The organism is Paraburkholderia sp. GV068, from assembly GCF_003058125.1.
In the GTDB taxonomy this organism is placed as follows: domain Bacteria; phylum Pseudomonadota; class Gammaproteobacteria; order Burkholderiales; family Burkholderiaceae; genus Paraburkholderia; species Paraburkholderia graminis.
In genome coordinates, this window is the sequence record NZ_QBUB01000004.1 from 57672 (window position 1) to 115342 (window position 57671).

General features: G+C 61.4%; 50 protein-coding genes (2 of these 50 cut by a window edge). 21 read left to right on the plus strand and 29 right to left on the minus strand.

Translation table 11 applies throughout. The features are described 5' to 3' along the window. Positions 1-660, minus strand: the start of a protein-coding gene (locus C8K18_RS10280; protein ID WP_006046807.1) for an amylo-alpha-1,6-glucosidase. It extends 1623 nt beyond the left edge of the window; 660 of the gene's 2283 nt are visible here — the first part of the coding sequence; the start codon lies at positions 658-660; the stop codon falls past the left edge of the window. A gap of 387 nt (positions 661-1047) precedes the next feature. Between C8K18_RS10280 and C8K18_RS10285 the strand changes: the two genes are divergently transcribed. Further along, positions 1048-1449: a hypothetical protein gene (locus C8K18_RS10285; RefSeq protein ID WP_107707402.1), complete on the plus strand. Its 402-nt coding sequence runs from the start codon at positions 1048-1050 to the stop codon at positions 1447-1449. A gap of 114 nt (positions 1450-1563) precedes the next feature. On the opposite strand, the gene C8K18_RS10290 is transcribed toward C8K18_RS10285, so the two are convergent. Then, on the minus strand, positions 1564-2616 hold the full coding sequence (locus tag C8K18_RS10290; RefSeq protein ID WP_107707403.1) for a rod shape-determining protein: 1053 nt from the start codon (positions 2614-2616) through the stop codon (positions 1564-1566). Between the two features lie 203 nt (positions 2617-2819). Next, positions 2820-3479, minus strand: a complete 660-nt coding sequence (locus tag C8K18_RS10295) for an alpha/beta hydrolase (RefSeq protein ID WP_029965739.1) — start codon at positions 3477-3479, stop codon at positions 2820-2822. A 313-nt stretch (positions 3480-3792) separates the two neighbouring features. Here C8K18_RS10295 and C8K18_RS10300 point away from each other — a divergent pair, with 313 nt between their 5' ends. Together C8K18_RS10300 and C8K18_RS10305 are read left to right on the plus strand one after the other, a co-directional pair. Then, the gene (locus tag C8K18_RS10300; RefSeq protein ID WP_006046803.1) at positions 3793-5385 is read left to right on the plus strand and encodes a DHA2 family efflux MFS transporter permease subunit; all 1593 of its coding nucleotides are present in this window, start codon (positions 3793-3795) and stop codon (positions 5383-5385) included. A gap of 101 nt (positions 5386-5486) precedes the next feature. Beyond that, entirely contained in the window at positions 5487-6401 is a 915-nt protein-coding gene (locus C8K18_RS10305) for a glutaminase (protein WP_006046802.1), read from the plus strand. Between the two features lie 142 nt (positions 6402-6543). On the opposite strand, the gene C8K18_RS10310 is transcribed toward C8K18_RS10305, so the two are convergent. Further along, positions 6544-7425 carry an NmrA family NAD(P)-binding protein gene (locus tag C8K18_RS10310; RefSeq protein ID WP_107707404.1) on the minus strand — a complete coding sequence of 294 codons (882 nt, stop codon included), beginning with the start codon at positions 7423-7425 and terminating at the stop codon, positions 6544-6546. A 296-nt stretch (positions 7426-7721) separates the two neighbouring features. On the opposite strand from C8K18_RS10310, the gene glmS reads away from it, so the two are divergent. The 7 genes from glmS to C8K18_RS10345 all read left to right on the plus strand — a co-directional run bounded on the left by glmS (position 7722) and on the right by C8K18_RS10345 (position 16127). Continuing rightward, the gene (gene glmS / locus C8K18_RS10315) at positions 7722-9560 is read left to right on the plus strand and encodes a glutamine--fructose-6-phosphate transaminase (isomerizing) (protein ID WP_006046800.1); all 1839 of its coding nucleotides are present in this window, start codon (positions 7722-7724) and stop codon (positions 9558-9560) included. Positions 9561-9693: 133 nt separating this feature from the next. Continuing rightward, entirely contained in the window at positions 9694-11226 is a 1533-nt protein-coding gene (locus C8K18_RS10320; RefSeq protein ID WP_107707405.1) for a N,N-dimethylformamidase beta subunit family domain-containing protein, read from the plus strand. Between the two features lie 478 nt (positions 11227-11704). Beyond that, a complete protein-coding gene (locus C8K18_RS10325; RefSeq protein ID WP_006046798.1) occupies positions 11705-12442 on the plus strand; it encodes a helix-turn-helix domain-containing protein in 738 nt (245 codons plus the stop codon). Positions 12443-12454: 12 nt separating this feature from the next. Continuing rightward, on the plus strand, positions 12455-12667 hold the full coding sequence (locus C8K18_RS10330) for a hypothetical protein (RefSeq protein ID WP_029965746.1): 213 nt from the start codon (positions 12455-12457) through the stop codon (positions 12665-12667). A 158-nt stretch (positions 12668-12825) separates the two neighbouring features. After that, positions 12826-13779 (plus strand): GlxA family transcriptional regulator, encoded by a 954-nt coding sequence (locus C8K18_RS10335; protein WP_006046796.1) that lies wholly within the window; start codon positions 12826-12828, stop codon positions 13777-13779. A gap of 48 nt (positions 13780-13827) precedes the next feature. Then, positions 13828-15132: a flippase gene (locus C8K18_RS10340; RefSeq protein WP_006046795.1), complete on the plus strand. Its 1305-nt coding sequence runs from the start codon at positions 13828-13830 to the stop codon at positions 15130-15132. A 35-nt stretch (positions 15133-15167) separates the two neighbouring features. Then, entirely contained in the window at positions 15168-16127 is a 960-nt protein-coding gene (locus tag C8K18_RS10345) for a glycosyltransferase family 2 protein (protein ID WP_029965750.1), read from the plus strand. 90 nt (positions 16128-16217) lie between these two features. Here C8K18_RS10345 and C8K18_RS10350 read toward each other — a convergent pair whose 3' ends face one another. The 4 genes from C8K18_RS10350 to C8K18_RS33660 form a co-directional block, all read right to left on the minus strand. Next, on the minus strand, positions 16218-17285 hold the full coding sequence (locus C8K18_RS10350) for a hypothetical protein (protein ID WP_107707594.1): 1068 nt from the start codon (positions 17283-17285) through the stop codon (positions 16218-16220). Positions 17286-17358: 73 nt separating this feature from the next. Then, a complete protein-coding gene (locus C8K18_RS10355) occupies positions 17359-18612 on the minus strand; it encodes an LssY C-terminal domain-containing protein (RefSeq protein WP_107707406.1) in 1254 nt (417 codons plus the stop codon). After that, a complete protein-coding gene (locus C8K18_RS10360; RefSeq protein ID WP_107707595.1) occupies positions 18609-19898 on the minus strand; it encodes an LssY C-terminal domain-containing protein in 1290 nt (429 codons plus the stop codon). Before C8K18_RS10360 ends, C8K18_RS10355 begins: the two co-directional genes overlap by 4 nt. Positions 19899-19995: 97 nt before the next feature. Then, the gene (locus C8K18_RS33660) at positions 19996-20343 is read right to left on the minus strand and encodes a hypothetical protein (protein ID WP_107707407.1); all 348 of its coding nucleotides are present in this window, start codon (positions 20341-20343) and stop codon (positions 19996-19998) included. Positions 20344-20897: 554 nt separating this feature from the next. On the opposite strand from C8K18_RS33660, the gene C8K18_RS10370 reads away from it, so the two are divergent. Next, positions 20898-21251, plus strand: coding sequence for a BON domain-containing protein (locus tag C8K18_RS10370; RefSeq protein ID WP_107707408.1), 354 nt, complete (start codon positions 20898-20900; stop codon positions 21249-21251). A gap of 38 nt (positions 21252-21289) precedes the next feature. Here C8K18_RS10370 and C8K18_RS10375 read toward each other — a convergent pair whose 3' ends face one another. From C8K18_RS10375 to C8K18_RS10385, 3 genes are all read right to left on the minus strand, one after another. Beyond that, positions 21290-22123 carry a class II glutamine amidotransferase gene (locus tag C8K18_RS10375; RefSeq protein ID WP_006046788.1) on the minus strand — a complete coding sequence of 278 codons (834 nt, stop codon included), beginning with the start codon at positions 22121-22123 and terminating at the stop codon, positions 21290-21292. A gap of 139 nt (positions 22124-22262) precedes the next feature. After that, positions 22263-22619, minus strand: coding sequence for a DUF2964 family protein (locus C8K18_RS33665; protein WP_232292200.1), 357 nt, complete (start codon positions 22617-22619; stop codon positions 22263-22265). Between the two features lie 29 nt (positions 22620-22648). Continuing rightward, positions 22649-23668, minus strand: coding sequence for a hypothetical protein (locus tag C8K18_RS10385; protein ID WP_107707409.1), 1020 nt, complete (start codon positions 23666-23668; stop codon positions 22649-22651). A 360-nt stretch (positions 23669-24028) separates the two neighbouring features. On the opposite strand from C8K18_RS10385, the gene C8K18_RS10390 reads away from it, so the two are divergent. Together C8K18_RS10390 and C8K18_RS10395 are read left to right on the plus strand one after the other, a co-directional pair. Beyond that, the gene (locus tag C8K18_RS10390) at positions 24029-25456 is read left to right on the plus strand and encodes a DUF3300 domain-containing protein (RefSeq protein ID WP_107707410.1); all 1428 of its coding nucleotides are present in this window, start codon (positions 24029-24031) and stop codon (positions 25454-25456) included. 12 nt (positions 25457-25468) lie between these two features. Continuing rightward, positions 25469-26392, plus strand: coding sequence for a DUF2950 domain-containing protein (locus C8K18_RS10395; RefSeq protein ID WP_107707411.1), 924 nt, complete (start codon positions 25469-25471; stop codon positions 26390-26392). 173 nt (positions 26393-26565) lie between these two features. Here the strand turns inward: C8K18_RS10395 and C8K18_RS10400 are convergent, their stop codons facing one another. The 10 genes from C8K18_RS10400 to ppk2 all read right to left on the minus strand — a co-directional run bounded on the left by C8K18_RS10400 (position 26566) and on the right by ppk2 (position 40248). Beyond that, entirely contained in the window at positions 26566-27183 is a 618-nt protein-coding gene (locus C8K18_RS10400; protein WP_006046783.1) for a membrane integrity-associated transporter subunit PqiC, read from the minus strand. Further along, positions 27180-28799, minus strand: a complete 1620-nt coding sequence (locus C8K18_RS10405; protein WP_029965767.1) for an intermembrane transport protein PqiB — start codon at positions 28797-28799, stop codon at positions 27180-27182. The genes C8K18_RS10400 and C8K18_RS10405 overlap by 4 nt, the downstream gene beginning before the upstream one ends. Continuing rightward, positions 28774-30063, minus strand: coding sequence for a paraquat-inducible protein A (locus tag C8K18_RS10410; RefSeq protein WP_006046781.1), 1290 nt, complete (start codon positions 30061-30063; stop codon positions 28774-28776). Before C8K18_RS10410 ends, C8K18_RS10405 begins: the two co-directional genes overlap by 26 nt. Then, positions 30060-31535 carry an efflux transporter outer membrane subunit gene (locus C8K18_RS10415; RefSeq protein WP_053859235.1) on the minus strand — a complete coding sequence of 492 codons (1476 nt, stop codon included), beginning with the start codon at positions 31533-31535 and terminating at the stop codon, positions 30060-30062. Before C8K18_RS10415 ends, C8K18_RS10410 begins: the two co-directional genes overlap by 4 nt. A gap of 1 nt (position 31536) precedes the next feature. After that, positions 31537-34782 carry an efflux RND transporter permease subunit gene (locus C8K18_RS10420; RefSeq protein ID WP_107707412.1) on the minus strand — a complete coding sequence of 1082 codons (3246 nt, stop codon included), beginning with the start codon at positions 34780-34782 and terminating at the stop codon, positions 31537-31539. 12 nt (positions 34783-34794) lie between these two features. Beyond that, a complete protein-coding gene (locus C8K18_RS10425) occupies positions 34795-35922 on the minus strand; it encodes an efflux RND transporter periplasmic adaptor subunit (protein ID WP_371026833.1) in 1128 nt (375 codons plus the stop codon). Between the two features lie 315 nt (positions 35923-36237). Beyond that, positions 36238-36624, minus strand: a complete 387-nt coding sequence (locus tag C8K18_RS10430; RefSeq protein ID WP_029965773.1) for a response regulator transcription factor — start codon at positions 36622-36624, stop codon at positions 36238-36240. 186 nt (positions 36625-36810) lie between these two features. Beyond that, a complete protein-coding gene (locus C8K18_RS10435) occupies positions 36811-37440 on the minus strand; it encodes a response regulator transcription factor (protein ID WP_006046776.1) in 630 nt (209 codons plus the stop codon). Next, complete coding sequence (locus C8K18_RS10440) at positions 37437-38672, minus strand: ATP-binding protein (protein ID WP_258196105.1); 1236 nt, start codon at positions 38670-38672, stop codon at positions 37437-37439. Before C8K18_RS10440 ends, C8K18_RS10435 begins: the two co-directional genes overlap by 4 nt. 763 nt (positions 38673-39435) lie before the next feature. Then, positions 39436-40248 (minus strand): polyphosphate kinase 2, encoded by an 813-nt coding sequence (gene ppk2 / locus C8K18_RS10445; protein WP_207909684.1) that lies wholly within the window; start codon positions 40246-40248, stop codon positions 39436-39438. A gap of 261 nt (positions 40249-40509) precedes the next feature. Between ppk2 and C8K18_RS10450 the strand changes: the two genes are divergently transcribed. Continuing rightward, complete coding sequence (locus tag C8K18_RS10450) at positions 40510-41136, plus strand: hypothetical protein (RefSeq protein ID WP_132384554.1); 627 nt, start codon at positions 40510-40512, stop codon at positions 41134-41136. A 231-nt stretch (positions 41137-41367) separates the two neighbouring features. After that, entirely contained in the window at positions 41368-41625 is a 258-nt protein-coding gene (locus tag C8K18_RS10455; protein ID WP_006046771.1) for an RNA-binding protein, read from the plus strand. Between the two features lie 28 nt (positions 41626-41653). Here C8K18_RS10455 and C8K18_RS10460 read toward each other — a convergent pair whose 3' ends face one another. Together C8K18_RS10460 and C8K18_RS10465 are read right to left on the minus strand one after the other, a co-directional pair. Further along, a complete protein-coding gene (locus C8K18_RS10460) occupies positions 41654-42241 on the minus strand; it encodes a YSC84-related protein (RefSeq protein ID WP_006046770.1) in 588 nt (195 codons plus the stop codon). Positions 42242-42402: 161 nt separating this feature from the next. Continuing rightward, positions 42403-42843, minus strand: a complete 441-nt coding sequence (locus C8K18_RS10465; RefSeq protein WP_044020158.1) for a glycine zipper family protein — start codon at positions 42841-42843, stop codon at positions 42403-42405. A gap of 522 nt (positions 42844-43365) precedes the next feature. Between C8K18_RS10465 and C8K18_RS10470 the strand changes: the two genes are divergently transcribed. The 5 genes from C8K18_RS10470 (at position 43366) to C8K18_RS10490 (ending at position 50932) form a co-directional block, all read left to right on the plus strand. Then, positions 43366-45117 carry a SulP family inorganic anion transporter gene (locus C8K18_RS10470; RefSeq protein WP_107707417.1) on the plus strand — a complete coding sequence of 584 codons (1752 nt, stop codon included), beginning with the start codon at positions 43366-43368 and terminating at the stop codon, positions 45115-45117. A gap of 163 nt (positions 45118-45280) precedes the next feature. Then, complete coding sequence (locus tag C8K18_RS10475; protein WP_006046767.1) at positions 45281-45868, plus strand: hypothetical protein; 588 nt, start codon at positions 45281-45283, stop codon at positions 45866-45868. A gap of 195 nt (positions 45869-46063) precedes the next feature. After that, positions 46064-47755, plus strand: coding sequence for an aspartate-alanine antiporter (gene aspT, locus C8K18_RS10480; RefSeq protein ID WP_107707418.1), 1692 nt, complete (start codon positions 46064-46066; stop codon positions 47753-47755). 56 nt (positions 47756-47811) lie between these two features. Beyond that, a complete protein-coding gene (locus C8K18_RS10485) occupies positions 47812-49467 on the plus strand; it encodes a bifunctional aspartate transaminase/aspartate 4-decarboxylase (protein WP_029965785.1) in 1656 nt (551 codons plus the stop codon). Positions 49468-49552: 85 nt separating this feature from the next. Next, a complete protein-coding gene (locus C8K18_RS10490) occupies positions 49553-50932 on the plus strand; it encodes a glutamate decarboxylase (protein ID WP_006046764.1) in 1380 nt (459 codons plus the stop codon). Positions 50933-50977: 45 nt separating this feature from the next. On the opposite strand, the gene C8K18_RS10495 is transcribed toward C8K18_RS10490, so the two are convergent. The 5 genes from C8K18_RS10495 to C8K18_RS10515 form a co-directional block, all read right to left on the minus strand. Beyond that, on the minus strand, positions 50978-52123 hold the full coding sequence (locus C8K18_RS10495; RefSeq protein ID WP_107707419.1) for an AI-2E family transporter: 1146 nt from the start codon (positions 52121-52123) through the stop codon (positions 50978-50980). 192 nt (positions 52124-52315) lie between these two features. Next, positions 52316-52588, minus strand: coding sequence for a hypothetical protein (locus C8K18_RS10500; RefSeq protein WP_006046762.1), 273 nt, complete (start codon positions 52586-52588; stop codon positions 52316-52318). Positions 52589-52752: 164 nt separating this feature from the next. After that, a complete protein-coding gene (locus tag C8K18_RS10505) occupies positions 52753-54093 on the minus strand; it encodes an SLC13 family permease (protein WP_006046761.1) in 1341 nt (446 codons plus the stop codon). Positions 54094-54110: 17 nt separating this feature from the next. Beyond that, positions 54111-55148 (minus strand): amino acid ABC transporter substrate-binding protein, encoded by a 1038-nt coding sequence (locus C8K18_RS10510; protein ID WP_107707420.1) that lies wholly within the window; start codon positions 55146-55148, stop codon positions 54111-54113. Between the two features lie 376 nt (positions 55149-55524). Beyond that, complete coding sequence (locus C8K18_RS10515; protein ID WP_029965792.1) at positions 55525-56409, minus strand: LysR family transcriptional regulator; 885 nt, start codon at positions 56407-56409, stop codon at positions 55525-55527. Positions 56410-56531: 122 nt separating this feature from the next. On the opposite strand from C8K18_RS10515, the gene argC reads away from it, so the two are divergent. Next, entirely contained in the window at positions 56532-57458 is a 927-nt protein-coding gene (gene argC, locus C8K18_RS10520) for an N-acetyl-gamma-glutamyl-phosphate reductase (protein ID WP_107707421.1), read from the plus strand. An 88-nt stretch (positions 57459-57546) separates the two neighbouring features. Here argC and C8K18_RS10525 read toward each other — a convergent pair whose 3' ends face one another. After that, positions 57547-57671 carry the 3' end of an MFS transporter gene (locus C8K18_RS10525; protein ID WP_107707422.1) on the minus strand. It continues 1270 nt past the right edge of the window, so 125 of the gene's 1395 nt are visible here — the last part of the coding sequence; the start codon falls outside the window, past its right edge; it ends in the stop codon at positions 57547-57549.

The window sequence follows — 57671 nt, forward strand, 5'->3', positions numbered from 1 at the left end:
CGTGTAGTCGGCGCGATCCGCAAACAGCTTGTCGGGCCGCGGCGCGAAGGCGATCTGCACATTGCGCGCCACGTCGTCGAGGCCGAGATAGCCGAGCAGCACTTCGTCGTTCTCGACGCGCGCCGGCTCGATACGCCCCTGCTTCGCGCGGCTCAGGCCGCGCACCTCGAACATGTCGCGGAAGTCGCTGGCAAAGGAAATGGACAGCGGCACGACGGCGTCGCTCGTGCCGTAGTTGGTGAGTTCGATGGCTTCGTTCAACACCGTGCCCGACAGCACGCGCACGCGCTCGACGTGGATCACGCCTTCCGGCGTGCTGGCGCCGCCGAGCGGCGGCAACGGGCGGTTCGTCAGATGCGCGGTGAACGACGTGTTGTCGCTGCTGACACTGCCCGAGAGCAGCGACGGCGCGCGGCCGCCGAACGTCAGGCGCAGTTGCGAGAGGACGCGGGTGTCGTTGACGAAGAGGCCGTCGTCGACGCCCGTAATATCGCCGAGAGGATCGTTGACGATGAACGTGTCGCCCGACTTCAGCACATGCTGCGTGGCGCTTGCAACGTTGAGATTTTCCGTCGGGATGAATACGCCGTCCGGCTCGGATTCGCGGTGATCGATTCCGCCCGAGTGGGACAGGCCGCCGAGGGCTTCAGGCTGCTGCATCAGGGTCGCTCCTATGGTTCGCTGCTGCGTATGCTTCGCTTGCGGTTGCCGCCGGTCGGTGCCCGTTCGTGCTCATTGGTGCCCGTTAGTGCCCGGCCGCTTCCGATTGTAGAAGCTCTCGTCTCGTCAGACGAACTTATCGCAGGCGAGTTTCGGTTTTTTTTCAGTGGCATGCGACGTGCAGGCAGGCGCGACGTAAGCGACGAGATGGGCCGCTAACCGAAACAATGTTTTGCTGGCGCGGCACTGAGTGCTTGAGGGGTGCGTCTGCGATACTCGCTTCGTGTTTCGCTTGCCCGGCGAACACATCGCTGTCTTTGGCCCGCTGTAGAGGCGGGCCTCTTTTAATCAGCCAGAGCAGTCAGCCGAAAGAACAGGAAGAACCGAATGAACGCCTCTCTTGAAACGCTTTTTCCGGACCACGTCCATCGCGACGACAGCGCGGTTAGCGCGCTGAACCATCAGGACATCGTCGTCGCGTTGTCGGCGGCTTTGAAGACGCAGGATGTCGCGGTGCTGCACATGCTTTATCCGCGCACCGACGCGCGCACGCATCGCAGCCTCGATGCGCTCGTCGATGTGTTGCATGGACACGGTCTGCACGAAGTCGCCGATCTGATCGCGCACGAAGCGCACTATCTGCTGTTCAAGGACCCGGCGAAGGCGTGGAAAGCCTTCCACGAAATTCGCAACGACTCGCTCGCGATCGGCGTGCATCTCTACTATCACGGTCTCGTCGGCGAGGGAGCGGAACTCGCGCTCGACAAGGATGCCCATCGCAAGGGCTGACGAAGCCGCTCGGAACGCTCAGCGGTGATTCGCCGCGCGAGCGAGCGAGTGAGTGAGCGTGCGTGCCTATTTATGCAGGCACTGTCGCTTGCTGCCGCCTGATCGACCTTCGACTCATTCGCAAGCGAATTCGTCGACCATGCCGGTCGCGGCCGCGGCGCCCGCGCCGCGCACGGCGCAGGTCAGCGGTTCGTCGGCGACGCGCACGTCGAGACCGAGTTCGTTCGTGAGGCGCCGCTCGAGATTGCCGAGCAGCGCGCCGCCGCCGGTCAGCACGATGCCGTTGTGCGCGATATCCGTGATGAGTTCGGCCGGCGCCATTTCAAGCCCGCGCTTCACCGCGCCGATCACCTGGCGCAGCGGGCCTTCGATTGCATCGGCGATATCGTGGTTGCTCAACTGCACTGTGCGCGGCAAGCCGTCGTCGACGCTGCGCCCGGTCGCGTTCATGTGCTCGGCGGGCACGTCGCGCACGGCCGTGCCGATGTTCTTCTTCACGTGTTCGGCGGTCTGCTCGCCGAGCAGTACGCCATACAGATTGCGCACGTAACTGACGATGGCCATATCGAAGCTGTCGCCGCCCACGCGGATCGAGCCGCTGTACGCGGTGCCGCCGAGCGAGAGCACGCCGACTTCCGTCGTGCCGCCGCCGATATCGACGACCATCGAACCGGTCGCCTCCGTCACCGGCAAGCCCGCGCCGACCGCCGACGCCAGCGATTCGCCGATCAGGCTCACCTTCCACGCGCCGGCCGCGACGGCCGCTTCCTTGATTGCGCGGCGCTCGACCTGGGTCGCGCCGGCCGGCACGCACAGCGTGAACGCGGCGCGGCGGCTGAAGAATTGCCGCGGACGCGCCATGTCGACGAATTGCCGGATCATGTGCTCGGCCGCGGAAAAGTTGGCGATCACGCCGTGGCGCATGGGCCTCACGGCTTCCAGATTGCGCGGTGCGCGGCCAAGAAGCTGGCGCGCCTCGGCGCCCACCGCCGTCACGCGTTTCGGACCGCCCGCATGATCCTTCTCGAAACAGACGACCGACGGCTGATTCAGCACGATGCCGCCGTCGTCGGTATAGATCAGCGTGTTGGCGGTGCCGAGATCAACGGTCACTGCCTGGCGGAACAGTCGATCGAAAAGCAGGTGATGCGGCGTCGGTGTGGCCATAAGAAGGCTCTGTTATGTCGCTCGGTAGCGTCGCGCTCGCGTCGCCGATTCGCGTCGTTATTCCATTCGCGGCAGTGTGAAAATGCGCCCCGTCGCCCAGCCCGCGAGCATTGCGCAGTCCCGCGACGGGCGTGATTTTCGTGCTATGAGCAGTTAACGGCAAGCCGATCAATAACTTTAGCCCCGCTTTTCGTGCGGACGTATCAATCGCGCGACAATGCGCCGAGCGTGCGCTCCAGCGCGGCCTCGCCGAGCGCGACGCCGTCCGCGCTGATCGTATGGCCGACGCCCGGCAATGCGTACGCATCCACCGTGTAGCCCGCCGCGCTGAAGGCGTCGGCTGCATGTTCGAGCGCCTGCACCGGGATCACCTCGTCTTCCTCGCCGTGAATCAGCGTGAGCGGCGTGCCGTTGCGCGCGAGCACGGGCGACGCGAGCCGCCCCGAGTACGCGACGACGCACGCGGCGCCTTCCGCGCTCGTCGCCACATGATGCAGCGCCATGATCGAACCTTGCGAAAAGCCGACTAGCGCAAGGCGTCCGAAAGCAAGCTGCCAATGCGCGAGCTCGGCTTCGAGCATGCGTCGCATGGCCGCGTACGCGGTCGTCGCGCGCGCCTCGCGGTTGGCCTCGTTGATGTCGCGCAGACTGAACCACTGACGGCCGCCGAAGCCGCCGTCGAAGGGATCGGTGCCGTCGAGCGACGTGAAGGCGATGTCCGGCAGACGCTCGCTCCAGATGTCGGCGAGCGGCATGAGGTCGCGCGCGTTGCTGCCCACGCCGTGCATCAGGACCACGAGCCCTTTGGCGGGCGCCTGCAGCGGCGCACGCCGCCAGCCATGTTCGAATTGTTCCCAGGCCATATTGCTTTCCTTTCCTTTTTGCTTCAATTGATTCGCGGTTGGTTCGCGGTTGGTTCGCCGTTGGTTCGCGGTTTGATCACGTTTAACGGCGATTGATCGCGCCGCGCTCGACGTCGCGCTATGCGGTTTGGTTCTGTCCAGCCGCGAGCATACGCTGTCGGCTTCGTTCACGGCGCGTTGCAATGCCCGCAGCGGCGACGTCGAAAGATGAATACAGGTATGCTTTTGCGAGCATCCAGCGGACCCGCCGCGTAATACGGCCACACGCAAAGCCGAGCGCGAGGTCCGCGGCATATCGATCCGGGAGAATGTCTTGAGCCAATCCACGTCTGCGGAGTCGCCCGCGCCCGCGCCCACTTCCGCGCCGCCCGCGCCTCCGCCGCCGCTGAAAGGCGGCCAACTGGTGCTGGCGACCATCGCGGTCGCGCTTGCCACCTTCATGAACGTGCTCGACACGTCGATTGCGAACGTCGCGATTCCGACCATTTCGGGCAACCTGGGCGTTTCCGTGGACGAAGGCACGTGGGTCATCACCGTGTTTGCCGCGGCGAATGCCGTGTCGATTCCGCTCACCGGCTGGCTCACGCAGCGCATCGGCCAGGTGAAGCTGTTCGTCGGCGCGATCCTGATGTTCGTGATCGCGTCCTGGCTGTGCGGCATTGCGCCGACGCTGCCGATCCTGCTGCTCGCGCGGGTCTTTCAGGGCGCGGTGGCGGGCCCGCTGATTCCGCTGTCGCAAGCCATTCTGCTCGGCTCGTATCCGAAGGAAAAAGCGTCGACCGCACTCTCGTTATGGGCGATGACCGCCACCGTCGGTCCGATCGCGGGTCCTGCGCTCGGCGGCTGGATCACGGACAGCTATAGCTGGTCATGGATCTTCTATATCAACATTCCCGTTGGACTATTCGCAGCCGGCGTCACGTGGATGATCTATCGCACTCGCGAATCGCCCACGCGCAAACCGCCTATCGACGTGGTCGGCCTCGGGCTGCTGATTACCTGGGTCGCGTCGCTGCAGATCATGCTCGACAAAGGCAAGGATCTCGACTGGTTCGCGTCGCCGGTCATCGTGATTCTCGGGCTGACCGCGCTCGTCAGTTTCGCGTTCTTTCTCGTGTGGGAATTGACGGAAGAAAATCCGATCATCGACTTACGGCTCTTTCGCGAGCGCAACTTTCTTGGCGGCACGATTGCCATTTCCGTCGCCTATGGCGTGTTCTTCGGCAACCTCGTGCTATTGCCGCAATGGATGCAGGAGTACCTCAACTACCGTTCCGTCGACGCCGGCCTCGTCACCGCGCCGCTCGGCATATTCGCCGTGATTCTCGCGCCGGTGATGGGCCGCGTGCTGCCGCGCTCGGACGCCCGCATCATTTCGACGATGGCGTTTGTCGGCTTCGCAATCGTCTTCTATATGCGCTCGAAATACGTGATCGAAATCGACACCTGGCATCTGGTGATACCCACGCTATTGCAGGGTATTCCGATGGCATTGTTCTTCGTGCCGCTGACGTCGATCATTCTGTCCGGACAGCCGCCCAACAAGATTCCTGCGGCGGCCGGCCTGTCGAATTTCGTCCGCGTGTTTTGCGGCGCGGTGGGCACCTCCGTCGCGGGCAATGCCTGGAACAATCGCACGGTACTGCATCATGAACGGCTCACCGAACGCGCTTCCGTCGACAACCCGTTGTTCAATCAACAGATCGATTCGACGCAATCGCTGCTGCATCTGAATACGCAATCGGCGCACGCGCTATTCGATTTCACCGTCAATACGCAGGCCGCGATGATGGGCCTGAACGACATCTTCTTTGTATCGGCGGTCATCTTTATTCTGATCATTCCGCTGATATGGATTACGCGGCCCGCCAAAGGCGGCGGCGGGGATGCAGCCGGCGCGCATTGACCGTATCACGCGTATCACGCGTATCGCACGTATCGCGGAGCGCAATCGAACCGTTCGCGGGTGCTTGCCAGTAGAATCGCGGCTCCACCGGATTGAGCCTCATGAACTACGCATCCATTCTCGAGCAGATTCATCGCGACTTGCGGCCTTATCTTGGCACGGGCAAAGTTGCGGATTACATCCCGCAACTGGCTAAAGTCCCGGCCGAGAGCTTCGGCATGGCAATCGTCACGGCGTCGGGCGAAGTATTCCGCACCGGCGAAGCGGACACGCGCTTTTCCATTCAGAGCATTTCGAAGCTATTCGCCTGCACAATGGCGTTCCGTCTGCTCGGCGACGCGCTATGGCAACGCGTGGGCCGCGAGCCGTCGGGCAATGCTTTCAATTCATTGGTCCAACTCGAGGCGGAGCACGGCAAGCCGCGCAATCCGTTTATCAATGCGGGAGCGCTGATCGTCACCGATGTACTGTGCCGGCGTTTCGTGCAGGCCGAAACCGCACTCGTCGAATTCATGCGGCGCGTAACGGGCGAGACGAGCATCGACTACGATTCGCGCGTCGCTCAATCGGAATTGCAGCACGCTCACCGCAATCGCGCGATGGCGCATTTCATGGCGAGCTTCGGCAACATGGAGATGCCGCCGGAAGTCGTGGTGGACGCGTATTGCCGCCAATGCGCAATCTCGATGAGTTGCGTCGAATTGGCAAAAGCAGCGCTCTTTCTCACCAATCACGGCGTTGTGCCTTCCACCGGCGAGCGGATTCTCGACACGAGTTCCGCGAAACGCCTTTCGGCGCTCATGCTGACTTGCGGCACTTACGACGCCGCGGGCGACTTTGTGTACCGCGTCGGCTTGCCAGCTAAAAGCGGCGTGGGCGGTGGGATCGTCGCGGTGCTGCCCGGAGAAATGGCGGTATGCGTATGGTCGCCGGGACTCGACGCAAACGGCAATTCATTAGCCGGTGTACTCGCGCTCGAATGGTTGACGACGCATACAGGCAAGTCGATCTTTTAAGCGCGAATGAGCGGCGGCGCACAGACATCAACGATGAATAACGAGTAAGCGAATAGCGCGGCGCCGGTTTGTTTTTAAACGCAAGCGTTGCGTCGCGCTATTCGTTATTTGCTTTTCGTCTGTAGTTCGCAGCTTAGGGTAATTATCGAGCGCCGCGCCTCACGAGTTCGGCCAGTACTGTCCGATAGGCGGTCTCGCCGATCACATGCTCGTTCGCGCCGCCCTCGAAGTCGATCCATCCGGAGTTAAAGCCGTCGAGCATTTCAATGCGCGGCGTCGGCCACGCCGTGCCTTGCGACTGGAACCGCGCTTCCCATTCGGCGCGCGGCACCGCCTGAGCCTTCACGTCGCGCTCCAGTACACTGCCCAGCAACGCCGCGATCTCATGCTGCGTGTAACGCTGCGGCCCTTCTATTTCGATGACGCGCCGCCCCTGCCACGTCTGCGTGAGCGTATCGGCAATCACGCGGCCGATGTCCGCCGTCGCGACCATCGGATAAGCGCGCTCGAGTGGCTGCAGAAAGCCCGGCATGACGCCCGTATCGCGCGCCGGTGCAACGTCCCATAGCGAGTTCTCCATGAACCACGCGGGCCGCATGATCGCAGTGGGTATGTGCAAAGCGGGCAGTTCCGCCAGTGCCTGCTCCAGAATGTGCACTTGAGTAATGAGCCCGAGGCCGGATTCACGGTGCCCGCCAACCGACGACAATGCCGCCACCCGCTCCGGCCGCGCATCGACTAGCGCTTTTTTCAGCACTGCAACTGCCCGATGTGCGTTCGGATAGCCGGGCTGCGGCGCGAAATTCGGCGCGAGCATTACGAACACGCCTGCGGTTCCGCGAAATGCTGCGGCGAGCGCGTCGGCGTCTTCGAATGATGCAATGGCTATTTCGGCACCGCGCTCACGCCACTGCGCGGCCTTCATCTCGTCGCGCAATACCGCACGCACCTCATGGCCCGCAGCCAGTAAAGCGCGCGCCGCCGCGCCGCCCACCTGCCCTGTCACACCGGTAATGGCATACATATCGATCGCTCCTTGAATGGTTAATGCGGTAGTGCGACGCATTCTCGCTGTTTAACCGTCATTTCACGAGAGCATGAATGTCATTTGTCTAATGACGGACCGGCATGCATATGTTTCAGGAATGTTGCGCGCGAAACCAACGTGCTCGTTACTTGCTCGTTAAGCGGACAACCGTTCAACGTTTCGCGCCGCGCTCGACTCGCGCCGCCTCGCGATGTCTATGCTTGGTTGCAATGCAACAGATCGAACAGCGCCAGTACTTTCGTATGAATCGCTGCGGAATCAGGAGACCTTCCATGTGCGGAATCGTAGGAGCAGTGGATCGCCGCGATGTCACTTCCACGTTGACCGAGGGCTTGCGGCGACTCGAGTATCGCGGCTACGACTCGTGCGGAATCGCGGTTCTTCAGCAAGGCGCACTGCGTCGAGTGCGCAGCGTCGCGCGCGTCGCGAGTCTCGCGGCAGAAGTTGCCGAAGCTAACCTGTCGGGAATGATCGGTATCGCACATACACGTTGGGCGACTCATGGAGCGCCTGTCACGAGGAATGCCCATCCGATCTTCTCCAGCGGCGAAATCGCCATCGTGCATAACGGCATCATTGAAAACCACGAGGCGTTACGAGAAGAACTGGGAGTACTCGGCTACGTGTTTGAGTCGGACACCGATACGGAAGTTGTCGCGCATCTGATTCACCATGCGTGGAAAAAGCAAGGCGGAGAACATGAAAGCGACCTGCTTTCTGCCGTGCGCCATGCGCTCGAACGGCTTCACGGCGCTTACGCAATTGCCGTATTCGCGAGTAGCGATCCGGGCCGGGTGATCGGTGCACGGGCCGGTTCACCGCTCGTCGTCGGCCTGGGAGAGCAAGGCAACTATCTCGCGTCCGACGTCATGGCGCTTGCCGGGACGGTGGAGAACTTCATTTATCTGGAAGAAGGCGATATAGCGGAATTGACACTGGACGGTGTACGGGTCGTCGATCGCGCCGGCCATGCAGTGCAGCGCGAAATCAAATTGCAGCGATCGAGCACGAGCGCAGTGGAACTCGGCCCGTATCGGCATTACATGCACAAAGAGATCTTCGAGCAGCCAAGTGTCATTGCAGACGCAATTGAAAACGTTCACACCATTACCGCCGACCTATTCGGCGCGGGGGCGCGGCACGCGTTTCGCGAAATCGACTCGCTGCTGATAGTGGCGTGCGGCACGAGTTATTACGCCGGCATGACAGCGAAGTACTGGTTCGAATCGCTCGCCAAAGTACCGGCGCAAGTGGAAGTCGCGAGCGAATACCGGTATCGCAGCAGTGTGGCAAGTCCCAATACGCTGGTCGTGGTCGTATCGCAATCGGGCGAAACCGCCGATACGCTCGCCGCGCTCAAGCACGCTCAATCTCAGGGCCATCGGCACACGTTGGCTATTTGCAATGTCGCAAGCAGCACGATGATGCGGCAGGCGCAGTTCCAGCATCTGACTAGCGCGGGACCGGAAATCGGCGTTGCGTCGACAAAAGCCTTCACAACGCAGCTAGTTGCGCTGTTCCTGCTCGCCTTGACGCTTAGCAAACAGCGCGGGCGCCTTCCGGCCGCGCAAGAGGCGGCGTTTCTCGATCAACTGCATCGCTTGCCGGCGAAACTGAACAGCGTACTTGCGCTGGAAACACAAATCGTCGCGTGGGCAGAAGCGTTCGCGCGCACAGAACATGCACTCTTTCTCGGCCGCGGCCTGCATTATCCGATCGCGCTGGAAGGCGCATTAAAGCTGAAAGAGATCTCGTACGTGCACGCGGAAGCCTATCCCGCAGGCGAATTGAAACATGGGCCACTTGCACTGGTGACGAGCCAGATGCCGGTCGTCACCGTGGCGCCTAACGACGCGCTGCTCGACAAGCTCAAATCGAATATGCAGGAAGTCAGGGCACGCAGCGGCCAATTGTATGTATTCGCCGATGCGGATTCACGAATTGCGAGTGGCGATGGACTTCGCGTGATCCGCATGCCCGAGCACTACGGCAGCCTGTCGCCGATCCTGCATGTCGTGCCGCTGCAACTGCTTGCGTATCACACCGCATGCGCACGCGGCACCGACGTCGACAAGCCGCGAAATCTCGCGAAGTCCGTTACTGTCGAATGAGGCGTAGCGCACAGACGCACTGCGCGCATGGGTGTACAAGCAAACGGTTGCGCGGACATAAACCGCGCGCCGCAATGTAATCGGAACTCATTGGCGGGCCACTGCCTCGCTTATTCGCGCAAGGAAAGCGAACATGCAGATCTATCCGATTCATCCGAGCTTTACTGCGGGAGCCAGCTTTGAACTCGCGGTGCAGCCCGGCAGGCGCTTTAGCATCGCCATTTATCAGCAGCAGGACGACGACTCGCTCACGAGCCTGTGCGGCGTGGTGGTTACAGGTAAGAACAATGTGACCGCCAATCTGCTGGACGGCAAATACGTATTCCAATCTACAGGCAATAGCGCGGCAAAGCGCTTCGACGAGGATTGGAATTGGCCGACAATCGACATTCGCCCGAACGTCGCGAACTTGCACAGCGGCGCCTATGTGGCGATCGCCTATGAAGTCGACGCCGCAGGAAAGCCGACGCAGGAACTCGGGCGCGCGTGCGCCGCGCATCGGCCGATCTTCGCAGCACGGCCCGACAGCGACAGCATGGCGCTTGTGATCGCGCGCCCACGCACGCCCACCGCCACGCTCGCGTACATCATTCCGACGGCGACCTACCACGCCTATAACTCGACGGGTGGCGGAAGCTTCTACGACGACCGCATTCACCGTTATCGCGCCGCAAACAAAGTGAGCTTGCTCCGCCCCGGCGGCGGACTCGGCGCACGGCTCGGCGAACCGGACGATCCCTACGACAAACGCTCGACCCGTCAACAATTCGCTCACTGGGACGCGAAGTTTATCCGGTGGCTGCGCAACGAAGGCATTGCCTGCGACTTTTATACGGATCTCGACTTACACAGCGCCACTGCGCTAGACCTTACGCGCTACCGCTGCATGCTGAGCGTCGGTCATCACGAGTACTGGAGCGAGGAAATGCGCGCACATGTCGCGTATTTCGTCACGCAAGGCGGAAACGTCGCTGTTTTCAGCGGCAATACGTGTTATCGGCCTGTGAGGTTTATCGGCGCTGAACCGGGTCAACTCAGCGAGATGCGCAAGCTTGCGGACAACTGGGATGTACTCAAGGAACAGATCGATCTCGATCCGCGCGTAAGCGGCAATGAAAGCCATTTGATTGGACTGACCTATAAGCACGGCGGCGGCCACTGGGGCACGTGGTCGCGGTGGCGTCGCCGCTGGGTGAAGTGCGAGCGTCAGGCAATTGGCTTTACAGTCAAACGGCCGGACCATTGGGTATTTGCAGGAACTCAACTGCAACAAGGTGAAAGCTTTGGCGCAGAAGATCGGCTCGTCGGCTATGAAGCGGACGGCATCCCGCCGGACTGGCCCGACGATGCAATCGAAAGGCTTGCGGTTACCGAACGGCTCACAGGATGGGAAATGGGCGGTGCTGGCGCGATCGGCTTATTTCGTCCACTGCTGCGAGACGGCCGCCGCAGTGCGGGAGAAGTCTTTAATGTGGGTACGACAGACTGGGCTCGTGTGCTGACGGACAGCACGGCGCAGAGCCATGACGTCGTGCAGCAGATCACCCGCAACGTGATTCGCCAATACACCGGCGCACAAGAGCTAAACGTATCACAGCAGAAGCGTCCGCTGCACGAAGCGGCCGATGCAGGCGGCGAAGCCGCATTGCAAACCGACGCGGGTTGAGCGCAATGATGGTCATGAACGCAGTGACCGTTGCGCACACGATGTTGTCCGCTCATGACGCGCTTGAGTCGATCCTTCAAGCGTGTGAACAAACGTTTTCTAAGGCATTTTGTACCGCTTCTCAGAACTTTCGAAACGGGCTTCATTACGCGTTTTTCTTGCCACATTTCTTATCGGTTTAACGCCTTTGACACAGTACTCGAACCGGCGGTTGAGCCGTCCGGCGCCCGCGCTCGTTCGTCGCGCGGCACGCCATCGAGCACCTCTACGTTGTCAGCCAAGGTTGGCCGGTGGAGGCTGAATTTAGGTGAGCACGCAACCAGCCTTACAGCGTATCCTTCCATTCAAATCCCAAACGAAGAAAGATTGCGTAAGCATCGTCTTCTCCAACGCTTCTTCGCTCGCGCCCAACACAAGCACTGTCATACCTGAGCGGCATTACCAATAACTCGTTAGACCTCGAACACCAGGAGACAGCATGAATAAACTCGGCCCCGCTAGTTGCCTCCTGCCGACTGATAAAGCGGCACAAGTACTTCGTCTAATTAATACGAATGCACATATCGACATCGTTTCAAGCCGCGATCTTCAATCCGGCGAAAACGAAATGCATCTCGATCAATCGGCTACTGCAAACGCGATGTCTATTCCTCGCGCGCCCGAGCACGCCGATAAGATGCAAATGCTGATTGCGCCGGATACGGATGCAACTCTCGCCTCTATCGTAAGGTCCAATTTGAATTGTCAAGATTTAATTGCGCCGGTATGGATCCTGGACCACACAGTTCAGGGCGCCGTGATTGCACGCGCCGCCGAAATACGCATCAGCTTCTTTCCGCAGGCAGATGATGCAAGCGGCGCAACGTCCGTTAAGCCGAAGCGCGAAGACGAGAAGATTCACGCGCTCGCGCAGTGGCTCACTGAAAACTGCGAGCACGACATTTCAATTGCCGAGGTCGCTCAGCGCGCTGCGATCAGCGAACGAACCTTCTTGCGCCGGTTCCGGCAACAGATCGGCACGCCGCCTTCCGAATACTTGTTGAGGGCTCGGCTCGACCGGTCGCGCAGGCTGCTAGCCGACTCCGATCTTCCGGTCGACAAGATCGCTCGGCGCAGCGGCATGGGCAACGGGTCGCAACTCGCGAAGCTCTTTCGCAAGCGCTTCGGAGTCTCGCCAACGGAGTTTCGGCGCCGCGCCCGCACGGGTTCCGCCTAAGCGAGTGCGACCATGGAAGAAGGCCGGCCGCGGGGTCACTGGCGAGACCAGCCCTTGGCTTCGCGTGCCGAAAGGTTTGCGTTCACCGTGATATTGACTGGCTTTGCAACGGTTTATGTCGTGGCGGTGATTGTCGTTTTTCTGGTGGTGGCGATTGTATTGATTCCGGTGCGGATTTTCTGCTCCATTGCCGACGCTATCCGGGCTGCAAAGCGGCGCGGATAACCGCGGTTTCAGAAGATCCGCGCATTGGCGAGGCGCGACAAGCAATTGGCGGCTGCGCCGCCGATTAGCGGACTTTTACCGAATCCGCGCTCACTACAATTCAGGCTGTTGCCAGACTTTTAGTGCATTTGATAAATATATTGGGAGCCCTAATCGTGATGGATCTCGTTGAACTCTCCAGGCCGCACGTCGATGAGAAGCCCGACTGTCTGGAACCGCCGAGGCACATTGGCCTTCTCGTGTCGCAGAACTTCTTCACGGCAAGTACTGGCGCGATTGGCGATGCTTTTCGCCTTGCGAACATGGCGCAACTGCATCGTGGCGAAGACCCGCCGTACCGGCTTACGGTATTGTCAGAAGAAGGCGGCGTCGTCACGAGTTCGTGCGGCATTTCGATCTTCACGGAACAACTGAGCCGTTACAGCGTGGGCGATTTTCACGCGTTCTTCGTGGCGTGCCGCGACACGGCGGCGCCAACGGAACCGAATGACCGGTTGCATTCGTGGATCACGCGTCACGGCGCAATGGCATCGCTTCGCATCACGCAAGGGTCGAAGCTCGCAGTGGTTTACAAAAACGCTTCACGGCTGGCAGTACCCGTCTTTCTATTCGACGATGACTTCGTGGCGTCCCGCATCAACGGCGCAACGCCCGCCGAGCTGGCGCTTTCGCAGATCGAGCGCGACCTCGGTCCGCAGATCGCCAGAAAGGTCGCGCTTGAACTGCAGACGAATGCGATCAAGCACACAAGGCCACGCGAAGGCGACGCCAAATCGCTCACCACCGCAAGCAAGGTTCGCGAGTCGGCCCGCTGGATCCAGGAGAACTACAGCAAGCCAATTTCCGTTGCGCAGGCAGCCGAATCCGCGGCAATGAGCAAGCGCAATTTCCGGCGCCGTTTCAAGCAGGAATTCGGCATGACGCCGCTGGAGTACCTGCTGCGCACGCGCTTCGACGTGGTCCGGACAATGCTGAGTTCCACCAATATCCCGGTTGGGAAAATTGCGCGGCGGTGCGGAATGGGCGACGGTAATCGTCTGGGCCGTCTCTTCAAGGAGAGGTACGGAATGTCGCCCACCGAATTCCGTGCACAGCGGCATTTGAGCCTGTAGAGCGGCTTGACGCATGAGGAAAGCCACTATTGCACCAGGCGTATTTTTATGACGACTCCGATTCGCAACACGCTGTTCTATCTGATTCTGATTCAGGGCGGCAATTACATCGTACCGTTGCTGATGTTGCCGTACCTGGGTCATGTACTCGGTGCAAGAGAGTTCGGGGTGTTGGCCTATTGTCAGGCCGTCGCGCAATACATGGTGCTGCTGACCGACTATGGCTTCAACTTCACCGCAACGCGACTCGTATCGGTCAAGCGCGGCGACGCTCACGGGCTCGCCGAGGTCTATACGAGTACATCGGCCGCGCGGCTCGTACTCGTTGCAGCGGCGCTTCTTCTGATCGTAGCGGGCATTGCATTCGTGCCGGATCTGCGAGATCACGCCGATGTACTGGGCGCGCTATTTCTCGGCATCGTCGCCAACGCGGTTACGCCGGTATGGCTGTTTCAGGGTCTGGAACGTATGCGCGCGTTGGTGTTGCCGACGTTTGTTTCGCGGCTTCTCGGTCTCGCCTTCGTTTATCTTGCAGTGAAAGGACCGGGCGATGCCGCGCTTGCCGCATTGGGCGTCAGTCTCGGCAATGTACTGCTCGCCATTTGCGCGCTGTGGATTCTTCATCGCAACAGGCTGGTGAAACTCGTCGGCATATCCACGAGAAAGATTGTCGACGCGCTGAAAGACGGCTTTCCGTTGTTCCTCTCTTTTGTATTGATCAGCTTCTATGTGAACTTCAACTCGATTCTGCTGAACTACTTCCACGGACCGGAAGTGGTCGGTCAGTTCGCGATGGCGGACAAGATTCGCGTGGCCGCGCAGGCCATGTTCATGGTGATCAGTCAGGCTTTCTATCCGCGCATCAGTCAATACCACGCGACCGATCCGCAAGCCGCGCAGCGCCTGATGCGAATGGCGATGCTCGCCGTGTTCTCGACATCGATCAGCCTTTTTGTCGGCATCGAATTGCTCGCGGCGTGGGGTATCGAAACATGGGTTGGGCCGCAGTTTCATGCGTCCATTCCTCTCCTGAGACTCGAAGCCGTCTTGCCGCCCATCATCAGCGTCGCTGTCGTATTCGGCGATCTCGGGTTGCTCGCTCAAGGCCGGGCGCGTTCGCTCACGAATGTGTTTCTCGGCGCGACGGTTCTGCATCTTCTCTATGTGGTTCCGCTCACCCGCTACGGCGGCGCGAAAGGAACGATCGTCGCCGTGATCCTGACCGAGGTGGTCGGCGCGGTGGCCTTCATGTGGCTGTATTTCCGCGGCGTTGCACCTGCCTCGCGAGGCGCGGCGCTCATGCCGGTTGCATCCGGGGCGCGTCAGGAAGCACGCGGCGCGGATGCTGGTTGAGTTGCGGTTCTGCTATCAAACAATCGAGGTGCCTTATGCCCGCTTTTTCCATCATCGTGCCGGCCTACAACGTTGAGCACTATCTCGACGAAGCGCTCGCGAGCGTTGCGGCCCAGTCCTTCACGGACTTCGAGCTGATCCTTGTCGACGACGGCTCCACGGACGGCACCGCCGCGATTGCACAGCGCTATTGCGACAGCGACTCGCGCTTTCGCTACGTCTATCAGCCGAATCGCGGGCAATCCGCGGCACGCAATCTCGGCACTTCGCTGACCACGGGCACGTATGTGTACTACATGGACAGCGACGACCTGATCGACACCGACACGTTGAGCGTCTGCCACCGCGAATTCAGCAATCCCGAGATCGACGCGGTGATGTTCGAAGCCGCGGTATTCCCGAACGATGCGCCGATGTACAAGCAGGAAGTCAACGGCTACCGCCGGCCGCTCGGAAGCGCGACGTTGTGGTCGGAAGAGTTCGTCGTCGAATCGTTGCGGCAAGGGCGCTATTTTGTTTCGCCGTGCTGCTTTATCACGCGACGTTCGGCCATCGGCAATCTGCGTTTCATAGAAGGCATCGTGTATGAGGACAATCACTTCTTCGCTGCGTTGTTGCTACAGCAACGACTTAAGCTGGCAGTGCTGAACCAGGCGCTCTTTAAAAGAAGATTGCGCATGGATTCGACGATGTTCACGACGAAGACGCTGCACCACTACAACAGCATGTACCGGTTGCTTCACGAGGTGTCGGCGCTGTCTTTCATTGCGCTCGATCCACCGGAGCGCGCGCGCATCAAGCAGGAGATCATCGGCAAGACGCTCGGCGATCTGCATTTTGCAAGCGCGCTGGTCGGCCCCGATCTGAAGCTGCGCAGCATGAACGTGGCGGCGACATGGTATGTGGCCACGCATATCTCGCCGCGGCTTTTTTCGGCGAAGCGTCTGTTGCTCGCGCTCGTGCCGGAACTGTATCGGTTGAAGCCGGAAGTTTGAGTTGCTTTAAAGCTGAGTCGCTTTTAGAGCGCGGCGCCGCTACTTTGCTGCGCCGCGCGCTAATAGCGGTACTGCATAAAGGCACTGCCTTCACATTCCGGAAGTTGCCATATCCTCTTCCACGAAACGCAGAATCGCCTCTGTCAGTGCCTCGCGAGGGTAGGCATTTTGCGTGACGAACAACGATGCGATCGTCGTGTGCGTTCGAGAGACAGGCACGGCCAGTGCCCAATGATCCGCATTGACGTAACCCATCAAGACGCTGCCGGGCACGACCTGATCGTAGAAGATCACCTGGCTGTCGTTGCGGGCGTCGACTCGTGAGAGTTTTTCGTAGCTCGATTCGAGTATCGACGAAATGCGCTCCGGCTGCGGAAAGGTCACGAGCGAGTAGTAGCGCAGATCGCGCGGAAGCGGATGGTTGGCCATCCACGCCCTGCGCGTGACGGGCCGCAGGCTTTGCACAGCGCCGCCGTCTCCCGAGTGGCAAGCCGCGCCCGGAAAGTGCCGCAGCATGTCCGCCTGGTATTGCTCGGCGTCGTTGGCAAGCGGCGATCCGCCAACCGCCCCCGCCGCGCTGACGACAGCCGCCACGCGGCTGCGAATCTCCGGATACGCGACGACGGCCTCGAGAATATCGGCCGCGCCCTTCGAGTAGCCGATCAGCACCAGTTGCGCTGCGCCTTCGGACATCGGCATGGCCATCACGGCGTCGCGGATCTGGCGTGCATTGTTCGCCGAGCCCGACAGCCCGTCCACGTTCAGCATGATCCCGTCGTAACCGGATTGCCGCAGGTTTTGAACGACGGTGTTCGGAGGATTTAGCCACGGCCTGAAGCAGTCGTACCCGATGCCGGGCACCACTGCCGCGATGAGGTGGCGTGCCGATTGCCCGAGATCGACGGGCGCACCTGTACCGGCAGGCTCGGCGCCCACGCGTGTGAGTGCGTCTTCGCAGGGACGGTAGTCAGGCAGCGCTGAGCCGTGCGCTTCGAGCACCGCACAGTAAATCTCGCGAAAGCGGGCCCGCTTGTCTTGCACGCCGGCCTGCGATGCCGCCACGAGAGCGAGGGGCGGCGTCTCCGTCGAGTAGGGAATGAGCGGCTTCGTTGCGCATGCCGTTAGCGCAAGAATGACCGCTAGCGCCGCGCCGTGGATGCGGCGCTTGCTTGATACCCGTCGATGCAAAACGCGCCGGTGCACCGCGCCGCTTCGTTGCTGACGGACCGCCCTACTTGCCGGCATCGCCACCCTCCCGGTTCGTGGAGGACTCGCGCTGCTCGAGGTATGGCACCCACTGGAGCATTTCCACGTTCGCAAAACTGAGCGGACGAGTGGCGAAGAACATCACGGCGCGTAGTCCGTCGGTGTGATACGGCGCGCCGTTCAGCGTTGTCCGCGGGTGTGCCTGTGGCGATGGACCGACGCCGTACACAAAACCGAGCTTGTCGAGACCGCCCGAATACATCATGTCCTGAATAAGGAAGTTCCTGGCCTCGTCGACGTCATCATGAAGCGTGTCATCCGCCATATCGCGATGCGCGAAGCGGCCCCCGACAGGACGCCCGGCTTGCGCGACATACACCGGGTCGCCGTTAAAGCGAATGGGCGTGAGCCACGCGCGCAATGAAGTCGACAACGCACCCGCCTGGGCCTGCTTGCGCAGCACGACGTCGGGCGTGCGTCCGAATAGCCACTGCGAATAGTCGCTTTTCCGCATCTCCCGGCGATAGCTACGGCGCACCATCGCGGCGCCGATGTCTCCCAGTTTGCCGATCACGATCACATTCAAAGGATCGCCTTCGGTCTCGTCATTCTCGCTCGTCGCGCAGCGCGGCATCCGTTCGAGCGCGGCCCGCAGCGACGCGAGGTCGTGGTAGTCGGTCAAAGCCGCCTGCTGGTACTGGAATGGAGTGAGCGCGAAACGCGGGTCGGCGGCGTCGTCCGGTACGGGTAGAAACAGCGAGAAAGGAATCAGTGTTCTGCTTGCGAAAAGATCGATGTTAACGAGTTTGATCTGCCGGTCCGGGTTGGCGAATAGAAAGCCGCTGCGCGTTTCTCCAGCCGGGACAGGATTTTTGAATCCGAGCTTGTTCAGGTGGCTGTCGATGTCCGCGTTCGTCGCGCCGCCGAGAAGCGTGTGCATCGACCATGCGACTTCGAGTGGCGAAAAGTAGTCCGGGTCGGTTCCGGAGTGCAGCAACCATAATGCTTGCGGTGTATGGTTCTCGACTTCGATCCAGAGCGGCTGAATGTTGCTGCTGCCAATGTCGGCGCCGATCATGCGCCTGCTGTCGTCGGCGCCTAGAACGGCTACGCTGACGCGCGCGCCTTGCCTCGTGTCGCTCACCGCACGCTGACGCAGCGGCGCATCGTCGGGGCTGACGGGCGCGGTCCAGGTCGCACAGCCGCCACAAACGAATAGAAACACAACGCTGCCGGCAACGCGCGTCAACGCACGCCAAAGCGTTGACCATTCGTTCATTGATCTGCTCCCGCGGGCACGGCGTTGAACTTTGCAACCGACTCCCATGGAAAAAATTCGATACCCGAGAGCGAGGTGGGCTGCCGGTCGAATACGAGGACCTGGCGAAGGCCGTCGGTGTAGTACGGGTCGGTAGTCAGATTCTGGCCCGGTGCGTTTTGCGGGGCTGCGCCGACTCCTTTCACGAAGCCGATCTTCTGCAGGTTCTGCGAATAGGCCATGTCCTCGGTCAGCGCGGTACGTGCTTCGTCTACATCGGGATCGATCTTGTGCGTCGTCAGCGTGGGCGAGTGAAATGTCAGACGCACGCCGATATCCCGGCTGATCTGACCGACCCACACGGGCTTGCCACGGTAGCGCATCGGGCTGAGCCAGAGCCGCAAGTGATTGCGCTGGTGGATGGTGTCGCGCGCCTTCTGCAATGCGAGGTCCTGCGCCCGCCCGAACAGATAGAGATCGCTCACGGGTGCATTGACATAGCGCTCGCCGGAAAATGCGGACGTGACGGTCTTCATGATCGAGCCGGACCATTTCTGTTCGGTCGGACTCCAGCCTCGTCTAACGAGTGCGGGAAATGCGTCGTCGAGACCGCCCACGATGACGAGATTGAGCGGGTCGCCATTCTTCGCGCCGTCTTCGCTGGTTGCGCAGCACGGAAGCGATTCGAGCGCGGCGCGCAACGCGCTGTCGTCGGTGTAGTCCACCATCCTCCCCGGCGGATAGACCTCACGGCGAAACACCGCGCTAACGTGGTAATCCGCGTAAAAGCCGGGCACCACCATGAGGAAGGAAAATGTTTGCGCCCGACCGCTTGCGACAAGATCAAGCTGAATGAGCTTGGCGCCCTCGGAGAGATTGGTCAGGATATAACCGGACACAGTGTGGCCCGGCAACACGGGGTTACGGAAGGCGAGTGCGCGAAAGCGTCGCTCGATGTCATCGCCTGCCACCGACGATTTGCTGCCGGCGAATGCTTCGGCCGCTTCGGAGGCGGGAAAGAAGTTGGGGTCGAGGCCCGGCGACATCAGAAAGTAGCTGGACGTGTCGTCGTTTTGCACCTCGACCCATACGGGCTGAATGCCCTTTTTTGCGAGCGCTACGCCATAAACGCTCTCGCTCTCTTCGGCCGAAAGCACCGAGCCGGAAACACGGAGTCCTCGTTCACTACGCGTGACGGCGCGGCTTTGATAGTCGAGTCCGCCGGCGCCCGGCAACGTAATAGCGCAACCGCATAGCACGAAAGCAACGACAACTGCAGGCAGCAGTCGATTCACGATGTGATCCATCGCGTCACCCATTTGCCGCGACCCGGGGCGGCGTTCCCGTCAGTGAACCGGGGTGAATGCTTCTGGAGGCAGAGTCATTTGAGTACCTGTTCGCCGCCTAAAGGCAGCCTCCTACATCTCCCATCGCATTGCTGCCTCCCCCGCTACCTGCACGGAAGCCGACCGACGTTTTGCTATTACCCGTCCACGATGGCCGCACCACGGCGGCTGCGCCACCCGGAGGCTGCTGACCTGGCACATAGACATCCATGGCCTGGTCGTTCGCCACGATCACCTGCGATATGACCTGTTGTTGCGACCGGTCGGCCCAGTCCTTCGCGATGCATTGCGCGACGACAGGAGCAGACCGTTGGCTTTCTCCGACCGCTTGCGCGCCCGGCGGCATGGGTTGGTTTGCACAGGCTGACACAGCAACGGTCACGAGAAGAAGCGATAACGGTTTCATTTTTCACGTCCGGTTGAATGTTGCTTTTGAAAAGGCGCGTGGATCAACGCCGCGGTGGTCCTCGAGTTACTGCTGACGGGCCGGCTCCAGAGCATGGGCACTGGATACGGTTACCGTCGCGGCGGATTCAGAGGGTGGTGGCAACGCGACCTCGCTAGCCGCGATAGAGCCAACGGCAGACGGCGTCACGGCAGCGACGGCGGCAGGCGGTTCCGGTGTACGCGGAGCCGCTATAAGAAAGCCACTCGATGTCAAAAAGATTGCGAGTAACAGGACAAATTCCACGGCCACTCCAGTTCGATATCATTGCAGGCTCGCATGGCACCTGTGAGTACTTGGCAGCTCATCGGTCCATCCGCTCGCTCTTTACAAGCTTAACCAGCCGATATACCAGGCCAATAGGACCTTGGTCCTACACTTCGCGGGCCGGCTTTGAAAACCGGGCCGCGTGGCGCCTTTCAAGCTGCGTAGTTATTTGCAGAATGACATTTGATCGGCGCGCAACGTTGGCTATCTTTGATTCACGAACGTCGGAATCAACAGGAGAGGCAATCATGAAAACACCGCACGCCGTGAGTTGTTTTGTCTTCGCGGGATGTGTCGCGTTAATGCCAAACGTCCATGCGCAAACCGCCAACGCCATGCCGGTGGCGTCGAATCCCGGCGCAGGTTCAGGCAGTGCCACGCAGGCGGACAAGAAGCTGGCCCGCGACGTTCGCAAGGCGTTGTCCAGAGCGCCCAACTTCAACGTATCGAACGTATTCGTCAAGGCGCGTGGCGGTGTCGTGACATTATCCGGAAGCGTGCCGGACGGTCCTCAGATCGAGCAGGCAGCAGAGGTGGCGATGAGCGTGCCGGGTGTAACGTCGGTGAGCAACCATCTCTCGCTTTACACGAAAGGGTATTAACGCTTCGCCGCGGACAAGCGTGGCGCTTGCGACGATCCTCAAGCCGCTCGCGGCTCGAATGCAAACCGCTCGACCTCGCCGCCGCGCGCAACCACCGCCGTGCTCTCCGGAATCTCCTGCCACCAGCCCGGCAAATCGGCGAGCGGCTCCGACACGACCAGAAACGCGTCCTGCCCGGCCATCGCAATGCGCGGATCGTCGGGATACAACTCGTGCATTTGACGGAACGACGTATTGTGAAACAGCGTGCGGGACTGCCGTTCGCTCGAATAACGCACAGCGATAATCTGCTCGCCGTCGGTTGCACAGACGGTCATGTTCAGCGGCTCTTCAACGCCGTGGCGGCGGCCCGTTTCTTCGACGAACGCGACCATCCTCTCGAGCGCAGTGACAGGCGCGAGTTCCAGACCAAAGGTTAGCGCGAGGAAGAACAGCACTTCCGAGTCGGTCGAGCCCTCGATAGAAGCGAACAGTTCGGGCGCAATCGCGACCATCAGGTCGCGGCGCACGGCCGGATACTTGCGCACTACTCCGTTGTGCGCGAACAGCCAGCGGCCATGACGAAACGGATGACAGTTGGTCTCCTGTGACGGCGTGTCGGTCGCGGCCCGGATGTGCGCCATGAACATCGGCGCGTGGATTGCCCGCGCCGCTTCGCGCAGGTTGCGGTCGCTCCATGCCGGCTGAATGCAGCGGTAGCGAAACGGAATGTCGGTCGGATGGCCGTACCAGCCGATCCCGAAACCGTCGCCATTGGTGGTCGTGTGGCCGAGACGCGAATGAAGGCTTTGATCGATCAGCGAATGCTTCGCGTTGAAAAGCACCGTTTCAAGCTGAAGGGGATTGCCGGAATAAGCGAGCCAGCGGCACATGAGATGTCTCCGTGTATCGGATACGCGTTGATTCCGCCAGCCAGTTGCAGCGGAGCGCTATCCAGAACGTCATCAAGAAGGGAAAGAACACACCGCCCGCGCCACTCGGGTGAGAAGCTGGTCCGCAGCACGCACAGTGCTATCGCGAGACCGGCTTCTTTTTGCTGGAGAGGCCTGGAACGGATATCAGGTTGAGCGCAATCACCGCGATCGCGATACCCAGAAAAACCGCGAGTACGCCATAGCGGAATTCGGGTTGGCGGTCGTACAGCAAGCCAGTGATGGTCGCATAGAGACCAGCCAGCCAGATAGCGACGCCGACCAATGCGATCGCAACCCGTCTTTCCGATTTTTTCATCACGACCTCGGCAATCAGCGCTGGTTCTCTAAACATATTAGTGCGGCGGAGCCATGTTTTCCAGAACTGGTCGTATACGTGCCGAAGAAAACCAGCGCCGTTCAACGCGAGGGCCGTGCAGCGGTGGCAGGAAGACATGAGTCGCATTCTTCTCGCCGCCCGCTGCGTTAAAAACTCACAGCGAAGCCGATCGAAACGCCGTGCACGTTGTGCCCGAAAACATATCTTGCGATCAACCGTGTGCGGGTAATGACAACGGGATACCTGCTGCTATCGAGTTCAAGCCCCACACCCAATGACGTCAGGTCGTTGAATCCGAGCACGCCTGCGCTGTCCCCGAAATAGTGCGAATAAGCGGTTTCGAGCACGTAGCGCACGGGCCGGTCCAGTGCGTGCCAACCGGTCGGCGCGCGCCAGCGGCCCCACAGGCTGAACTGCTGCGCGGTCGCCGAACCCTGCACCGCCTCGGACGAGCCACCGAAACTGCGAAGGTAGATATCGGTCGCACGCAGTTCGACGTCGATTTCATAGTTCTCCCGATAGTGCTCGTAATCGAGCATGAGCGAGCCACCATAGCCGTATGCGTCGAGTGAGCCGTTGTCGAGAAACTGCAGATTGCTGTCCGTGACGCGATTGATAACCGTCTGCCCTACCCTCAGATCGCTCGAAACGCGCCCGATGGTGCCGTTCAGTATCGGCCGAAAAACCAGCTCGTCTGTGATGTGGAAGTCCCACCCGATGCCCGCCGTCGTGCTGAACGTGTTCCAGCGCGTCGGCAACGGCCGCTGTTGCGCGCCATCCGTGGCGACGAATGTCGGATCGTAGCGGCTATACGCCAGCGTGCCTTCCAGATACAAAGGAAATGACTTGCTGAGCGTGAAGCCACCGCCCAGTTGTGTCTGGCCGAAGCCGGGATTGCCAGTGGTGCCGCTATTGATCGAAAGCGAACTGGTGGTCACATCGGGTACTGTCGTGTAGCTCATGACGGCGAGTACCGCATCTGCGTGCCGTTTCACGTTACCGCCTACAACGGCGCGGCTCGACAGCGCATCCGGCGCGACCTGCGCGCGGGACTGCAAGGAGATCACAATCAGGACGATACCCGCGCACGTTATCGCCCTACTGTTCGCACGGTGGCGCCGCGCGCGCAACTGGTTTGAAGCCGACTTCATGGCTGTGCTGCGCATACGCACTCCAGTTCGTATCGGCACCTCTCGGGCCGGCGGTACATTTCAGACATCGTCATGAAAAATCCGCCAATCGCCCGTGAAGCCATTCAATGAATGAACGGCGACCGTGTCACGCTCTCGCAATTGCCCCGAGCGCCGCATCGATTAACGAAGCGTAGCGGCTCGCGGTGAATAAAACTTCGCGATCTGCCGCATGAAATCGGCAAATGATATCGGCATTAAGGTTCCAACATCCCGGGGATGTTCTAAGATTGTATTAAGCACTATTTCGTGTTCAGCATAGTATCTGCAATTCACCGTCGTTCACAACCGGCCCGATTATTTCGGACACCTTCTTACCATCCCGAAGGAGCGGCCATGTTCCTGTGGAATCAACGATGGAGCACGGCGCTATGCCGGTGGTCACTGGTCGCCCTGACCGTCGCCCTGACCGTCGCCATGACGACAGGTATCGCGCATGCGCAAAACGACGCTGCACCGCCAACGCCGCCCTTCAAGCCCGAAGAAATAGAGGCGCTGGTCGCGCCGATCGCTCTCTATCCGGACTCGGTGCTGTCGCAGGTGCTCATGGCCTCGACGTATCCGCTCGAGATCGTGCACGCAGCGCGCTGGGTCAAATCCAATCCGAAAGTCAAGGGCGACGCCGCCGTGAAAGCCGTCGAGAATCAGCCGTGGGATGTCAGCGTTAAATCGATGGTTGCCTTCCCGCAGATTCTCGAGCCGATGAACGACAAGCTCGACTGGACGCAGAAACTCGGCGACGCATTCCTGGCACAGCAGAAAGACGTACTCGATGCCGTTCAGAGACTCCGCGCCCGCGCCAAGGAATCGGGCAACCTGAAGTCGAACGAACAGCAGAACGTCGTGGTGGAGCAGGCGCCCGCCGGTGGGCAAACCATCGTCAAAATCGAGCCTTCGAACCCGCAGGTCATTTACGTACCCGCGTATAACCCGACTGTGGTCTACGGCTCGTGGAGCTACCCGACTTATCCGCCGACCTACTGGCCGCCCTACCCAGCCTACTACCCGGGCGGCGCGCTGATGACGGGCTTCGCATGGGGCGTCGGGCTGGCGGCCGCCGGTGCGATCTTCGGTAATTGCAACTGGGGAGGCGGCGACGTCAACATCAACGTCAACAAGGCCGCCAACATCGACCGCAACTTCGATCGCACCAAGGTCCAGGGCGGCGGACGCTGGCAGCACGACGGCAGCCATCGCCAGGGCGTCGCGTATCGCGACAATGCCACTCGCGACAAGTATTCGCGCAACGTCGGTGGGGCCGAGGGGCGTAACGACTTTCGCGGCCGCGACTCCGGCAACGGCGCACGTGCCAATACTGCCGACCGTGCGAACGCCGGCGATCGAGGCCGAACCGGCGACCGCACGAACGCGGGTAATCGCGATTCGGCAGCGGACAGATCGAATGCGGGTAATCGTGATTCGGTAGCCGACAGGTCGAATGCAGGCAATCGCGGAGGAACAGCGGACAGGTCGAACGCAGGCGATCGCGGCGGCGTCTCGAACCGCCCGAGTACCGGCGAAGTGTCCCGCGCCAGCGACCGCGCAGGCGGCACAGGCGGCGGCGTAGGCGCAGGCAGCGCAGGCGGTGCTGCCGGCGGAGGGCGCGACAATGCCTTCCAGGGCGTAGGCGCGGGCGGCGCAACTCAGCGCAGCGCCGATCGCGGGCGTTCCAGCATGCAAAGCTCGAACTTCAGCCGCCCGAGCGGCGGAGGCGGAGGCGGAGGTGGCATGCGCGCGGGCGGTGGACGCGGTGGAAGACGTTAGGGAGACCACAACATGTCATCGATGTCACGAATCCGGCGGCGCACCGCAAACAGCGCGTTGCGCATCTTCACGTTTGCATGTGCAATGGCTCTGGGCGGATTGCCCTCGGCGCATGCGGAGCAAGACTTTCGTTCTCCCGATGCCGCGATGAACGCATTGGGCGAAGCGGTCAGCCGCAACGAAGAGACGGCACTGCAATCCATTCTGGGTCAGAACTTCCGCACGCTCATTCCACCCGTCGGCGCCGAGATCCGCAGCCGCTTTCTCGATGAATGGGCTCAGTCGCATACAGTGCAGCAGATCGACGATCGACACGCGCGCATTGCGGTCGGCACCGACAACTGGACCTTTCCCATCCCACTCGTGAAGCGGACAACAGGATGGCAGTTCGACATGAAGGCGGGCGCCGAAGAAATGCGGGAACGCCGGATCGGCCGCAACGAGCTTGCCGTCATCCAGACGATGCTTGCTATCTATGACGCTCAGCATGACTACGCGCTCACGGACCACGATGGCGACGGCCTGCTTTCCTATGCGTCGAAGCTCGCGAGTTCGCCCGGAAAACAGGACGGCCTCTACTGGCCGACGCAGGCAAACACGCCGGCCAGCCCGTTGGGACCCGCGTTCATTCAGGCGCGCGCGCGTCAGTCAGCGGATGCCGGTTATCACGGCTACCAGTACAGGCTGCTGACCTCGCAAGGACCGCACGCACCAGGCGGCGCTTACGACTATCTCGCACATGGCAAGCTCTATGGCGGCTTTGCTGTCATCGCGTGGCCCGTGCGATACGGCGATACGGGTATCAAAAGCTTCATGGTCAGTCACGCGGGCCAGGTCTACGAGCGTGACCTGGGTCCGGACAGCGCGGCCAAGGCGAAGGCGATGACGTCGTTCGATCCCGGACCCGGCTGGGCAGAAGTGCAGCCACAGCGTTGATAATCAGCCGGACCTGGCGTTCGGCCGCCACAATCGTCAGGCCCCGCTCTGTCGAGCAAATTGCGCGATACGTCGCGTGACTGGCGCCGCCGCCCTGCAGAGTGGCGACGCATTGCCGGCTTCTGTTCGCCGCAACGCTCGTGAATGCACAGCACACCAGGCCGACGCATTTCCTATTGAGGCGCGCTCGTCTGAATGGCCGCGGCAATCTCGCGGCTCACGCCGCCGAGCGCCCGGTCGCTGGCCGACACCAGAGCCTCGTAACCCGGCGTGCTCATCTCCTCACGCACAAGCGACTTTCCGGCAAGGGGCACGGCTTTGCCGGGGGGCAGCACAGTCCACAGCGCCTCGATCGTGACCGATTCGCCCAGCATTGCATCGAAACGCATCACGTCCACCCGCACGCGCCACGTACGCGTTGCGTCCAGACCGGTATCGAATATCGACGCCCGTTGAGATCCAAGCAGCGTCGCCAGGTTGCCGGCGACCGCACGCGCGATGCCGCCCTTGAGCGGCTGCCCCCAGCGGGCAAACTCGTCGAGCGTCACCTGGTTACTACCGAGGCGCGTCACGATCTGCGGCCTGTCCAGTATGTCCGGCACGGTGACCGGACTCACCACCACGTTCACCGGCGTGGCCGGCGTAAGCGGCCCGAGCGTGCGGTCAGGGCCGAGCGTGTAGAAGCTCGCCGTAGCCGACCTGCCGCACGCGCCGAGCAGCGAGCCTGCGAGCACCGGCAGCACGATTAGTGCGGCTAACATCGCGACGATAAACAAAGGCCCGCGTCTCATGGCTGATCCTCCCGCTTGCCGCGCACCAGCGCCTCGGGGTGGCGCTCGAGGTAATCCGCGAGGGTGCGCACGGCGGCGGCCGTTTGCGCGAGCTGATTCATCGCGTCGCCGACATTCTGCTGCAACGCCGAGTCCGGCTGCAGCGCGCCGTTCGCGGAAGTCATGGTTCCCTGGGCTGCGGTCAACGCGTCTCTCGCTGACGGAACCACGTCCTTGTCGACATGCGTAAGCAGCGAATTCGCGCTTTGCAGGGTTGCTTGCGCGTTCTTGCCGATCGCTTCGAATGGAATGGTGTTCAGTTTCGCCACGAGCCGCGACATGGAATCCTGAAGCGACTGCAGCGTGTTGGGAACGGTCGGGTATTGCGGTGGATTTTTGTTCCAGTCTATTTTGCTCTTCGGGGCATCGGGGAAGAAGTCCACTGCGAGGTAACGCTGCCCGGTCAGCAGATTGCCGGTTCTCAATTGCAGGCGCAGGCCTTTGGAAACGAGGTAATCGGCGAAATCGCGCGTGTTCTTCACCACTGGGCCGCCGGTCGGTCCACTCTCATAACGGTTCGTGAAGCGTTCGGGATAGAAGGCGACCTCCACCACGATACTGAGCTTTCTCGCCTCGCGGTCGAACCGGGTATAGATGCCGCTCACCTCGCCGATCGTGATGCCGCGAAAATCGAGCGGCGCGCCGACCGTCAATCCACGCACCGAGTCGTCGAACTCGGCGACGAACCGGGTGACAATGCGGTCTTGCCGCTTCATGGCTTCGCCGAGGTTCTCGAACAGCGTGAACGATGCGCCGGCGGCGGCCGGCGGCTCGTTAAGCGAATGCTCGAGCGTGTCGAAAGCGACGCCGCCCACCAGGATCGACACGAGCGATTGCGTGTTGATCTTCACGCCGTTGGTGTCCAATGCAATGTCCACACCGCTCGCATGCCAGAAGCGCGTATCGGGTCTCACGAACTTGTCGTACGGTGCATTGACGAACACGTGCAAGGTCACGCTTCTGCCATCCGGATCGAGAGCGAAGGAGGTGATCTGTCCCACCTGCAACCTGCGGTAAAAGATTGGCGTGCCGGCATCCACCGAGCCCATGTCCTTGCTTTTGAGCACGAAAGCGCGCCCTGGAATATCGCTTGCGATGACGGGCGGCGTCTCGAGCCCGGTGAATTGCTGGCGCGCCTTGGGCGAACCTCCCGCATCCATTCCGACGAACGAACCGGAGAGCAGCGTCCCAAGGCCCGATACCGTGCCGCCGGAAATGCGCGGGCGCACGACCCAGAAACGCGTGTCGTCCACGAGCAGATCGGACGCGTCCTTCACGACCTCCGCGGTCGCGATCACATGCTTGTGGTCTCTCGACAAACTGACTTCCTTGACGACGCCGATATCGACGTCGCGGTATTTGATCCTGGTCTTGCCCGCCTCCAGCCCTTCGCCAGTGATGAATGTGATGGCAATCTTCGGCCCCTCGTCGAGAACCGCCTTCACGGCCAGCCATCCGCCGATCAGCACGGCGACGATCGGCACGAGCCATACGACTTGCAGCCGCCAGCGTGCGCGCGGCGCAGCCACGGCCTCCGGAAGATCCGGCAGCTCAGGTGTGTTTCCGGATTCCGGCATGATCTTGCGTGGCCTCGTCCCAGATCAGACGCGGGTCTAACGACATGGCGGCGAACATGGTCAGTACGACGACCGCGCCGAACGCGACGGCGGCCGGTCCTGCCTGGATCGTGGCCAGCGCCTTGAACTGGACAAGAGCGACCAGCATGGTGATGACGTAGATATCGAGCATCGACCACCGTCCGACCAGTTCGACCACCCGATAGATGCGCGCGCGCTGTTCGGGATTCCAGCGCGAATGAAACTGTATCGAGAGTGAGAGAAACGCGATCGCCAGTATCTTCAGCATCGGCACCGCGATGCTCGCGATGAACACCACGAGCGCGAGCAACCACGAGCCCGATGTCCAGAGATAAACGACGCCGCTCATGATGGTGTCTTTCGCGGCCCCGAAAAGCGAACTCGTGTACATGACCGGCAGCACGTTGGCGGGAACGTACAGCACCATTGCGGCGAATAGAAACGCCCAGGTGCGCGCGAGGCTGTCCTGCTTGCGACGATGCACCGAGGCTCCGCAGCGCGGACACGACAGCTCGTGCGCATGGGCGGGCGCCCTCGCAAGCAGGCCGCAGTCGTGACATTGCACCAGCCCGCACTCGGCCGCGCTCAGCCAGCCGCGCAGCACGGAACGCTCGCCGGACGCGTTGCTGCCGCCCTGCTCCAGCGCACCGATGTGCAGCCACAGGCTGCGTGGATCGAAGGCCGCGCCCACCGCGGCAAGCGTCAGCGTGAGCGCGCCGAACGACCACAGGCCGATGCCCGGAACGACGCTGGCAATGTGGGAAAGCTTGACGAGCGCGACCAGCAGTCCAAGGATCAGCACCTCGATCATGCCCCACGGCTGAACCAGACGGGACAGCCGGAACACGACGCCGGCGGCCCACGGCACGCGATTCAAACGCAACGGCACGAGCAACCACAGCACCGTCGCAATGTGCAGGATGGGCGTGAGAATGGTGGTGGCGAAAACGAGCCCGGCGATCGGCCACATTCCGTCCCTGTACAGCACGCGGACCGAGCCGATCAGCGTGGTGTTGACCAGCGTGCCGTTCACCGAGAGCCCCACGATCGGAAACGAGTTGGCGATCACGAGCAAAACGGTCGCGCCTAACGAGAGCGCGAACGCGCGGCCGAGCCAGTCAGCCCGATTGCGGTAAAGCTCGCCATGACAGCGCCGGCACCGGAGCACGCCGCCTTCGGGAACACCTGCATCCCGTTGCAGCAGGTCGCATTCGTGACAGGCGAGAAGAGTGGCGCGCGTCATCGTTGGGCCTCGGCTGTCGGCGCGCCCGCTATCGGCTGCTGGACGGCGGGCGGCTGCGTCAGTTCCTGTGCCTTGATAACCCAGCCGCCGCCCATTGCCTTGTACAGATTCACGAACGACGTCAACTGGACGCCCTGCGTCTGCGTGTAGCTCAACTGCGCGTTGAAGAGACTTCGCTCGGCGTCGAGCACCTCGATGTAACTCGTATATCCGCCTTCGTAGCGCAGCCGCGCGAGGTGTGCGTACATGGCGAGCGCGTTCACCTGGTCGCCCTGCACGCTCAGTTGTTCGCCCGACTTTTGCAGGTTGATGAGCGCATCGGAGACTTCCTGGAACGCGACCTGAATCGCCTTTCGGTAGGCGAAAAGCGCTTCCTGTTGCCGTGCCTCCGCCTGATGCACTTGCCCTTCGATATTGCCGGCCGTGAAGATCGGCAACGACACCGCACCGGCGAACGACCATATGCGCGCGGGTCCGGAAAACAGGCTGGCGAAGTCGGTGCTGAGCGAGCCGAACAGCCCGGTCAGCGAGATCGACGGGAAATACAGCGCACGCGCTGCGCCGATCAGCGCATTTTGTGCGACCAGATTCTGCTCGGCCTGCAGCAGATCGGGGCGGCGTTCGAGCAGATCGGACGGCAGACCGGACGGGATTGTCGGCGCGGCCAGCGCATCGAGATCGTGGCCGCGCACGATCGGTTCGGGATTGCGCCCGAGCAGCACGGCGAGCGCATCCTCCTGCACTGCAATCTGCGCTTCGAGTTGCGGAAGCGTCGCGCGGGCCGCCTGATATTCGGACTGGCTCTGCGCCAGTTCCAGTTGCGATACCTCGCCGCCCTTGAAGCGCAGCGTGAATACGTTGACCGAGTCGGCGCGACTCTGCACGGTCGCTTTGGCAATGTCCAACTGTTTGTCGAGGCTGCGCAGATTGATGTAGGACGAAGCGACGGAAGCCACGAGAGAAAGAATCGTCCCGCGGCGGCCCTCTTCGCTGGCGAGCAGATTCGCGCGCGCGGCTTCGCTTTGACGCCTGATTTTGCCGAACAGATCGATTTCCCACGACGCCGACACGCTCGCATCGACCTGGTTATAGACGGCGCCGACACCGGCCGGCAGCGGCACCGCGCCGCTCTGCGACGCGCGCTGGCGCGACGCATCGAAGTTGGCTCCCACTTGCGGAAAGAGTCCGGAGCGAGTCGTCACGAACTGACCGCGAAATTCTTCGACGCGCGCAGCGGCGATCTTGACGTCGAGGTTATCGGCGAGCGCCGCGGCGATCAGTTCGTTCAGAACGGGGTCCTGAAACTGCTCCCACCAGACGGTGTTCGCGGTCTCGGCGGTTTGTTCCATGCTGAAGCGGAACGTGGCCGGCACCTCGGTTTTTGGCCGCTCGTAGTTCGGCCCGAGCAGACAGCCGTAGAGGCTGGTCAGCACAAGAACCGCGAGCAGGCGCTCGAATGCCGGTCCACGCATGTCAGTCGTCCTCGTGCCTGGCTGAAGGCGTGGCGTTGGGCGCACCGGGACCGCCCGCAGCGGGCACCACGGGCACCACAGGCGTTACGGGCACCGGGGTGCCGGCGTCCGCCCCCGGCTTGGTCTTCGGTCCGCTCTTGCGTGACGACCACGATTCGAGCACGTAATAGAACATTGGGATGAAGAACACAGCGATGACGGTTGCGCCCAGCATTCCGCCGATCACGCCGGTGCCGATCGAATGCCGGCTGTTCGCCGACGCGCCCACCGCGATGGCGAGCGGAACGCAGCCGAGAATGAACGCGAGCGAGGTCATGACGATCGGGCGCAGCCGCTCTTCGGACGCGCGCACGGTCGCATCCAGGACCGACGCGCCCGCCTCCCGGTTGATCACCGCGAACTCGAAGATGAGAATCGCATTCTTCGCCGCGAGCGCGACCAGCATCGTGAGACCGATCTGGAAATAGATGTCGTTTTCGAGGCCGCGCATCATGATCGCGAGGAATGCCCCGAACAGCGCAAACGGAACCGCCATCAGCACGCCGACCGGCAGCGACCACTTTTCGTACTGGGCGGCGAGGATCAGGAACACCATGATCAGGCCGAAGATGAACACCGCGCCGGAGGTCCCGCCAGACTTGCGTGCTTCATAAGCCTCACCGCTCCACGCTACGCCGTAGCCGCCGGGCATCTGCGCGGCGAGTTCTTCCAGCGTGCTGATCACCTGGCCCGAGCTGTAGCCGGGCGCCGCATTCGCCGTGACCAGAACCGCTGGGAAATTGTTGAAACGCGTCAGCAGATCGGGACCCGTGACGTATCGGTAAGTCGCGACCGCCCTCAGAGGAATCATCGATCCGCTCTTGCCGCGCACGAAGATCTGATCCAGATCCTGAGGCCTGAGGCGGTATACCGGATCAGCCTGCAAGATGACCTGCCACAGCCGGCTGGAGCGGTTGAATTGCGAGACATAGAGGGAGCCGAACATCGTCTGCATGGAGCTGTAAATGTCTTCAATCGGCACGCCGAGCGTCTGCGCCCTCTCACGGTCCACCTCGACCAGCAACTGCTGCGACGAAGCGTTGAACGTCGTCGTCACGCGCGAAAGTTCGGGGCGCTTGCGCGCCTGCTCGATGAATTGCTGAACGACGCCGGCGAGCTGATCAATCGTCGCGTCGCCCTTGCTCTGTATCCAGACTTCGGTTCCGCCCGTTGTGCCGAGGCCTGGAATGGATGGCGGATTGACCGGAATGACGAGCCCGGCCGTCACTTTCGACAAGGTCCGGTAAGCGTCCGTCAGCACCGCTTTTGCGTTTTGCGTGCTGCGGTTCGCGCGCGTGTAGCGCTCGTCGAAACCCTTCAGGCCGACGAAAAAGGTGCTGGCGTTATTCTTGTTCTGGACATCCAGCAAGCTGTAACCGTCGACCGTGGTGATGCTGCCGACCGCCTCCTGCTTCATGAAGTACTCGGTGACCTGGTCGGATACGGACGCCGTGCGATCCAGGCTCGCGGCATCGGGCAACTGGACCGCGCCGAGCAGATAGCCCTGGTCCTCGGGCGGCAGGAACGCACCCGGAATCGCTTTAACGATCACCACGGTCAGCGCGATCATGCCCACAAAGATCAGCAAGCCTAGTACGAAGCGCTTGATGATGAACTGGATCGCGCGCGAGTAGCCGCTTGTCATTCGCGCGAACGCATTCTCGAACCAGCGGAAAAAGCCCTTCTTTTCCTTGTGGGTGCTCTTGAGCAGCACCGCGGCCAGCGCCGGCGACAAGGTCAGTGCCACGAGACCGGAGATGACCACCGAGATCGCAATCGTGATAGCGAACTGCTTGTATAACTGACCGGTGATTCCGCTCACGAACGCCACTGGCACGAACACCGCGCACAGCACGAGCACGATCGCGATGACCGGTCCCGCGACCTCGTCCATCGCCGCCTTGGCAGCTTCCTTCGGAGGAAGCTTGTGGACCGTCATGTTGCGCTCGACGTTCTCGATCACCACGATCGCGTCGTCAACCACGATGCCGATCGCGAGCACCATCCCGAAGAGCGTGAGCATGTTGATCGAGAAACCCAGCAGCGCCATGCCCATGCACGTCCCGACAATCGAAATCGGCACCGCCAGCACCGGGATGAGCGTCGCGCGAAGACTTTGCAGGAAGATGTACACGACGATCACGACCAGCACCAGCGCTTCGAAGAACGTGTGGATCACGTCGGAGATGGACGCTCGCGTGAACTCCGTGGTGTCCATCGCGATGTCGTATTTGATGCCCTCCGGGAACGACTTGCTGAGTTCCGCAAGACTCGCGCGCACCTGCTTCGACACATCCAGCGCGTTTGCGCCGGGTTGCTGATAAACCGCGATGATCGTGGCGGGCTTGCCCTGGAAACGGCTGCGGATCGAATAGTCTTTTTGCCCGAGTTCGGCCCTGCCTACGTCCTTCAGCCGCACGATCGCCGAACCTTCGCTGGCCGCGCGCAGGATGATGTTTTCGAACTGCGCCGGCTCGGCGAGGCGGCCGCTTGTCGTCACCGCGAAAGACTGTTCGACGGGCGATCCCGTAGGCGACTGCCCGATGCGGCCGACCGCGAACTGCTGGTTCTGGTTCTGCACCGCGGTTTGCACATCGGTCGCCGTGATCGCGAGCTGCGCCATGCGGTCGGGCTTTAGCCACACTCGCATCGCGTAGTCAGGCGTACCGAAGATGCTCGACTGGTTGGCGCCGGGAATGCGCTTCAGTGCATCGAGCACATAGATGTTCGCGTAGTTCGCGATATACGTGCTGTTAAAGCGCTGGTCCGGCGAATAGATGGCGATGACCATCATGAATGCCGACGACTTCTTCTGCACCTGGACGCCCTGCGCCTGAACCGACTGCGGCAGTTGCGGCAGTGCCAGGTTCACGCGGTTCTGTACGTCGACCTGCGCGAGTTGCGGATTGGTGCCGATTTCGAAGAACGCGTTAATGGTCAGGTTGCCGGTCGACGAACTCGACGAGTTCATGTAAATCATGTTGTCCGCGCCGTTCACCTGCTGCTCGATCGGTGCGGCCACATTGTTCGCGACAACATCGGCGCTCGCTCCCGGATAGGTGGCGGAGATCGTGATCTGCGGCGGCGTGATGTCCGGATACTGGGCGACGGGCAATGAGAACATCGTCAACGCGCCTCCCAGCGTGATGACGATGGAGATCACGGACGCGAAGATCGGCCGGTCGATGCAGTAGTGGGAAATACTCATCGTTGCCGTCCTTTATTGCGTGCCGCCGGCGCTTGTCGGCCGCTGGACGATTTTTAGCGGCACGCCGGCCGTCACGCGGATCGCGCCGTCGACGACGACACGCTCGCCGGCCTTCAGTCCGTCTGTGATGAACCAGTCGTCGCCTTGCCATTCACCGACTTCGACGACCCGCTGATGGCCCTTCGATTCGTTGTCCACGACCCACAGAAAGTGGCTCTTCGAGCCTTGCAGCACCGCGCGCTGAGGCACGAGAATCGCGTTGGGCCGGATCGCGCCGGCCACGCGCGCGCGCACGAATTGTCCGGGACGCAGGACGGACTTCGCATTGTCGAACACGGCCCGCACGAGGAAGGTTCCCGTCTCCGTGCTGAAAGCAGGATTGGCAAAGTCGATGGAGCCTTGCTCCGGATAGACCCCGCCGTCGGCCAGGACCAGCGACACCGTGAAGCCGTTATTCGGAGGGAAGCGCAGACGTCCGGTGGCAATCTGATCGCGGTATCTCAGCATTTCATTTTCGGAGATGCTGAAGTTGACCCACATCGGGTCCAGCTGATAGACGGTCGTCAGCAATCCCGATTGCGTCGCCGTAACGTAGCTGCCATCCTGTTGCCGCGCGAAGCTCGACAGGCCGGTCAGCGGCGATTTGATCGTCGTATAGCTGAGGTTCAGATTCGCGGTGTCCACTTCCCCTTTGGCGGCGATAACCGCCGCGGCGGCTTGCGCTTCGCCGCCGACCGCGTCGTCGAGATCTTTTTTGCTCAACGCGTTCTGCGCCACCAGCGGTTGCACGCGCGCCAGGTTGGCCTTTGCCACCTGGTGCCGCGCCTGCTGCTGCGCCAGTTGACCTTTTGCGGTACGCAGCGCGGCCTCGAACGGCTTCGGGTCCATCAGAAACATGGTCTGCCCGGTCTTCACCAGCGAGCCCTCGACGTACGCGCGCCGATCGAGAAAGCCGTCGACCCGAGCGCGTATCTGAACTTCACGCGAGCTCTCTGTCTGCGCGGTGAATTCAAACTGCACAGGCGTGTCGCGCGGAGTCACCGTCATCACAGTGACTTCGGGCGCACTGGGTTGCGGCAATGCCTCGCTCTTGCCGCAGCCCGCGACGAGCGCGAGCAGCGCAAGAGCCAGCATCGACATCAGCAACGGGATCAGCAACTGCCGCAGTGTCGACTGCGAATGCCGGATAGGCCCAGCATCGTCGGGCGTGCCCGTCAGCGCTCGAGAAAGGCGCACCGGCAGCCCTGGCAGCAAGCAGGTAACGGAGGCAGTATTCATCGCATGCTCCGGCTAAATGCGTCCGGGGTCTTTATCACCGTATTCTCCGGATGGCGTCAGCGCGGCTGACGGCTGCGGGAATTCCAGTTTGGTCATCGCGCAAAGGCAGGGCAATGGGACTTTGGTCTCATATCGCGGCGCGTGCGCCTCTGCGTAGCAGACGCGGCAACAGCGGCGTCAGGGCGTGAGCGGAATGCCCAGCGCCATCTGGACCGTGCGGATCAGGACCGAACCGTTGAATGGTTTGCGCAAATAGCCGACTGCGCCTGCGGCCAGAACCTGCTCCCGCACGGCGGCATCGTCGTGAGCCGTTATGATGACGACGCGAATCAGACTTCCCGCCAGCCGGCGCTGCACATCGAGTCCGCTGATGCCGGGCATCTGAACGTCGAGAACCGCGCAGCCAGGACGGAATGACGGAACCGACGACAGCCTGTCGAGGAACTGTTCCCCTGTGGTGAAGACCTCGGCCTCCATGCCAACCGACCTCAGCAGGCGCTTGATCGCCCTTCCGACCGACTCTTCATCGTCGACCACGGCCGTTGTTGGTGTGGCATTACCCATATGGTGTGTCGGACCTTTCAGACGGTGCGGCAAAAAGGCGATTGAGTAGAGAAGCGTAGCCGTCCGGCGCGTAGACGGAAATAGGACTTTGGTCTCGTCCCTGACGGATTGCGAAGGATTACGAGGAATTGCAACGATTTGCGGATAGGCAGAACGCCCGTACACGGATGACACGCGTGCGTTCCGCTAGCGCCCGGGGTCTGCGCTCTGTGCCAAACGAGCCTTCTCGGCAAGACGGACGAGCTCAGCAAGCGAACCGGCTTTCATCTTTTCCATCACACGTGCGCGATGGATCTTGATGGTCTTTTCCGCCGCCCCGAGTTCGCTCGCCACCTGCTTGTTCAGATAGCCTTCCACCACGAGCATCATCACCTCGCGCTCGCGCGGCGTAAGCTGATTCAGGCGGCTATGGATGTCGGCGAGTTCCGCGCGCGCGGCGAAAATGCGCCGTGCCCGTTCCAGCGCGCGTTCCAGCACGTCGAGCAACACGGCGTCATGGACAGGCTTCGGCAGGAAGTCAGCCGCACCGGCCTTCATTGCATCGATAGCGGAATCCAGGTCGCCATGACCGGAGATGACGATGACCGGCACGCACTCGTGCAACCGGCGTTGGAGCGCGAGTCCGCTCAGATCGGGAAGTTGCAGGTCCAGCAACAGACATGCCGGAGACGCTTCCAGATCGGCGTCTTCGATAAACGCTTCCGCACTGGCGAACGTTTCCACGCGATGCCCCGCGGAGCGGATCAGTCGTGCCAGAGCAGTGCGGACGTGTTCGTCGTCATCGACGATGAACACCACGGGAGCGGAAGCGTTCACGACGTATAGCGAGAACCGGATGCCAGGCCTTCAGCGCCGCCCGCCGATGGAAGCAGGATGTGAAATGTTGCACCCCCATCATCGTTGTTGTCGGCCCACAGACGGCCGCCATGCATCGAGATTATCGAACTGCTGATCGACAGGCCAAGGCCGAGCCCATGCATCTTCGACGTGAAAAAAGGTTTGAACACGTCGCCGACCTGGTCCGCATTGAGCCCCTGCCCCCGATCGTTCACGGTGATGCTGACGCCTGCCTGCTGAGGCGCTGCTCTGATTCTCACCGAGACCACGCGATGTTCCGCACTGCACTGTTCGACGGCGTCGAATGCGTTTTGCAACAGATTGATCATCACCTGCTGCAACTGCGTGTTGTCGCCGCGTACTTGCGGCAAATGCTTCTCGACGTCGAGCGTGACGCTTACGCCAAGTGCGAGCGCACTGCGGCGCATCAGGTGGGTCGCGCCGCGCACGAGCGTATCGATAGCGAGCGGCCGCGTTTCGGGCGTCGCGCCTCTGACCAGTTGGCGCAGTTTTCGAACAATTTCAGTGGCTCTGAAGCTGTCGTCGACGATGTCCGCGAGCGCTTCCCGCAAATTGTCAGGGTCGCTTACGGGCGACTGGAGAAATCGCTGCGCCGCCTGCGCGTTGCCGAGAATCGCGGTGAGCGGCTGATTGATTTCATGCGCGAGAGCCGCCGCCATTTCGCTCAGATCCGACACCCGCGCGGGTTGCACACTCTTCAGGTCGTCTGCGGAGGCGTGCGCGTGTTCGCACGGATCCACGATAGTCACGATCCACGGCGATGCGCCCGCTTCATATCGCGTGCATTGCACGCTGACCGGACGCTCGCCGCCGTCCCTGCACCGGGCGACCGCCATGCGTCGCACGCCTGCGGTCCCAGCGCGCGAACCCGGCACGAAGGCGCCCGAGGGTATGGCCTGCTTATCTGTGTCGTCGGCTGTGTGATCGGCTGTGTCGTGCGCTGCGTCGTCCGCGGTGTCGTCCGCCATGCGCGGACACAACTGCATGAAGGACAGGCTGCACAGTTCGTTTGTCGTATACCCGAACAGCGCCGCCGCCGGTTCATTGACCTGCATGACCCGATAGTCGTCATCGACGACCATCACCGCAACCGGCATCGCATCCAGCAGCGGCCTCAGATCGGCGCCTGCGTAGGCAGACGGCGCGTCGTTCGCGCGGCGGTGCCACCAGGGTATATATCCGGCTAGCACAGCGCTCAATCGGCTCGCCCGTCCGGCTTGAGCTACCGCGGAATGCCTGTGCGCGCGTGTGCTGCGCGGGTCCCGACGCACGGCATTCTGACCCGCTGCCGACCGGTCGCGAGGGAGATGGAATCCTGCGTCGTGCAGATGCATGGGTGTCCTAATTGTGCCCGCCATAAGCTCGAGCGCTGAACCGGAAGCGGCGGCGCGAACCCGCCCTGGAGAAATGAGCCGCTCAACTGCTGCCACGACTTCGGATACTACGTTGCGATGATGATGCCTGAGACCATTCATGATCGAACTCTCCGTAGGATGCCTTACGGTGTCGAGCAGCAACGTCGATTTGCAGCAGTTTGCAGCCGATGCTTGCCGCGTGGCCGCGAACCTTCTCGCTGACGAGCCAGCGCACCGACCTGTGAATTCAGCAGCGATCCACTAATAGCGAAGTATTCGACCGCGGACCCGGCTAAGACGATGTTCCGTCTGCGCGTCTTTTGAGAAAGATATACTTAAGCGTAATGAAATGACAGGCTTGTTGTCAGATTTTCCCTAATATTTGACTGACCCTCGATCTCGACCAAGTAAAAAAGACTGAATGATTCACCGGGTCTATTGAGGCTGTCCGTACATAGCCTGAACGCCGTTGGAATGGCGCGCCGCATTGCGTTTCAGGGCTGGAATACGGGCATGAAGCGCCGTCACACCACCGAAGGTTCGAAGCGCTGATATATCGTGCGCAAGTCGTCTGGATACGCAAACCGTATAACCCGTGTCAGAATTTTTCGGGTACATATTTATACGGATAAGCGGGCTCCTGATAGCTCTTCGCCTTCTGTCGCGACGGCAATTGAATTGCTTCGCGTCGCACGGGCTCATACGGAATCTGGCTCAATAGATGGCTAATGAGATTCAGGCGTGCCCGCTTCTTATCGTTCGAGATCACGACATGCCACGGTGCGAATTCCGTATCGGTCATCGCGAACATATCGTCGCGGGCGCGTGAATAATCGTACCAGCGCCGGTACGATTCGATGTCCATCGGAGAAAGCTTCCAGATCTTGCGCTCGTCCTTGATGCGCGCTTCGAGCCGCCGCGTCTGCTCCTCGGGACTCACCTCCAGCCAGTACTTGAGGAGAATCACGCCTGAATGAATAATCGCGCGTTCGACGAGTGGCACGACGCGCAGAAACTCCTGCACCTGTTCATCGGTGCAAAAACCCATGACACGCTCGACGCCCGCCCGGTTGTACCAGCTTCGGTCGAACAGCATGATTTCTCCCGCTGCTGGCAGGTAGGGCAGATAGCGCTGAATGTACATCTGACTCTTTTCGCGCTCGGTGGGTGCAGGCAGTGCGACGACCCGGAAGACGCGCGGACTGACGCGTTCTGTAATCGCTTTAATGGTGCCGCCCTTGCCCGCGCCATCGCGGCCCTCGAAGATCACGCATATTTTCGCGCCGCTTGCTTTCGTCCATTCCTGAAGCTGGACCAGTTCGACATGAAGCCTCGCAAGCTCCTTCATGTACGCCTTGTTGTCGAGCTTGCGCGCACGTCCGGCGTCTTGGACGTTGCTGGCATCGGCCATTCTGGACATAGTCTCGCCTCCATATTCCGTGCCCGCGCGGCACCGTTTGCCTTCTCGACTATCGACGCCGGATAAGACGCGGGCAATAGGACCTTAGGCCGATGTTGGCGAGCGGCCACCATGATCCAATGCATGGCGTAGCCGGTTCAACGCAGCGCGCATCTGTCGATAGCGCGAATAGCCGCGCCCGAAGAAGCCGTCAGGTAATGAACAATGAACAATCGGTAAGAGGTGTTCATGGAGCAGGATAAGCGTGTGCCGTTGCTCAATCTCATCGATCGCGTCTCCGAAATCCTGTTCGGCCTCCTCATGGCCGTGACAATTATGGGCTCCGTATCGATAGCTTCCACCTCGCGCGACCCGGCCCGTGCGGCGACCATTGCCGCCCTCGGCTGCAATATCGCGTGGGGACTTGTTGACGCAGTCATGTATCTGATGCGGACCGCGACCGAACGCACGCGGATACGCCGCATCGCACACAAGGCGCTCGGCGCGGACGTGAACGGCGCACGCCGACTGATTGCCGATGAATTGCCGGAGCACGTGCGGGCCATTACGGGCGACGACGAACTCGAAGGTATGCGCAGGCGTTTGCAGACGATCGAGCCGCTTCGTCGTCACGCACTCGGGCCGCGGGACTTTGTCGAAGCCGCCGGCATCTTCGCGCTAGTGGTCATTGCCACTTTTCCGGTCGTCGTCCCTTTTCTGCTGTTGAGCGACGTGAAGGCCGCCATGAACACGTCACGGGGAATCACCGTCGCCATGCTGTTCGTGCTTGGCGTCGCGCTGGGTCGCTACGCGGAATATCTGAAGCCGCTGCGCACGGGCCTTGCTATGGCCTTGCTCGGCGTCGTGCTCATCGCGGCGGTGAAAGCGCTGGGAGGCTAGCGTGGCTGCATCGGGACAGAGGCCATGCGGAGAACCGGTGCATTAGAGCGACCGCCGTGCGCGTGTAGGACTTTGGTCTAATTGCCAGGGTCAACTGCCGCCTTCAGGATCAAAGCGATGGCGAGCCGCCCCCCGCTGATCCCGCGCTTGGCCCGAGAGCCGCCGTATAGCGGCGGCGGCGTCAACCTCATGGCCCGACCGATGAATTGACGGACACTCAAGGAGCGCATCATGGCCGATCTCTGGATAGGAAACGTCGAAGAGAGCACTTCGGACGACGAAATCAGGGACTTTCTTATCAAGTACGGATTTCCGCCGTTTGATCAGGTCATGCGCTATCACGGAACCGGAGCACGGCCCGCGCTCGTGCTCACCTTCCACGACACTCCGCCGGACGCATTGCGCCGCCTGCAGTCCCGAATCCACAACATGTTCTGGAAGAGCCGGACCATTGTCGCGCAGGTCATGCCGGAGCACGACGACAGCTAGGAGAAGCCGCGCACGTGGCGCGGCGCGTTCATATCGTCAGCCGGGTCACTTTCGCGCCGTTGACGGACGCATCGGCCATCAGACCGACATTGGTCAGCACGAGCGCCACGACTTGCGACGACGCGGACGTCGTATCGATAGCCCCGTTGGCACCGACCTTGGCGATCGAAACGCCCACATCGCCACCCGCCGACCAGCCTGCCGAGCTTTGGAACGCAGCGAGCGAATCCTGGGTCATGAAGAGGAAAATGACCGCGGTCGACTGTGCCCCTGCCTGGAACCCAAACGACGCTCCCGCCACGCTGAAGTAGCCGGCCGTCTTGCCGCCGGAACGCAATGCGCCCTCGCCATACTCGGCGCCGACGATAAACGCCGCCTTCTTCACGTCCGGGAACACGAGGATGCCTTGAGCCTTTGACATGAGCTCGCGCGAACCTTGCACCGTCGATGACAGCCGGCTCAACGTGCCATCGACGCTCGCATCTATCGCCTGGCGCTTCGAAGCATCGGTCTCACCACTCTTGCCGCTGCTGGACGTCATCGTGCAACCGGCAAGAACCAGAGTCCCGGCGGCCGCGGCAGCAGTAGTCGTCAGCACAAAATGCCGTCTGTTCATTGTTCACCTCCATAGTGTTGCCGTGGCGAAACTTTCCGTGCCCGATTACATGATGTCATGGCGGCCGAATCGGCGAATCGGACTTTGGTCTTACAGCGCGCTCGTATCCGCGTCGCGGGAGGCGCGCAACTGGTTGTGTCGCTTAGGATGCCTCTTTCGCCTCATTTCACCGAATATCCGCGCCCCTGCATGCATGCGGCCCATGCGCGATCATAAGTATCGATAGCCCCTTGCGATTGAGCCTGAGTGGAGGCCGCTGCAGCCCGTTGATTGTTGCGAGCCCGCGCGCCGCCGGCCATCGTGCCACCCGCTGCACCGATTGCGGCACCCTTGCCCGCGTCACCGGCAATCGCGCCTATCGCTGCGCCTCCAGCGGCGCCGCGCGCGGCGCCTCTAACACGCTCGCCGCCGCCGACCGCAGGTCCCGAAGGTGGTGGCGGGCTGGTGTTCACCGTCGCTGGATCGATGCCCGTGTTGCTCTTGGCCCACGAATAGCATGCGCCGTCGTCCTTCTGCTGCTGTTGCTGGCTTTGCCCTTTGGCGGGATAGGCAACCGGCTTGGCCTGCACGGCGGAGCCAAACAACACTCCGCTCGCAAGCACCGCGCAAAAGCAGCGTTCCCTGTAAGTGTTCACAGCGACTCCTCGATTGGGCGCGCGATGACGGCATCGGATTGCATCTGCCGGTGCGTGCCGCGCCGTCGGATACAGCGGCCCGCATGCGGCGCCGTCGACGCATATCGTCATGGACGCTGACGAACCTCACCGCCGCGCCGAAGCCCATCGACCGTCGGCCGCCGTCAGCGTGTCTGTGCGACTCGTCCCTATCCGTCACGCACTCGCGCAGGTCGCGCAGGCGCGCCGCGAACCTGGGAACGCACAGTCCTGCTTCGAAGATTGTGTCGCCTGCCGGGCGAACACAATCGGACCATGGTCGTATCCGTTCGACGATGCCATCGGACAGCCGCAATCTGCACCAGGACCAAAGTCCGATGTGCACCGGTTCTCCCCCGCACTATGCTGAACAATCGGTACATGATCGTCGCCGTGAATGGGTGACGCCCGGACGGCTCTGTTCGCGCCCCGCTACGAGCTCGAACCGGCTCCGCGAAAGGAGACCTCGCGATGAGCGACCCGCCTCGCCCACAGCCATCCATGTTGAACCCGGAGCGTGTCGCCGGCTGGCGTGCGGTATTTCCCGTCGCGCAGTGGCTTCCTGCCTATCGGGCCGAGTGGCTGAGGCACGACGCGATTGCGGGCGTGACGCTTGCGGCCTACGGCATTCCAGTGTCGCTCGCGTATGCAACGCTTGCCGGGTTGCCGCCCCAATACGGCATCTACTGTTATCTGCTCGGCGGCCTCTGCTACGCCATCTTCGGATCCTCGCGGCAGCTTGCGGTTGGACCGACATCGGCCATTTCAATGCTCGTCGGCGTGACGGTCGCGGGCCTCGCAGGTGGAGACCCTGAGCGCTTCGCGTCCATCGCGGCGCTGACGGCAATACTGCTGGGAGCGATGTGCGTCGTCGCATGGATACTTCGGCTCAGCTCCCTCGTCAACTTCATCAGCGAAACGATTCTGCTTGGCTTCAAGGCCGGCGCGGCGCTCACGATCGCGCTCACGCAGTTGCCCAAGCTGTTCGGTGTCCAGGGTGGAGGCGAACAGTTCTTCGAGCGCATCGTCGTGCTCGCCCGGCAACTGCCCGATACGAATTTCACGGTGCTCGCGTTCGGGCTAGCCGTCATCGTCCTGCTGCTGCTCGGAGAGCGGTATCTGCCGGGGCGCCCTGTCGCGCTGCTGCTAGTCGTGGCCTCCATCATCCTGATGTCGGTCACACCATTCGCATCGATGGGCGTCAAGGTCGTCGGTGCGATCCCACAGGGCTTGCCCGCGTTTCATGCGCCGGGCCTACGCTTGCGCGACGTGGACGGAGTGATTCCGCTGGCCTTCGCCTGTCTGCTGCTCGCTTATGTAGAAAGCGTCTCCGCCGCGCGCGCCATCGCGCACACGCGAGGCTATGAGATCGATCCGCGTCAGGAATTGCTGGGCCTCGGCGCTGCGAATCTGGCGGCTGGCTTTTTTCAGGGTTTCCCCGTGGCCGGCGGACTCTCCCAATCGTCGGTGAACGACAAAGCCGGCGCAAGGACGCCCCTCTCGCTCGTGTTCGCTTCCGTGACGATCGGGCTTTGCCTGATGTTCCTGACAGGACTCCTCGCCAATCTGCCTAACGTGGTTCTCGCGGCGATCGTGCTCATCGCGGTTAAAGGTCTCATCGACATCGACGAACTGCGCCACGTATGGCGCGTCAGCCGCTATGAATTTCTCGTTGCGATGGTGGCTTTTGCCGCGGTGCTGCTGCTTGGGATTCTGAAAGGCGTCATTTTCGCCGTGCTCGTCTCCATGTTGCTGCTCATCAGACGCGCTGCCTGTCCGCACGTCGCGGTTCTGGGCCGCATTCCCGGCACGCGCCGCTATTCGGACATCGAGCGCAATCCCGACAATCAGCCAGTACCTGGCGCGTTGATGTTCCGGGTCGAAGCATCGTTGCTCTACTTCAACGCCGACTATGTTCGCGCCACGGTGTGGGCACATATTCGCGCTTCCGCGCAGACACACTCGCTCGTGATATGCGATCTCTCCGCTTCGCCGTTCGTCGATCTTGCGGGCGCGCGCATGCTGTCGGCGTTGCACGCCGAACTGGCAGCGGCCGGCATACGCCTGCGGCTCGTCAGTGCTCATGCAAGCGCGCGCGATATCCTGCGCGCCGAGGGAGTGGAACAACAGGTGGGTTATATCGGACGGCGCGTGTCGGTGGCCGATGTCATCGACGAGTGGCGTGGCGTTGCCAGCGCCGGCGTTATCGCGCCACCCAACTGACAGCCACAGGGAGGAACTGCAAACAGACAGAAGAAGGCGTCCAACGATCCGGCATGCCAATGCCTTGCTTGCCCTGCTTTGCACCTGGTGGTCCAAGGCATGGCGGATTCCCGGCATGTCCGGACTGTCAACGAAAGAGTGTCCTCACCCAATGGAGAATTCAATGAAGCACAGAACAGCGCTACTCATCGCCACGATGATCGCCATCGCCCCGACAGCGTGGGCACAGACGGAAAATGTGGAGACGATGAAAGCTCCCGGCCACGCCAGCATTAAAGGCACCAGCCGGATGACGGCGACCGTGGACTCCATCGATGCTGCGACCCGAACTGTCACGTTAAAAACGCAGCAAGGAAAAATGGTCGAAGTCGAAGTCGGCCCCGAGGCGCGCAACTTCGACCAGCTAAAGGTAGGCGACGTGGTGACAACGGTCTACCGCGAATCGCTAAGCCTCAGTCTCAAGAAAAACGGCACTGAGCCCGCGTCGATTTCGGAACAGCCTTCAATGGAGCGCGCGGCCAAAGGCCAAAAACCCGGCGGCACATTAGGGCGACAAGTCACAATCGTCGCCGACGTAATCGCAGTTCACCCCAAAACCAAAACCGTCACGCTGAAGGGTCCGAAGGGCAACATAGTAGACCTGGTTGTCGAAGATCCGGAACAGATCGCGAACATAAAAAAGGGCGATCAGGTGGAGGCCGTGTATACCGAAGCGCTTGCCATCTCTGTCGAACCGGCCGTCAAGAAGTAGTGCTCTCGCGCTGACTTGGGGTCTCGCAAAAAAACGGCAAAGCCGACGAAACTGCACCAAATAGGACCAAGGTCCGATACATCGCGAAATGTCGGAAATGTAATCTTGATAGGGTCGCGAAAACAAGGCGTCGCAGAGAAACTGTATCGGACCAACTGCTTCCTTTGGACGGAGTACTTTCCATCAGGAGTGCGTATGTCATGGCTCTCGGAAACACTACGCAGTTACCCGGAAATTGCAATTTTCCTGTCTCTTGGAATTGGCTATTGGGTCGGCGGAAAAAGCTTCAAGGGATTTAGTCTCGGCGCGGTGACGGCAACGCTTCTCGCCGCCATAGCGATAGGCCAGCTAGGCATTACTGTTTCGCCGAATGTGAAGTCAGTTTTCTTCCTGATGTTCCTGTTCGCAGTGGGATACGGCGTGGGTCCGCAATTCGTACGGGGCATCGCGAAGGACGGCATTCCGCAAGCGCTTTTCTCCGTGGTTCAGTGCCTGCTATGTCTGGCGGCGCCTGTGGTCGCGGCAAAAGTCGCGGGTTACAGCATCGGCTCGGCTGCCGGGCTGTTGGCCGGCTCGCAAACAATCTCGGCGTCGATGGGCCTTGCCACCGACGCCATCAATCGCCTCCGCTTGCCGGCGGACGAGAGCAAGGCGCTTCTCAATGCCATGCCGACCGCCTATGCCGTCACCTATATATTCGGCACGATCGGCTCTGCACTGATACTCGCCACGCTCGGCCCCCGGCTATTGCGCATCGACCTCGTGGCCGCCTGCAAAGAGTATGAAGCAAGCCTTGGCGCCACGCGCGAACTGGGCGGCGCTGGTCAGGCATGGCATAAATTCGAATTCCGCGCATATCGTGTTCAAAGCAACGGGCCTGCCGCAGGGTTGACAGTTGCACAGGCCGAAACAATGGCTGCGGTAAACAGCAGGCTTTTTATTGAACGCATCAGACGCGACGGCCAGATACGGGACGCCACACTCGATCTGGTTTTACAACCCGACGACATCGTCGCGGTGGCGGGACGCCGTGAACAACTTGTCAACGCCATCGGGCCCGCGGCACTGGAGATCGACGATCCCGATCTTCTCGCGGTTCCCGTCGAAGGCGTCGACATCTACGTGACCAGCAAGGCAATCGACAACAAGACGCTGCAGGAACTGAGCACACTCCCCGCTGCAAGAGGAGTGTTTTTACGGAAGATCAAGCGCGGGCCGACTGAGACGCCCATTCCGATACTGCCCAACACCAGGTTGCACCGCGGCGATGTGATCACCGTCGTCGGACGCACGCAGGATACAACCGCCGCAGCCGAGGCCATCGGCGTGCTGGACCGGTCGACAAGCGTAGCCGATATGGCTTTCGTCTCGCTCGCCATTGCGGTGGGCGCCCTGATCGGTGCAGTGGTGATCCGTGTCGGCGCGATTCCAATTACGTTGTCGACGGCGGGCGGCGCGCTCATCGCCGGCATCGCATTCGGCTGGTTCCGTGCGATACATCCGACGTTCGGCCGCATTCCCGAGCCGACAATCTGGTTCATGAACTCGGTGGGGTTGAACGTGTTTATCGCGGTGGTGGGCATCACGGCCGGTCCCGGTTTCGTCGCCGGATTGCAGCAACTCGGCGTCAGTCTGTTTCTTTGGGGCATCGTCGCAACATCGGTTCCGCTGATCCTCGGCATGTTCATCGCCAAATACATATTCAAATTCCATCCCGCGCTGCTGTTCGGCATCTGTGCGGGTGCCCGAACCACGACGGCAGCGCTCGGCATGGTCTGCGATGCTGCAAAAAGCCAGGTGCCCGGTCTGGGATACACCGTCACCTACGCGGTCGGCAACACACTCCTCACGATCTGGGGGATGGTGATCGTGATAGTCCTTTCATGACAGCGCAATGCGTGCGTGGCTACCTGAATACGCAATACTCGATCTGGAGGTAAGTGATGGAGAAGTCCCGCAAATCGGCGGCAGGCGATACTTCGAAACTGGCCGCACTCAGCCCCTTCGAGCTGAAAGATGAACTCATCAAAGCCGCTGGCGGCAGCGCGGTGGAACGCCCAGCGAATCTGGCCATGCTCAACGCGGGCCGCGGCAACCCGAACTTTCTCGCGACGATTCCGCGCCACGGTTTCTGGCAACTCGGTCTCTTTGCGATGCGCGAGTCGGAACGTTCATTCGCGTACATGCCGGAGGGCGTCGGCGGATTTCCGAAGCGCGATGGGCTCTCCGAACGCTTCGAGCTATTCGTGCGTGAGAACAAGGGCACGCCGGGCATCGACTTCCTGGCGGGCGCCGTTTCCTATGTGCGCGACCAGCTCGGGCTTTCCGCCAACGATTTTCTGTATGAGATGTGCGAGGGCATTCTCGCGTCGAACTATCCGGTGCCCGACAGGATGCTGAAGCTGTCGGAAATCATCGTCGGACAGTATCTGCGACGCGAGATGATCGGCAAGCATCCGTTCGTCGGCGAATTCGACCTCTTCGCGGTTGAAGGCGGGACGGCGGCAATGACCTATATCTTCAACACGATGCGCGAGAACCGGCTCATCAAACCGGGCGACAGGATTGCGCTCGGCATGCCGATTTTTACGCCTTACATCGAAATTCCACGGCTAAACGACTATGAGCTCGACGTAGTCAATCTGAACGCCACGGTAGAGAACAACTGGCAGTACTCGAATGAGGAACTCGACAAACTACGCGACCCAACGGTGAAGGCATTCTTTCTCGTCAATCCGAGCAACCCGTCGTCTGTCAAGGTCAGCGACGACAGTCTCCGGTATATCGCCGACATCGTGAAAGAACGCCCCGACCTGATTCTGCTGACTGACGACGTGTACGGCACATTCGCCGATGACTTCGTGTCGCTCTTTGCCCTCGCGCCTCACAACACGATTCTCGTCTATTCGTACTCGAAATACTTCGGCGCGACGGGCTGGCGGCTTGGCGCGATCGCGACGCATCGTGACAATGTGCTGGACCGTCTGCTCGCCGAATTGCCGCAAGACGTCAAAAAAGTGATGCATCACCGATACGAGTCGATCACGACCGAGCCCGATCAACTGAAGTTTATTGACCGCCTGGTGGCCGACAGTCGTACTGTGGCACTCAACCATACGGCCGGGTTGTCGACGCCGCAGCAGGTTCAGATGGTGCTGTTCTCGCTGTTTTCGTTAATGGATACGCCCGACGCGTACAAGAACGCATTGAAGCGGCTCATCCGCAACCGCAAGAAAGCACTCTACGACGAGATCGGCATTTCATTCGAGGATAGCGATCCCAATCAGGTCGATTACTACGCGGTTCTCGACCTCGAGTATCTCGCCGAGCGGGCGTACGGTCGCGAGTTCGTCGAATGGCTGCTCAAGAATACCGCGCCCACTGAGCTGCTGTTCCGTCTCGCGCGTGAAGCTCGTGTCGTGCTGCTGCCGGGGCGCGGCTTTGGGACGATGCATCCATCGGGTCGCGTTTCACTCGCCAATCTCAACGAGTCGGACTACAGACAGATCGGCAAGGCCGTACGGCACATGCTTTCCGAGCATGTCGACCGATACAACAGTGAAACAGGCAACACGCTCGACCGGAACAAAACCTTATAGATCCGTCTCGAGCCGCACCGCAATGTCTGCGCGCGGGTCCGCAAGCAGCCGACCCGCGTCCGCTATTCCTGTTGAGGAGACGCATATGACTACGCCCCCCGAGAAGATGACCCCGTATGACGAATTCAACCTGGAGGTGCCTGAAAACGCATTTCCGCAACAGGGCATGTCGGCGAAAGCGGCAGCAGCGCTCGTGATCAGCGACGAATGGACCGACGCGAATCCGATGCTGAACATGTCGTCGTTCGTGACGACATGGGCCGAGCCCGAAGCGGCAGAAGTCGCGAAACGCAACATCTTCAAGAACTACATCGACCACGACATGTACCCGCAGGTTTTCGCAACCGAAACGCGCATGGTGAAGTGGCTGCATCAACTATGGAATGGCCCGGCAGGAGTCGAGCCGTACGGCACGGCTACCATTGGATCGTCGGAAGCCTGCATGCTCGCCGGGCTCGCACACAAGTGGAACTGGCGCCAGAAGCGCGAGCGTGAAGGCAAGGATGCGACCCGGCCTAATATGGTGACGGGCGGCAATGTGCAGATTGTGTGGAAAAAATTCCTGCGCTATTTCGACGTCGAGCCCCGCATCGTTCCGCTCAGGCCGGGCAACTATCGGCTAACCGCGGAGCAACTGGACAAGTATGTCGACGAAAACACGATCGCCGTAGTCGCCATTGCCGGCCAGACTTTCACTGGCGAAGACGACGACATCAAGGGCATTCATGACTGGCTCGACGCCTATGAGCAGAAGACCGGCATTTCGGTTCCGATGCATATCGACGGCGCGTCGGGCGGATTCGTTAATCCGTTCCTTTATCCCGACTACGAATGGGACTTCAGGTTGCCACGCGTGCAATCGATCAACGCGTCCGGTCACAAATACGGACTGGCGCCGCCCGGACTCGGCTGGGTGGTTTTTCGGGAACGGAAAATATTCAACGAAGATCTGGTCTTCTACGTCAACTACCTGGGCGGCGAAATGCCGACCGCCACTTTGAACTTCAGCCGCAACGCTTTCCAGGTCGCGGTTCAGTACTACATGTTCTTGCGCCTTGGGTTCGACGGCTATAGACGAATCATGAAGCACACCTTGAACAACGCCATCGCGCTGCGAGAAATGATCGTGAAGAGCGGCTATTTCACGATCATGAACGAGACGCAACGCATCCCCGTTGTCGCCGTGACGTTGGACAAACGAATCACGAACTTCAACGAATTCGACGTTTCGAACAAGGTTCGCGAAAAAGGCTGGGTGCTGTCCGCCTATTCAATGCCGCCCGATGCTGAAGAGGTCAAGAGCCTTCGGATCGTGGTGCGGCCTCACATCAACCGCAACTCCGCTTTGCTGCTCGGCGGCGATATCATTCGCGCCTGCAGATTCCTCGCGGAACACGGCGGAAACGCGACCCCGCCCAGGCTGCACACGCACAGCGTGGAAACGTCCTCTACAGTGAAATGCTGAAGTGCTTATCGCGACGTGGACGCGAGCCGGCGCCGTGTGGCAGCGTCACGAATGCTTCGGTACTTCGGCTGTCTCTGTCTGCACGAGGCGCGCGGGCTCGTTCTCGTCGATCCGCTCGGCCTGCGGCTGGTCTTTCACCCATCGCCAGAACAACTCGTAACCGACAGCAAGCATGACGGGGCCGATGAACAGCCCAATGACGCCGCCTGTCACCATGCCGCCCAGCGCGCCGATCAGCACCACGGGCATCGGCACCGCGACGCCGCGGCCCAGCAGCAACGGCTTGAGCACGTTATCGGCCAGGCCCGCGACGAACACATACGCGGAGAAGGCGATCGTCGCCGTGCTGACGCCTTCCGTGAGCATCACGAACGCGATCACCGGAAGCGTAATCAGCGTGGCAGGCAATTGCATGATGCCGATAAGCAGTACGCCGAGCGCCAGCAAGCCCGCGGCCGGAATACCCATCACCACGAACCCGCCGCCGATCAGCAACATCTGGATGAACGCGATGCCCACCACGCCTTGAGCGACCGCGCGAATCGTCGCCGTACAGAGATCGGTGATCTGCGCGCCCCGTTCAGGGCCGGAGATGCGTGACGCAATCTGCTGCGCGCTGCGGTGGCCCCTTTCGCCATACGCCATGAGAATTCCCGCGACGATCAGCGCGATGAAGAAAATGAGCAGTCCCGCGCCTAAGCCAGTGACGGTGCCGAGCAACGCACGGCCGGCTTCTTTGAGTTGCGGCGCAAACCGCTGCGCGAGGCCCGTCAGGTCTGTCGAGGCCTGCTGCCAGAAGTCGTGCACGTGCTGGCCGACCAGCGGCCAGCCTGCAACCGATTCTGCCGGCGGCGGAATGCGGAAGCTGCCGCTTTTCACCACCGCCATCACATGCTCGATCGAATCGCCGACCGCGACGCCCAGCAGATAGCTCGGCACCAGAATGACGCCGAACGCGACGAGGACGATCAGCGTGGCAACGAGACCGTCCCTGTTGCGCAAGCTCCTGCGCAACCGGATGTGCAACGGATAAAGCGTGATCGCAAGGATCAGTCCCCAGACCATCAGGTCGAGGAACGGAACGACGATCCGGAAGCAAAATACGGCAAGAACAGTGATCAGCCCGGCGCGAATCAATACGTCGAGCATTTCCCGGGATAGCGTTCTGTGAACGGTCGGTGTGGGCAGCATCGGTTATCTCCGCGCAGGAATAGCGCAATGCACGCGTGCGCGAGAAGAAGCGTCAGGTTCAGGATCGCAGCACGGGATTGGCCGAAAGCGGCATCGTCCAGCGGAACAGGCGCAAGCGTCGCTCGCTGCCACAGCGAAGGCAATACGCGACGCTGTAACGCAGCGTCGGGCCGTCGCTCTTCACTGCCGCTACTACTGGTCCACGCCCTGACGCGCAGCGGCTACAGCCACGTCGCGTTTCTTTTTGGCGTCGCTTTTCTTATGGTCAAAGACCTTTTTGGCAGCCGCGACTTCCCTGTCGTACTCGCGATTCGCCGCAGCGACCTGCTGGTGCATTTTCACGATTTCATCGGGATGGTCAGCCGCTGACGGTGCAGTTGTTCCAGAAGCGCCTTGCGCCCAGACACCAGGAACGGATGCCAGTGCAAGAGAAGCGGCCGCCGCGACCGCGATCAGGTGTTTCATGACGGACTCCAGACGTTATGCTCGCATCGTTGAATCTGCCGATTAAAGCCGGCGAGCTTCCAGCCTATACACGTCCAGACGAAAGTTGTATTGGACTTTGGTCCCATGATCGGGCTGCCTGGCTGCGCATTCGTCTTCCTGGCACGCGGCGGTGCGTGTGCGCGTCACCGCATGAAATGCGCGAGTGCGAACACATAGACCGCCGACGCCGCCAGTTGCGCAACGGTGACAGGCAGCCCGTAGCGCAGAAAGCGGACAAACGTAATGGGCTTGCCTTCGCGTGCGCAGATTCCCGCTGCCACTATGTTGGCCGCGGCTCCGACAAGTGTCGCGTTGCCACCGAGCGTCGCACCGAACATCATGCCGACGAACACTGCAATCGTAGGCGCAGGCCACTGCGTGAACTGATCCGAGAGCGCGACTTCGGGCACGAACTCCGCCGCCACCAGGTAGCCCTTTACCATCACGATAGACGCCGCCGCTACGGGCACGTTGGCAAGCAGTGACGAAAGCAGCCCGATGCCCGCGATCATCGCGAGCGCGACGAGCGTAAGGCGCGTGCCGAACAACTCGTACAGCTTGACCGACATGACCTGAAGAAGCCCCGTCTTCGCCATCGCCTGAACCAGACAGAAAATGCAGGCGAGGAACAGCAGCGTTTTCCAGTCGACATCGCGCAGCACGTTGTCGGTCGGTTCGACTTTCGCCGCGTAACCGACGAGTAGCGCCAGCGCACTGGCAATCAGCGCGACCATGGGCGGGAGGAGGCGCGTCGGCAGCGCTTCGCCGAACACGAACAGCACCATCATTGCGGCCAGCACCGCGAGCGACAGACCGGCGTATGCGGGCCTCGCGATGCGCGCACGCTGTTCCGCAGGCGGCAAGGTCCGCCGCACTCGCCAGATGTCGGGCATCAGGAACGGCAACAACGGCACCACGACGGCGAGCGCCAGCAGGCCGCCAAGACTTACGTGCTTCAAATAGTTGCCGAACGTCATGCCGATCGAGCTGCCGACCAGAAACGTCGCCGGATCGCCCACCAGCGTCAGCAGTCCGGCGGCATTGCTGACGATCGCCGTGAGGATCATCGGCAGCACGATATCCACTTCGAGCGCCACCGCCACGCGAATGATGATGGGTGCGAGCAGGATCACCGTCGTGGCATTCGGCAGCAACGCGCACAAGGGCGCGACGACAACGATGAGAAGCAGGAGAAAACGCCTGCCGCTGCCGCCGGTCGCCCGCAGATACACATCGCCGATCAGATCGAACACTCCGGTGGTCGAGAGGATGCGCGCGACGACCATGCCGCCGAACAGAAGACTGATCGGCCCGGCGGCGATTCGCACCGCAGCGAGAAGATCCTGCTCGTCGAGAATGTTCAGCACGATCAGCACGCACATGCCGACGAGCGCCGCCACGGCCATGTCGATCACATTGAACGCGATTGCGAGTATCACTGCCGCAAACACGCCCACCACGATATAGACCTGCATTGCGCTCATGCCAGCCCTCGCGCGATTCAACGAATGGGCGGCGCGTACATCAGGCCGCCACGGGTCCATAAGTCGTTCGTTCCGCGCGCGAGACCGAGAGGACTGTGCGCGCCGACGTTGCGATCGAACATCTGCCCGTAATTGCCCACGCTTTCGAGAGCTCGCACGGTCCAGCCAGGCTCAACGCCGATTGAGCGGGTCACCGTGTCGTCCGGCACGAGAGCCCTGGATACCGATGGATTGCGCAGGCGAATCTCAAGGTTCTCCCGCGTCACGTCCATCTCTTCGGCGGCTATCAACGTCAGCAGCACCCAACGCACGAGCGTGAGCCATGCCTGATCGCCCCCGCGCACGACGGGCCCAAGCGGCTCTTTCGAGATCCGCTCGGGAAGGATCGCGAAGGCCTGCGAGCCGCCCGGTGCGTGCAGAAGCAGCGCGGCAAGGTACGATGCGTCCGCTGTGTAGGCGGCGCAGCGGCCCGCGAAGAATGCCCGGCTCGCCTCGTCCGCGGAACCCGCCACGAGAGGCTTGATGTCCGCCCCGCTTGTATCCGAATACGCGATGAGATGGCTAAGCGTAGACGTGTCCTTCTGTACGCACACCGTTGCCCCTTTTAGCGCGTCAGCCGATTGCGATGCGCTTGCGGCCGGAACCATGAAAGCCTGGTTGTCGTAGAACAGCACGCCTGCGAACTGCGCCTTGAGTGCGCCTTCGCGCAGCAAAGTCCAGGTGGTGTTGCGGGAGAGTACGTCGATTCGCCGCGTCTCGAGTGCGGGAAATCGCTCCGACGCCTTCAACGGCACGAACGCGACTTTGCGGCTATCGCCAAGCGCTGCTGCTGCCAACGCCCGGCAGAAGTCGACATCGATACCCGACCATTGTCCGGCGGCGTCCTGAGAGGAGAACCCCGCGACGCCTTCGCTAACACCGCAACGCAGGACGCCGCGAGTCTTCACGCTCGCCAGGGCTTCGCCATCGGCGGCATTCGAAATTGAAGGCACGCTCGCCAGCGAGAGCCACAGACCCAGCAGTACTGCACCGGCAATCGGACTCGCGGCCGCCATGATTGTGTCCTCTTGCTGCCTGTAAGAGACCATCAATGCAGATGCGGTCCGACGGCAACCGCTGACTATCTGTAATCGGCGGCGTATTGCAGCCGGACACCGCGAGTGACAAAGCAATCGACAAAGCAATCGACAAACCAACTGAGGGCGCAGCGAGATGGACGCGCATGCGGATTCCTTCCGGAGCGTGCATGACTGGCGCGAGCCGGCGGTCTGGTCCTGTACGTTGAGCAAACTGCGTGCGACGACAGTGCGAAAGCAGATGTGCTTCCAGCCTATATGGGTCTATACGAATGTTGTATCGGACTTTGGTCCGATGACGGGATAGTCGCGTGCTGTCCCGGCGAGGCCGAACCGAAACGGCACTGACAACCGCCTACGCTAATCGCAGATCCCACAAGACATCGAGTACGTGTTGAGTGGCACGCTCAACGTGCCCTGCACGATGTGCAATGCCGAGTCGGCGCCACAACGCCGGGCGCAGCGGACGCATGACAACGCGCCTGTCGGGTAATGGCGTGGTCGCCTCGTGGGGCAAAAGCGCTGCGCCGTAACCTGCCGCTACCAGACTCTTGATTGCGTCGTTGAAGTTGAGCTGAATGCGCGGCGCAGGATGATGCCCTGCGGTCGCAAACCACTCCGCCGTTAAGCGCGAGAGCCGCGTGGTCGCGTCATTGAGAATGAGAGGCTGTGCGGCAAGCCATGCAGGCGTCACACGGGCGGGACAGCGCCAATGCGCCGGCACGAAGGCCATCACGGGGTCGCGCCGCCAGGCCTTTATCGCGAGTCCGGCCACGGGAGGCTGAGGCAGTGCGACCAGCCCGACATCCAGCGTCCCATCCGCCAATCGGGACAGCGTTTCACGCGATGTGAGCACAGCAAGCTGAATATCGATTGCGGGATTGCGCTGGCGCAGTGCCTCGAGCGCTTGCGGCAACAGGTACGCGATCACACCGGTCGACGCACCGAGCCGCACGCGCCCTTCGAGCCCCTGCACCTGGCGTTGAATATCGTCCAACGCCTGCTCCGCATCGGCCAGCAGTCGACGCGCGCGTTCCACCAGCACCTCTCCTATCGCCGACGGCCTTACCTGCCCGCGCTTGCGAGACAGGAGCGGCGCCCCGATGCGGTCCTCCAGCTCGGCGATATGGAGGCTGACCGTCGGAGGGGCGAGATTCAATGCACGCGCTGCGTCGGCAAATGAGCCACGCTCGGTTATCGCAATCAAAGTGCGCAGGCGGTCCAGGCTGATCTCTCGCATGTCGGCGTCCCGATTCAGGAAAACTGAACTTTATGGTCATCAAATTCAACTTTCCCTATTCTAGCCGCTCAGGGAACATAGGGCTCATTCTTCCCTTAGCCACCACCCGGAGTATTCCGCGTATGAGCGCTCCCCTTGTTTTCATCGATGGCGACCAAGGCACTACCGGACTGCAGATCCACGAACGGCTGCGCGATCGGACCGACATCTCGCTGTTCACGCTCCCCGCCGCCGACCGCAAGGATGCGCGCCGTCGCGCGGAAGCCATCAACGCCTGCGACATCGCCATTCTCTGTTTGCCCGATGCCGCCGCACGCGAGGCAGTGGACGCCATCGTTAATCCTGCCGTGAGAGTCATCGACGCAAGCTCGGCGCACCGGACACAGCCGGGCTGGACATACGGCTTCCCGGAAATGACGCCGGGACAGGACGAGCGCATCGCGAGCGCCCGTCGCGTCACCAATCCCGGCTGCTATCCGACGGGGGCAATCGGATTGCTGCGTCCGCTGTTGCAGGCTGGGCTGATACCAGACAGCTACCCCATCAGCATTCATGCAGTGTCCGGCTACTCCGGACGCGGTCGTGCCGGCGTTGAGCAACACGAGGGACAAGATGCCGTCGACGCGCCTCCGTTCCAGATATACGGTCTGGAACTCGCGCACAAGCACACCCCGGAAATCCAGACGCACGCAGGACTCGCGCAGCGGCCCATTTTCGTCCCCGCGTATGGCGCGTTTCGCCAGGGCATTGTGCTGACGGTGCCGCTCCAGTTGCGGCTGCTCGGACCCGATGTGGACGGCGCCAGGTTGCACGCATGCCTCGCACGCCACTATGCGGACGCAGCGCACGTCCATGTTTCGCCGCTGCATGAATCGGAGGTCTTGACGCACCTGGATCCGCGAGCGTTGAACGGTACGGACGACATGCGCTTAAGCGTATTTTCTAACATGGAACACGGACATGTCCTGCTGTCCGCGGTTTTCGACAATCTCGGCAAAGGCGCGTCGGGCGCTGCGGTTCAGAATCTGAATCTGATGCTGGGCCGGTAATAGTCGCCGATGGCTCGAGCTAACGGTCGGCCGCAAGTGCGTTCAACGAGTGTCGGGAATCTCGCGCTCGCATTGTCATGACGCAGCTTCAACCAGCGCATCCCGTGACGGCAGACTGGCGTTGTTCAAGCCGCGTCCTGGCCACCACGAGGCTTAAGAGCGTCGTCGCAAACGCGAGGGTCACCGCGATATGCAGCCCTGCAACGATATCGT

Bases quoted from the DNA above. Each gene is read 5' to 3' on its own strand.
- C8K18_RS10505 (WP_006046761.1), bottom strand. From the start codon at position 54,093: ATGAGCGCAATGCAGGTCTATATCGTGGTGGGCGTGTTTGCGGCAGTG.
- C8K18_RS10355 (WP_107707406.1), bottom strand. From the start codon at position 18,612: ATGAACGAATGGTCAACGCTTTGGCGTGCGTTGACGCGCGTTGCCGGC.
- C8K18_RS10375 (WP_006046788.1), bottom strand. From the start codon at position 22,123: ATGTGCCGCTGGCTCGCTTATTCCGGCAATCCCCTTCAGCTTGAAACG.
- C8K18_RS10495 (WP_107707419.1), bottom strand. From the start codon at position 52,123: ATGCTGCCCACACCGACCGTTCACAGAACGCTATCCCGGGAAATGCTC.
- argC (WP_107707421.1), top strand. From the start codon at position 56,532: ATGAGCGCTCCCCTTGTTTTCATCGATGGCGACCAAGGCACTACCGGA.
- C8K18_RS10345 (WP_029965750.1), top strand. From the start codon at position 15,168: ATGCCCGCTTTTTCCATCATCGTGCCGGCCTACAACGTTGAGCACTAT.
- C8K18_RS10295 (WP_029965739.1), bottom strand. From the start codon at position 3,479: ATGGCCTGGGAACAATTCGAACATGGCTGGCGGCGTGCGCCGCTGCAG.
- C8K18_RS33665 (WP_232292200.1), bottom strand. From the start codon at position 22,619: ATGTCTTCCTGCCACCGCTGCACGGCCCTCGCGTTGAACGGCGCTGGT.
- C8K18_RS10325 (WP_006046798.1), top strand. From the start codon at position 11,705: ATGAATAAACTCGGCCCCGCTAGTTGCCTCCTGCCGACTGATAAAGCG.
- C8K18_RS10430 (WP_029965773.1), bottom strand. From the start codon at position 36,624: ATGGGTAATGCCACACCAACAACGGCCGTGGTCGACGATGAAGAGTCG.
- C8K18_RS10475 (WP_006046767.1), top strand. From the start codon at position 45,281: ATGAAGCACAGAACAGCGCTACTCATCGCCACGATGATCGCCATCGCC.
- C8K18_RS33660 (WP_107707407.1), bottom strand. From the start codon at position 20,343: ATGAAACCGTTATCGCTTCTTCTCGTGACCGTTGCTGTGTCAGCCTGT.
- C8K18_RS10485 (WP_029965785.1), top strand. From the start codon at position 47,812: ATGGAGAAGTCCCGCAAATCGGCGGCAGGCGATACTTCGAAACTGGCC.
- C8K18_RS10490 (WP_006046764.1), top strand. From the start codon at position 49,553: ATGACTACGCCCCCCGAGAAGATGACCCCGTATGACGAATTCAACCTG.
- C8K18_RS10415 (WP_053859235.1), bottom strand. From the start codon at position 31,535: ATGCGTGGACCGGCATTCGAGCGCCTGCTCGCGGTTCTTGTGCTGACC.
- C8K18_RS10395 (WP_107707411.1), top strand. From the start codon at position 25,469: ATGTCATCGATGTCACGAATCCGGCGGCGCACCGCAAACAGCGCGTTG.
- C8K18_RS10310 (WP_107707404.1), bottom strand. From the start codon at position 7,425: ATGTATGCCATTACCGGTGTGACAGGGCAGGTGGGCGGCGCGGCGGCG.
- C8K18_RS10460 (WP_006046770.1), bottom strand. From the start codon at position 42,241: ATGAACAGACGGCATTTTGTGCTGACGACTACTGCTGCCGCGGCCGCC.
- C8K18_RS10340 (WP_006046795.1), top strand. From the start codon at position 13,828: ATGACGACTCCGATTCGCAACACGCTGTTCTATCTGATTCTGATTCAG.
- C8K18_RS10470 (WP_107707417.1), top strand. From the start codon at position 43,366: ATGAGCGACCCGCCTCGCCCACAGCCATCCATGTTGAACCCGGAGCGT.
- C8K18_RS10320 (WP_107707405.1), top strand. From the start codon at position 9,694: ATGCAGATCTATCCGATTCATCCGAGCTTTACTGCGGGAGCCAGCTTT.
- C8K18_RS10370 (WP_107707408.1), top strand. From the start codon at position 20,898: ATGAAAACACCGCACGCCGTGAGTTGTTTTGTCTTCGCGGGATGTGTC.
- C8K18_RS10455 (WP_006046771.1), top strand. From the start codon at position 41,368: ATGGCCGATCTCTGGATAGGAAACGTCGAAGAGAGCACTTCGGACGAC.
- C8K18_RS10390 (WP_107707410.1), top strand. From the start codon at position 24,029: ATGTTCCTGTGGAATCAACGATGGAGCACGGCGCTATGCCGGTGGTCA.
- C8K18_RS10290 (WP_107707403.1), bottom strand. From the start codon at position 2,616: ATGGCCACACCGACGCCGCATCACCTGCTTTTCGATCGACTGTTCCGC.
- C8K18_RS10410 (WP_006046781.1), bottom strand. From the start codon at position 30,063: ATGACGCGCGCCACTCTTCTCGCCTGTCACGAATGCGACCTGCTGCAA.
- C8K18_RS10425 (WP_371026833.1), bottom strand. From the start codon at position 35,922: ATGTCGATGCTGGCTCTTGCGCTGCTCGCGCTCGTCGCGGGCTGCGGC.
- C8K18_RS10400 (WP_006046783.1), bottom strand. From the start codon at position 27,183: ATGAGACGCGGGCCTTTGTTTATCGTCGCGATGTTAGCCGCACTAATC.
- C8K18_RS10515 (WP_029965792.1), bottom strand. From the start codon at position 56,409: ATGCGAGAGATCAGCCTGGACCGCCTGCGCACTTTGATTGCGATAACC.
- C8K18_RS10385 (WP_107707409.1), bottom strand. From the start codon at position 23,668: ATGCGCAGCACAGCCATGAAGTCGGCTTCAAACCAGTTGCGCGCGCGG.
- C8K18_RS10420 (WP_107707412.1), bottom strand. From the start codon at position 34,782: ATGAGTATTTCCCACTACTGCATCGACCGGCCGATCTTCGCGTCCGTG.
- C8K18_RS10305 (WP_006046802.1), top strand. From the start codon at position 5,487: ATGAACTACGCATCCATTCTCGAGCAGATTCATCGCGACTTGCGGCCT.
- C8K18_RS10285 (WP_107707402.1), top strand. From the start codon at position 1,048: ATGAACGCCTCTCTTGAAACGCTTTTTCCGGACCACGTCCATCGCGAC.
- glmS (WP_006046800.1), top strand. From the start codon at position 7,722: ATGTGCGGAATCGTAGGAGCAGTGGATCGCCGCGATGTCACTTCCACG.
- C8K18_RS10360 (WP_107707595.1), bottom strand. From the start codon at position 19,898: ATGGATCACATCGTGAATCGACTGCTGCCTGCAGTTGTCGTTGCTTTC.
- aspT (WP_107707418.1), top strand. From the start codon at position 46,064: ATGTCATGGCTCTCGGAAACACTACGCAGTTACCCGGAAATTGCAATT.
- C8K18_RS10335 (WP_006046796.1), top strand. From the start codon at position 12,826: ATGGATCTCGTTGAACTCTCCAGGCCGCACGTCGATGAGAAGCCCGAC.
- C8K18_RS10500 (WP_006046762.1), bottom strand. From the start codon at position 52,588: ATGAAACACCTGATCGCGGTCGCGGCGGCCGCTTCTCTTGCACTGGCA.
- C8K18_RS10330 (WP_029965746.1), top strand. From the start codon at position 12,455: ATGGAAGAAGGCCGGCCGCGGGGTCACTGGCGAGACCAGCCCTTGGCT.
- ppk2 (WP_207909684.1), bottom strand. From the start codon at position 40,248: ATGGCCGATGCCAGCAACGTCCAAGACGCCGGACGTGCGCGCAAGCTC.
- C8K18_RS10510 (WP_107707420.1), bottom strand. From the start codon at position 55,148: ATGGCGGCCGCGAGTCCGATTGCCGGTGCAGTACTGCTGGGTCTGTGG.
- C8K18_RS10405 (WP_029965767.1), bottom strand. From the start codon at position 28,799: ATGCCGGAATCCGGAAACACACCTGAGCTGCCGGATCTTCCGGAGGCC.